The 45,592-nt window shown below is 57.6% G+C and carries 37 protein-coding genes, 1 pseudogene and 1 riboswitch; of the genes and pseudogenes, 4 read left to right on the plus strand and 34 right to left on the minus strand.

Annotation, left to right across the window (positions count from 1 at the left end; genetic code table 11):
- The 10 genes from PEL01S_RS28740 to PEL01S_RS28785 all read right to left on the minus strand — a co-directional run.
- Nucleotides 1-6,156 (minus strand): non-ribosomal peptide synthetase (locus tag PEL01S_RS28740; RefSeq protein WP_127462696.1); only part of this gene is annotated, 6,156 nt, incomplete at its 3' end.
- 93 nt (nucleotides 6,157-6,249) lie between these two features.
- A complete protein-coding gene (locus tag PEL01S_RS28745) occupies nucleotides 6,250-8,031 on the minus strand; it encodes an ABC transporter ATP-binding protein (RefSeq protein WP_063183007.1) in 1,782 nt (593 codons plus the stop codon).
- Nucleotides 8,006-9,811, minus strand: a complete 1,806-nt coding sequence (locus PEL01S_RS28750) for an ABC transporter ATP-binding protein (protein WP_127462697.1) — start codon at nucleotides 9,809-9,811, stop codon at nucleotides 8,006-8,008. The genes PEL01S_RS28745 and PEL01S_RS28750 overlap by 26 nt, the downstream gene beginning before the upstream one ends.
- 245 nt (nucleotides 9,812-10,056) lie before the next feature.
- Entirely contained in the window at nucleotides 10,057-10,917 is an 861-nt protein-coding gene (locus PEL01S_RS28755) for a thioesterase II family protein (protein WP_371860732.1), read from the minus strand.
- Nucleotides 10,918-11,441: 524 nt separating this feature from the next.
- Nucleotides 11,442-12,407, minus strand: a complete 966-nt coding sequence (locus PEL01S_RS28760) for an AraC family transcriptional regulator (protein WP_063183002.1) — start codon at nucleotides 12,405-12,407, stop codon at nucleotides 11,442-11,444.
- The gene (locus PEL01S_RS28765) at nucleotides 12,404-13,423 is read right to left on the minus strand and encodes a Gfo/Idh/MocA family protein (protein WP_063183000.1); all 1,020 of its coding nucleotides are present in this window, start codon (nucleotides 13,421-13,423) and stop codon (nucleotides 12,404-12,406) included. Before PEL01S_RS28765 ends, PEL01S_RS28760 begins: the two co-directional genes overlap by 4 nt.
- Nucleotides 13,424-13,447: 24 nt before the next feature.
- Nucleotides 13,448-14,530, minus strand: a complete 1,083-nt coding sequence (locus tag PEL01S_RS28770; protein WP_063182998.1) for a Gfo/Idh/MocA family protein — start codon at nucleotides 14,528-14,530, stop codon at nucleotides 13,448-13,450.
- A 131-nt stretch (nucleotides 14,531-14,661) separates the two neighbouring features.
- Nucleotides 14,662-15,843 (minus strand): aminotransferase class I/II-fold pyridoxal phosphate-dependent enzyme, encoded by a 1,182-nt coding sequence (locus PEL01S_RS28775; RefSeq protein ID WP_127462698.1) that lies wholly within the window; start codon nucleotides 15,841-15,843, stop codon nucleotides 14,662-14,664.
- 47 nt (nucleotides 15,844-15,890) lie between these two features.
- Entirely contained in the window at nucleotides 15,891-16,976 is a 1,086-nt protein-coding gene (locus PEL01S_RS28780; RefSeq protein ID WP_063183012.1) for a site-2 protease family protein, read from the minus strand.
- A 26-nt stretch (nucleotides 16,977-17,002) separates the two neighbouring features.
- Complete coding sequence (locus PEL01S_RS28785) at nucleotides 17,003-17,380, minus strand: arsenate reductase family protein (RefSeq protein ID WP_010496984.1); 378 nt, start codon at nucleotides 17,378-17,380, stop codon at nucleotides 17,003-17,005.
- A gap of 164 nt (nucleotides 17,381-17,544) precedes the next feature.
- Here PEL01S_RS28785 and PEL01S_RS28790 point away from each other — a divergent pair, with 164 nt between their 5' ends.
- Entirely contained in the window at nucleotides 17,545-18,288 is a 744-nt protein-coding gene (locus PEL01S_RS28790; RefSeq protein WP_063182994.1) for a YdcF family protein, read from the plus strand.
- A gap of 62 nt (nucleotides 18,289-18,350) precedes the next feature.
- Here PEL01S_RS28790 and PEL01S_RS28795 read toward each other — a convergent pair whose 3' ends face one another.
- From PEL01S_RS28795 to PEL01S_RS28895, 21 genes are all read right to left on the minus strand, one after another.
- Nucleotides 18,351-19,445 carry an RluA family pseudouridine synthase gene (locus PEL01S_RS28795; protein ID WP_063182992.1) on the minus strand — a complete coding sequence of 365 codons (1,095 nt, stop codon included), beginning with the start codon at nucleotides 19,443-19,445 and terminating at the stop codon, nucleotides 18,351-18,353.
- Nucleotides 19,442-20,011 carry a cob(I)yrinic acid a,c-diamide adenosyltransferase gene (locus tag PEL01S_RS28800; protein ID WP_063182990.1) on the minus strand — a complete coding sequence of 190 codons (570 nt, stop codon included), beginning with the start codon at nucleotides 20,009-20,011 and terminating at the stop codon, nucleotides 19,442-19,444. Before PEL01S_RS28800 ends, PEL01S_RS28795 begins: the two co-directional genes overlap by 4 nt.
- Nucleotides 20,008-22,761 (minus strand): cobyric acid synthase, encoded by a 2,754-nt coding sequence (locus PEL01S_RS35615; RefSeq protein ID WP_063182988.1) that lies wholly within the window; start codon nucleotides 22,759-22,761, stop codon nucleotides 20,008-20,010. The genes PEL01S_RS28800 and PEL01S_RS35615 overlap by 4 nt, the downstream gene beginning before the upstream one ends.
- Before the next feature lie 11 nt (nucleotides 22,762-22,772).
- Nucleotides 22,773-23,615 carry an adenosylcobinamide-GDP ribazoletransferase gene (gene cobS, locus PEL01S_RS28810; RefSeq protein ID WP_231884764.1) on the minus strand — a complete coding sequence of 281 codons (843 nt, stop codon included), beginning with the start codon at nucleotides 23,613-23,615 and terminating at the stop codon, nucleotides 22,773-22,775.
- A complete protein-coding gene (cbiB, locus tag PEL01S_RS28815) occupies nucleotides 23,594-24,574 on the minus strand; it encodes an adenosylcobinamide-phosphate synthase CbiB (RefSeq protein WP_010496994.1) in 981 nt (326 codons plus the stop codon). Before cbiB ends, cobS begins: the two co-directional genes overlap by 22 nt.
- Nucleotides 24,575-24,856: 282 nt before the next feature.
- Nucleotides 24,857-25,435: a bifunctional adenosylcobinamide kinase/adenosylcobinamide-phosphate guanylyltransferase gene (gene cobU / locus PEL01S_RS28820; protein WP_231884763.1), complete on the minus strand. Its 579-nt coding sequence runs from the start codon at nucleotides 25,433-25,435 to the stop codon at nucleotides 24,857-24,859.
- Nucleotides 25,432-26,514 carry a nicotinate-nucleotide--dimethylbenzimidazole phosphoribosyltransferase gene (cobT, locus tag PEL01S_RS28825; RefSeq protein WP_063182984.1) on the minus strand — a complete coding sequence of 361 codons (1,083 nt, stop codon included), beginning with the start codon at nucleotides 26,512-26,514 and terminating at the stop codon, nucleotides 25,432-25,434. The genes cobU and cobT overlap by 4 nt, the downstream gene beginning before the upstream one ends.
- Nucleotides 26,511-27,293 carry an ABC transporter ATP-binding protein gene (locus PEL01S_RS28830; protein WP_127462699.1) on the minus strand — a complete coding sequence of 261 codons (783 nt, stop codon included), beginning with the start codon at nucleotides 27,291-27,293 and terminating at the stop codon, nucleotides 26,511-26,513. Before PEL01S_RS28830 ends, cobT begins: the two co-directional genes overlap by 4 nt.
- 108 nt (nucleotides 27,294-27,401) lie before the next feature.
- Complete coding sequence (locus PEL01S_RS28835) at nucleotides 27,402-28,442, minus strand: FecCD family ABC transporter permease (RefSeq protein WP_063182980.1); 1,041 nt, start codon at nucleotides 28,440-28,442, stop codon at nucleotides 27,402-27,404.
- A gap of 1 nt (nucleotide 28,443) precedes the next feature.
- Nucleotides 28,444-29,469 (minus strand): ABC transporter substrate-binding protein, encoded by a 1,026-nt coding sequence (locus PEL01S_RS28840; RefSeq protein ID WP_063182978.1) that lies wholly within the window; start codon nucleotides 29,467-29,469, stop codon nucleotides 28,444-28,446.
- 179 nt (nucleotides 29,470-29,648) lie between these two features.
- Nucleotides 29,649-29,849: riboswitch (cobalamin riboswitch) on the minus strand.
- Nucleotides 29,850-29,905: 56 nt separating this feature from the next.
- Nucleotides 29,906-30,424, minus strand: coding sequence for a hypothetical protein (locus PEL01S_RS28845; RefSeq protein WP_010497003.1), 519 nt, complete (start codon nucleotides 30,422-30,424; stop codon nucleotides 29,906-29,908).
- Nucleotides 30,425-30,548: 124 nt separating this feature from the next.
- Nucleotides 30,549-30,818 (minus strand): aspartyl-phosphate phosphatase Spo0E family protein, encoded by a 270-nt coding sequence (locus PEL01S_RS28850; protein WP_010497004.1) that lies wholly within the window; start codon nucleotides 30,816-30,818, stop codon nucleotides 30,549-30,551.
- A 136-nt stretch (nucleotides 30,819-30,954) separates the two neighbouring features.
- Nucleotides 30,955-32,148, minus strand: coding sequence for an aminotransferase class I/II-fold pyridoxal phosphate-dependent enzyme (locus tag PEL01S_RS28855; protein ID WP_063182976.1), 1,194 nt, complete (start codon nucleotides 32,146-32,148; stop codon nucleotides 30,955-30,957).
- Between the two features lie 16 nt (nucleotides 32,149-32,164).
- Nucleotides 32,165-32,641: an Lrp/AsnC family transcriptional regulator gene (locus tag PEL01S_RS28860; RefSeq protein WP_173426612.1), complete on the minus strand. Its 477-nt coding sequence runs from the start codon at nucleotides 32,639-32,641 to the stop codon at nucleotides 32,165-32,167.
- Between the two features lie 283 nt (nucleotides 32,642-32,924).
- The gene (locus PEL01S_RS28865) at nucleotides 32,925-33,227 is read right to left on the minus strand and encodes a hypothetical protein (RefSeq protein WP_063182974.1); all 303 of its coding nucleotides are present in this window, start codon (nucleotides 33,225-33,227) and stop codon (nucleotides 32,925-32,927) included.
- Between the two features lie 154 nt (nucleotides 33,228-33,381).
- Nucleotides 33,382-34,311, minus strand: coding sequence for a cysteine synthase A (gene cysK, locus PEL01S_RS28870; RefSeq protein WP_063182972.1), 930 nt, complete (start codon nucleotides 34,309-34,311; stop codon nucleotides 33,382-33,384).
- Between the two features lie 72 nt (nucleotides 34,312-34,383).
- Nucleotides 34,384-35,694 carry an MFS transporter gene (locus tag PEL01S_RS28875; RefSeq protein ID WP_174807025.1) on the minus strand — a complete coding sequence of 437 codons (1,311 nt, stop codon included), beginning with the start codon at nucleotides 35,692-35,694 and terminating at the stop codon, nucleotides 34,384-34,386.
- 129 nt (nucleotides 35,695-35,823) lie between these two features.
- Nucleotides 35,824-36,333, minus strand: a complete 510-nt coding sequence (locus PEL01S_RS28880; protein ID WP_174807026.1) for a hypothetical protein — start codon at nucleotides 36,331-36,333, stop codon at nucleotides 35,824-35,826.
- Between the two features lie 198 nt (nucleotides 36,334-36,531).
- On the minus strand, nucleotides 36,532-36,954 hold the full coding sequence (locus tag PEL01S_RS28885) for a DUF350 domain-containing protein (RefSeq protein ID WP_010497015.1): 423 nt from the start codon (nucleotides 36,952-36,954) through the stop codon (nucleotides 36,532-36,534).
- 90 nt (nucleotides 36,955-37,044) lie between these two features.
- Complete coding sequence (locus PEL01S_RS28890; RefSeq protein WP_063182970.1) at nucleotides 37,045-37,725, minus strand: PspA/IM30 family protein; 681 nt, start codon at nucleotides 37,723-37,725, stop codon at nucleotides 37,045-37,047.
- A 175-nt stretch (nucleotides 37,726-37,900) separates the two neighbouring features.
- On the minus strand, nucleotides 37,901-40,288 hold the full coding sequence (locus PEL01S_RS28895) for an endonuclease MutS2 (protein ID WP_063182969.1): 2,388 nt from the start codon (nucleotides 40,286-40,288) through the stop codon (nucleotides 37,901-37,903).
- A 193-nt stretch (nucleotides 40,289-40,481) separates the two neighbouring features.
- On the opposite strand from PEL01S_RS28895, the gene PEL01S_RS28900 reads away from it, so the two are divergent.
- A complete protein-coding gene (locus PEL01S_RS28900) occupies nucleotides 40,482-40,850 on the plus strand; it encodes a phage holin family protein (RefSeq protein WP_036687620.1) in 369 nt (122 codons plus the stop codon).
- Nucleotides 40,851-40,908: 58 nt separating this feature from the next.
- Here the strand turns inward: PEL01S_RS28900 and PEL01S_RS28905 are convergent, their stop codons facing one another.
- On the minus strand, nucleotides 40,909-41,526 hold the full coding sequence (locus PEL01S_RS28905; RefSeq protein ID WP_063182967.1) for a LysE/ArgO family amino acid transporter: 618 nt from the start codon (nucleotides 41,524-41,526) through the stop codon (nucleotides 40,909-40,911).
- A 157-nt stretch (nucleotides 41,527-41,683) separates the two neighbouring features.
- Here PEL01S_RS28905 and PEL01S_RS28910 point away from each other — a divergent pair, with 157 nt between their 5' ends.
- Both PEL01S_RS28910 and PEL01S_RS28915 read left to right on the plus strand, forming a co-directional pair.
- A complete protein-coding gene (locus PEL01S_RS28910; RefSeq protein ID WP_127462700.1) occupies nucleotides 41,684-43,141 on the plus strand; it encodes an aminotransferase-like domain-containing protein in 1,458 nt (485 codons plus the stop codon).
- A 129-nt stretch (nucleotides 43,142-43,270) separates the two neighbouring features.
- Nucleotides 43,271-43,642 (plus strand): cupredoxin domain-containing protein, encoded by a 372-nt coding sequence (locus PEL01S_RS28915; RefSeq protein ID WP_127462701.1) that lies wholly within the window; start codon nucleotides 43,271-43,273, stop codon nucleotides 43,640-43,642.
- A 155-nt stretch (nucleotides 43,643-43,797) separates the two neighbouring features.
- Here the strand turns inward: PEL01S_RS28915 and PEL01S_RS28920 are convergent, their stop codons facing one another.
- Complete coding sequence (locus tag PEL01S_RS28920; RefSeq protein WP_063182961.1) at nucleotides 43,798-44,364, minus strand: CvpA family protein; 567 nt, start codon at nucleotides 44,362-44,364, stop codon at nucleotides 43,798-43,800.
- Between the two features lie 3 nt (nucleotides 44,365-44,367).
- Nucleotides 44,368-45,592 (minus strand): annotated as a pseudogene (locus tag PEL01S_RS34665) (hypothetical protein); the annotation flags it as partial.

A 45,592-nucleotide genomic window follows, 5' to 3' on the forward strand; every position in this document is an offset into this window, starting at 1 on the left:
CACATACGCGCCGCCTGCTTTCCAGACGGCCAGCACGGCGACGAGCAAGTCCGTCGAACGGTCGGCCAGAATACCGACGATCGACTCGCGCCCGATTCCGCGCGCTCGCAGCGTCCGGGCCAGCCGATTAGCCCGCTCGTTCAGCTCGCGGTACGTCAGCTGCGTCTGCGCATAGACAACCGCCGTCTGCTCCGGCACAAGCTCCGCCTGCGCTTCGAAGCATGCGTGGAACGTTTGCTCCGGCGCGTAGCCGTTCTCTACGCCTACGCTGCCGAAGCCGTCCACCAGTAGCGTCCGCTCTTCCGGCGTAACCAGCTCCAGTTCGCTCACCCGCGCGTCCGGGTTACCAATCGCCTGCTCCAGCACGCGGACGAGATGGCCCCGCATCCGCTCCAGCGTCGAACGGTCGAACGCCAGCGCGTTGTATTCGAAATGAATGCCCAGATCATCGCCCGGGATGACCGTAATATTAAACGCATAGTTCGTTTGCTCGGACATCGCGACGTCCGTAATCGCGAAGCTTTCTGCCCCACGGCTGCCCATTTGCTCCATCCGCTGCTCGACCGGATAGTTTTCGAACACGATAATATGGTTGACCAAATCCTGCTTCTGCTCGGTCAAAGCTTGAATCTCGTAGAGCGGATACGTCTCGAAATCGCGGGAAGCCAGCGCCTGCTCCTGCGTGCTCCGCAGCAAATCGGCAAACGTTGTTTCCGCTTCGCAGTGAATGCGCACCGGGACCGTGTTGATGAACAGCCCGATCATCCGGTCGATGCCCGGAATGTCGTCCGGCCGCCCCGACACGACGCTGCCGAATACGACATCCCCGTTGTTATTGTATTTTTGCAGCACGACGCCCCAAGCCGCCTGCAGCAGCGTGTTCATCGTCACCTGATGCTGCTTCGCCGTGCGCTGCATCTGTTCCGTCAGACCTTTGCCGAGCTGGAACGACAGCTTCTGCGCGTCATACCGTTCCGCCTTGCGCTCCTGCGGCAGCAGCGTCTGATGCTCGAAGCCGGCCAAGTAGCCGCTCCAATAACGGGCCGCTTCCTCGCCGTCCTGCCGCTCCAGCCACTCGATATAACGGCTGTACGGGACAACCGGAGCAAGCTCGGGCTGCCGCTTCTCGAGCAGCGCGAAGTATGTGCCGAACACTTCGTTCGTCACCAAAGCGAGGCACCAGCCATCCATCACGATATGATGGAAGCTCCAGACGAAGCGGTATGCCGCGTCCCCGGTTTGCAGCACGGACACGCGCATCAGCGCGTCGTGACTCAAATCGAAGCTGCGGGCTTTATCCTGCTCAAGAAAAGCCGCGACATACGCCTGACGCTCCGCTTCCTCCATGCCTCGCAGATCCTCGTAGCGGAAGCCCGCCTGTTTGCTCCGGTAAACGATCTGCAAAGGCTGCTCATGCCAGCCGCTGTAAAAATTCGTCCGGAACATGGGATACCTTTCCACCAGCAGCCCCAGACTCTTCTCGAATATGCCGACATGGAAGCTTCCCTGCAGGTCGAACGTCGCCTGCTCGAAATAAGCTCCCGAATGCGGCTCCATCAGGCTGTGGAACAGCATCCCTTTTTGCATCGGCGTGAGCGCGTACACGTTCTCTAGCTCGCCAGCAGAGCGAGTGCGTTCGACAAGCGCATCCAGCTCTTGAACCGTTAGCCCTTTAAGCAGGACGTCGCTTGGCGTCAGCTCCGGCCGCTCTTTGGCCGCGCAGTGGGCGATCACCTCGCGCAAGCATGCCTCCAGCAGCCCGGCCAGCCGCTCCATCGTTTCCTTGCGGTACGCTTTGCCGCTGTAGCCGATGGATAGCCGCAGCTCGCCGTCCGTGACCATGCCGTTGATATCCAGCTCGTATCTTCTGGCCAGACTTCCGCTAACAGCTACTCCGCTCGAATAAGGCGACAAGCGGAACGCATTGCCTTGCAAATCCTGATCGAACTGTCCCAAATAGTTAAAGCTGATCTGCGGCTCGATCTCGAATTCCTTATTTCCCCACGAATCGGAGGCAGAGGATAAATATCTTAAAATACCGTAGCCGACCCCTTTGTTCGGGATGCGGCGCAGCCCTTCCTTCACCCGCTTGATCCGCCGGGACACGTCCCGCTCTGCGCCCAGCTCCAGCACAACGGGGAATTGGCTCGTAAACCAACCAACGGTGCGTGTAATGTCCAGCCCCGGCAGGATGGCTTCCCGGCCGTGTCCCTCCAGGTTGACAAGCACTCGCTCCATCCCGGTCCACTCGTGAACCGCCATGCCCAGCGCCGTCAGCAGCAGATCGTTCACTTCCGTGTTATACGCGCGCGACGCCTGTTTCAGAAGCTGCTCCGTCTCCTGCGCCGTCCATACCGCCGTAACGGCTTCGCCGTCCCCAACCTTCGCCTGATCCTGCGCGTCATCCTTCGGCAGCGCGCCATGATCGGCTTCCGCGATCTGCCGCCAATATGCCCGTTCGCGTTCGATGGCCGTACCGCTCGCATAGTGCGACAACTGCTCCGCCCAGACCTGGAATGAATCCGTTTTATGCGGAAGACGAACCGTTTCTCCCTTTAACGCCTGCTCATAGCTTGCCGCCAAATCTTCGAGCAAAATGCGCCACGATACTCCGTCCACCACCAGATGGTGAATAGCGATCAACAAATGATCTCCATCCGCGCAGCGGAACAGCCCCAGCTTGACCAAAGGTCCGGCGCTCAGGTCGATGCCGCTTTGAATCTCATTCGCTTTCGCTTCGATTGCTGCTGCGCAGTCCGTTTCGCCCGTAAAATCCGCGATGTCCAGCGTGAACGGCTCGCCCTCGCCGATGCCCCGGTTCCATGCCTCGTAGCCGCCACCCGTCGTTCGACGGTAAACGGTGCGCAATGCATCGTGATGCTGAACGATGTGCCGCATCGCCCGATGCAGTGCCGCTTCGTCGAAGCCCGCTTCCCGATGAAGCAGCAGCGCCTGGTTATAATGATGCGGCTCGGCCGGCTCCTGCTCGAAGTACCAGCGCTGAATCGGCGTCAGCTTCACGCCGCCCGCGACTTCCCCTTGGTCGGCGATGCGGTCGACAGCTTGCACATGACCGCCCAGCTCAGCCACGGTCGGATATTGGAACAGCTCTCGCATTTCGATTTTATAGCCGGTCTGAAGCATTCTCGAAGACACCTGAATAGCCTTGATCGAGTCGCCGCCCAACTCAAAGAAATTGTCCAGCACCCCGACGGCTTCGACTCCCAAAACCGCCCGCCACACCGACGCCAGTGCCCGCTCCACGTCAGTCCGCGGGGCGATGTATTCCGTTCCCGTCTGAACGCTTCCTTCCGGCGCAGGCAGCGCTCGGCGATCCACTTTGCCGTTCGGGGTCAGCGGAATTCGCTCCACCTGCACGAAATACGACGGCACCATGTATCCCGGCAGCTCCTGCGACAATGCGCTTCGAACCTCACTTACCATCAATTCATTCTCCGCCGTAAAGTAAGCGCATAGTTGCTTTTGTCCCTGCTCGTCTTCCCTCGCAATAACGACCGCTTCCCGCACGCCTTCCACGCGCAGCAGCTGCGCCTCCACCTCGCCCAGCTCAATCCGGTAGCCCCGGATTTTCACCTGCTCGTCGATCCGGCCTTTATACTCCAGCGTTCCGTCCGCACGCCAGCGCGCCAGGTCTCCCGTCCGGTAACAGCGCTCTCCCTCACGCACCGGGCTCGCGATAAATTTCTCCGCCGTCAGCTCCGGACGGTTCCAATAGCCTCGTGCCACCCCGTCTCCGCCGACGATCAGCTCGCCCCACGCTCCAACCGGCTGCAGCTTCATCCCGCGGTCGACCACATATGCCGTCGAATTCGCAATCGGACGTCCGATCGGCACCGCTTCCCTTTGCTCGCCCGCTATCTCGTGCGTCGTCGAGAACGTCGTATTTTCCGTCGGACCGTAGCCGTTGACCAGACGCAGCCCCGGGTTGTCCCGCACCACCCGGTTGATGTGCGGCACCGACAGCACGTCTCCGCCCACGAGCAGCGTCTTCATGTCTCCAAATAGACGGCTGTTCTGCTGCGTCAATTGGTTAAACAAAGGCGCAGTCAGCCACATCGTTGTGATCCCGTACCGCCGGATCGCTTCCTCCAGCCGGTCCGCATTCAAAATCACGTCGCTGCTAACTAAATACAGCTGCCCGCCGTTCAGCAGCGCTCCCCATATTTCGAACGTCGACGCGTCGAATACGACGGCCCCCGTCTGCAAAATGCGCGTCGTTTCGTCCAGTTGGACGTAATTCGTATTTTTTACTAACCGGACCACGTTGCGATGCTCAACCATAACGCCCTTCGGCTTGCCCGTCGTTCCCGACGTGTAGATCACATACGCCAGATCCTCCGGCCCGCTCATCGGCTCCAAGTTCGAGGCATCTTCGCTGTAAACCCTTTCATCGTTCAAATCTACGATCATTCCCGCAAAGTCCCCGAACATAAACTCCCGGCGCTGCGCCAGCAGCAGCTTGGCCCCTGAATCGTCCAGCAGGTAGCGGATGCGCTCCTCCGGATAGTCCGGATCGACCGGAACATACGCACCTCCGGCCTTCAAAATCGCCAGCACCCCGACCACCATCTCGACGGAGCGCTCGGCCAAAATCGCAACCGGCTCGTCGCGCTCCACCCCTGCGGCCCGCAGCGTCCGCGCCAGACGATTCGCCCGTTCGTTCAGCTCGCGGTAAGTCAGCTGCGTGCCCTCGCACACGACCGCCGTCTGCTCCGGCGTCCGCTCCGCTTGCGCTTCAAACAGCGCACCGATGCTCTGCTCCCGCGGATAGTCCGCTGCCGTAGCGTTGAATACGTTCAGAATCTTGCTGCGCTCCTCGGCGTCAATAAGCGATAAGTCAACTATTTTTTGGGTCGGACTCTCGATCATATGTTCAGTCACGCAAAGGAACTGCCGGATCAGCTGCGCGACTTCATGTTCATCAAACAGTTCAATACGGTAATCCAGATACAGGACGAGCTTTCCGTCGTCCAGCATTTCGACCATGTGAATATCGAAGTCGTTCACGATATCCCCGCAAAAATCGTTGTCCACCTGCATGACCGAATCGCCGAACGGAGCGAAGCTCAAAGTACGGTATTGGATGGACGCCCCGAACAAGCGCTGAATATCTTGGCTGCGTCGGGCTTCCCGCAGGTCCTGAACGATTTTGTTGTAAGGATAGCGCTGATGACGCAGGATCGCCGCCTGCTCTTTCGCTACGCTTTGCAGAAACGCCAGCAGCTCGGACTCGGGCTCCATCCGAACCCGGGTCGCGACCGTACTGACGAACATGCCGAGCGTATCTTTTTCTTTCTTCGACGTCCGGTTGGCGTACAGCGTTCCGATCGGAATGTCCTGCTCCTGCGTCATTTTGTACATGTAGATAGACAAAGCGGTCAAGAAGAACGTGAACAGACCGATCCCGTTCTGCTCGCAAAAAGCTTTTACTCCTTGATAAAGCCCATCGTTCAGCACGACGCTTTCCCGTCTGGCGGCCGTGCCAAGCGTCAACGGATTGTAGGATTTCAGCCCTAGCGTCTCAGGGAATTCGCCGAATTTGTCCGTCCAGTACGCTTTGTCCTTCTGATAGCGGTCCGATTGCTCGTACTCCTGCTCCACCTGAATAAAATCGAGATAGGAAGGCTTGCTTTTCCCCGCAGCAGCCGTCGTCTCCTCGCTAACGATCTGCGAGTAATGCTCGCTGATTTGGTTGATGGCCTGATTCATGGACACGCCGTCGGTGACGATGTGATGCATTTTAAAATTGAACCACGTCTCTTCCTCGCCGATCCGAACAATAACGAACCGGTACAAATCCGAATCCAGCAGCTCGAACGGCACCAAATTGTGGCGGCGCCTCCATTCCTCCGCCTGCGCCAAGTCCAGGTCGAGGCATTCGATTTCCTGATCGGCGTGCGGCCTCACATATTGACGGGGAACCCCGTTATCCGACACGATGCGGATGCGAAACGAATCGTTCCGGGCAATCACTTCGTTGATGGCTTGCTTCAAGGCGTCGACCTGCACATGTCCTTTTATTTTAACGGTCCCGATAATGGTGGACGTGTTGCGATGCGGATAAAGCAATTCCGTATACCAAATCCGCTGCTGAGGCTGCGTTAACGAATAAAACTGGATTGTATTTCCGCTCATGAGTCTCTCCCCTTGTAAAAATATTTGGAAAAAATATCGTATAAAACGCCGTTGACTTGCCGATCCGCATATCGCATGCTCAGCCGCCGGACATCAGGCCGGTTGCCCGGCCGGGTCCGCACGGAACTGCAGCTGGTACAGTTCGGCATAATGCCCCCCTTCGGCAAGCAATTGCTCGTGAGTCCCTTTCTCTTTCACCTCGCCATCGGCAATGACGCAAATGACGTCCGCCTGCTCCACCGTGGACAGCCGATGGGCGATGACGAGGGTCGTCCGCCCCCGCATGAGCGCCTGAACCGCCTGCTGCACTTCATGCTCCGATTCGGCGTCCAGCGCCGACGTTGCTTCGTCGAGCAGCAGAATCGGCGCGTTCTTCAGCAGCGCCCGGGCAATGGCCAGACGCTGGCGCTGGCCGCCGGACAAATTGACGCCCCGCTCGCCGAGGACGGTATCGTAGCCGCCCGTCAGCTCGGTAATGAACGAATGGGCGTACGCCGCCTTCGCTGCCGCCTCCACTTCCTCCATCGAGGCTCCGGGAGAGCCGAACCGAATATTATCGGCCACGGTACCGTGAAACAGCGTCGACTCCTGCGGGACGTAAGCCATGAAGTCCCGGATCTCCGCCAGCGTATAATGACCCGCCGACTTCCCCCGGATCGTCACCATTCCCTCATCCGGAGGGTAGAAGCCCAGCAGCAGCTTCATGACGGTGCTTTTGCCGCCTCCGCTCGGACCGACGAGCGCCGTCGTCCGCCCCTCCTCCACTGTCAGGTTAAGCCGTCGCAGCACCGTGCGGGACGAATCATAGCCGAACGACACGCCGCTGAATTCCAGAGCCGCTTCCGGAGAAGCCGCAATTGGCGCTTGGTCGGGCGCTGCAAACGTTTCGGAAAAACGCTCCGGTTCCCCCTGTTCGTCCAGAATCTCCCGAATTCGTGTCAAGCTCGCAAACGAATTTTGCATCAGCGAGACGGCCGAGCCGAGCTGGAGAAACACTGCTGAAATGCCGGTTTGCAGCTGTACGATTTGCCCGAGCGTGCCAAGCTCCATCTGCTTCCAGGAGACCATCAGGAGACCGATCACAAGCATGCCTCCCAAGGCCGCAAACTCGATGAAAAAGTTGCACGCATCCTGCAGACCAAGATGGCGGCCCTGCTTGATTCCGGTCTCGCTGACCGACTCGCTGGCTTCGCTGCACAACCGCCCGACCTTCCCTTTCAAGGCGAACAGCTTGACCACCTGAAGGCCGGTCAGCAGATCGCTGAGCCGTTCCGTGAACCGTGCCGTCTGCTCCTGCAGCCGGCCGCTTATCTCTCGCATCCTCCCCGCGAACTTTGCATTCAGCCAGGCTGATAGTAGGGTAAGTCCGACCGCGACCATGGCAAAACGCCAGTCCAGCGCAAGCAGGATGACGATCGAGCTGACGAACATGGTGATTTCCAAAATGATGGATCGCATATATTCCGTATATGCCTTCTCCAGCGTCTGTACATCGTTGGTCATCCGGGAGATCAGATCGCCGGAGTGACGGCTTTCCGCCGCCCGGTAAGGCAGCTGGCCGATATGCGCGAACAATTGCAGGCGAATGTCCGCCAAAGTCAACTTCACGCAGCGGTGGTACGCATAGCTGCATAAAGGCGATAAAATGCTCAACGCCAAAAACGTGCCGCACACCAGATAAATCGCCCGGTAAAGCTCCGCCGGATCCCGGTTAACCACAAAATCAAGCAGATACCGGAGCACAAAAGAAAGCAAAATCGGGACGCTTGCATTGGTGAAGCTGTTACCGAACAAACCGATGTAGTACAGCTTGCTTCGCGGCTTCATAAACGACATCAATTGCCGAAAATCATCGAACCCCTGCTTGAAGGCCACGCTCTTCCCTCCTTGCTGCCTGCGAACGGTCAAGTCCGGCGGTATCCTCGTCCTCTGCAGCTGCAAACTGCTGAACGTATAATTTACTGTATACTCCGTTATGTCTCAGCAGCTCGTCGTGCGTCCCGCTCTCCGCGATCCGTCCCTGATCCAGCACGATAATGCGGTCGGCCTGCCGAACGGTCGACAAGCGATGGGCGATGACAAGCACGGTGCGGCCTCCCATCATGCTCTTCAGAGCGCTTTGCACAAGCGCCTCGGAATGGCTGTCGAGCGCCGAGGTAGGCTCGTCCAGCAGCAGCAGGGAAGTATCCTTCAGGAACGCCCTGGCGATGGCAATCCGCTGCTTTTGCCCGCCGGACAGACCGCCTCCCCGTTCACCAAGCGGCGTCTCATAGCCCTGCGGAAGCTGCATAATGAATTCATGCGCATGTGCGGCTTTCGCCGCCTCGACAATTTCCTCGCGGGTAGCGTCCGCGCGCCCGTAACCGATATTTTCGGCAATGGTGGCCGGAAACAGATACGATTCCTGAGATACCAGCGATAGGCGGGCGCGCAGCTCGGCCGGCTCCCAATCGGCCAGCGGACGGCCGAACACTTCGATCATGCCGCCGCCTTCCGGCTCGGGCTCGTAAAATCCGCATAACAGCTTAAACAGCGTACTTTTGCCGCCTCCGCTGCCGCCGACGATCGCTACCGTTTCGCCTTCGTTCACCTGAAAGCTGATCCCGTCCAGCACCTTCGTCTCGCCGTCGTAGGAGAACGTCACCGCCTCGAACCGTACCGGAGCGGCAGCAGGACGAACCGGCAGGTTCATCGATCCTTTCCGTTCCGTGGGCCAATCCAGCGCCTCGAACAAATGCTGGGCGGCTCCCGCAGCTTCTTTGATCTGCGAGATCATCGACGGGAGCATCGAAATCGGTTGCAGAATGAACGTAATGAGATAGAGGAACAGGACGATCCCGCCTGCGCTCAGCTCCCCTTGCGCGATCAAATAACCGCCGAAGGCGATGACCAGAATAATGGGCGTGGAGAAGAGGGCTACGCCTATCGGCGTGATCGCCGCATATCGCTTTTCCATACGCAAGCCTTGTCTGATCACCTCATCCATGATCAGCGCATATTTTTTCAAAAAAGCCGCCTGCATGTTGAACGCTTTGACGATGGCAATTCCACCGATCGCATCTTGGGCCACGACATTCAGCTCGCTGATCTTTTCCTGAAGCTGCGCCGAATACGATTGAATCGGCTTGTTCAGCAAAGCGGCCAAGACGAGGCCGAGCGGCATCAGCACCAGACTGGACAGCACCAGCTTCCAGCTCGTGAGCAAGAGCAAGGTCAGAGCGCCTATAAAAACAACCGGCAGATAAAAGAGGTTAGCAAAATGCTGGATGAAAAAGTTTTGCAGCACGGCGGTATTGTTCGTCAGTCTGGAGACCAGGTCTCCTGTAAAACGCCGTTCCACGCTCGACATCGTCAGATCGCCGAACCGGTCTACCAGCTCGTTTCGCAGATCCTTTAACGCACTGACGCTAAATTTCGATGAAGCGTATTTGATCATAAATTTGCACGGCATGCCGACCAGTACCATTCCAAGGATCATAAAAATCATAGCAAGGGGCGAACCGATCGTTCCCTCAGCCAGCCGTTCGATGGCTTTACCCAACACGATGTCGATGGCAGCCACGCAGAGGGAAGCGAACACCGTGACCGCGACCCATGGGAAATAAGGTTTGACATAGCGGGCCAATCTGGAAAAAACGGGGTTTCGTTTGGACAAAAGGGAGCCTCCTATCATCAGACGGCTTTCGATGGCTTAGCAGCCGCCAAACCGTCAATCAATCGTGCCTATCCATAGTCTTGGCAGATAGCCGAGGAGCCTTGAATTCCAAAGCTTCAAAATGTGGTTATCATCCCCATCTCCTTTTCGCATTGTAACCACACGGTTAAATGCATATTATTCCGATAAATTTTATGAATTATATAAGAGAAGTTGTCCCACGGTACAGGAGGTGATCTTCCGACTTAACCTAAACCATTCACATGTGCTATGTCCTGGCGGAAAACAGCCGGTTTCTTTGGTGACGACAATACGTGCATCATGCTGTCAATAACCTCCGTCTCCTGCTGATGGAGAAAGAAGTGATTGCCCTCGAACAGCTGCAGCTTGAATTCGCTGCTTGTATGCTCCTGCCAAGCGCGAAGCGAGTCTATGCTCACTTCATGGTCTTGTGCCCCTCCAAAAACGGTAATCGGGCAGCTCAGAGGCTCTTCCGGACGGTAAACGTACGTTTCGCAAACGGCGAAATCCGAGCGCAGTCGAGGCATAACAATTTGCATCAATTCGTCATTATCCAAAATTTCTTCCGGTGTTCCTTCGATGAGTCGAAGCTCATCCTTGAATTGGTCGTCCGGCAGACGATGAAGTATTTTTTTTCTGGAGGTATAGTGCGGTGCGGCTTTTCCTGATGCGAAGAAGTGTGCAGGCAATACATGATGTTCCCGGTACAGCTTCCGGGCTGTTTCAAAAGCAATCAGCGCCCCCATGCTGTGACCGAAAAAAGCAAACGGAGAGTGCAGGAATGGCGTCATTTCCGAAACAAGCGAGTGCACAATGTCCGGAAGAGAGTTTAGCGGGCTCTCCAATGCCCTGCTTTCCCGACCGGGGAGCTGCACGGGGCATACTTTAATCTCTGGCGGAAACTCTCGTTTCCAGTTGCCGAATATCGACGCTCCGCCACCTGCATATGGAAAGCAGAATAAACGAAGCTTCATGCGCGAACTGGCCTCGGCATTCAGAAACCAAGAAGGCGATCGTGAAATCATGTCTACCCCCCTATAGGTGTTGTCGAAGAGTGAATCCCATTCTCTGCTAATTATATACAAATGTTAGGTCCATTTGGCATGAGACATATATCCTAATTTTAGGAAAAGAAATTTGAACAAAACATAATATATATTTTCATCAATTTATGTAATATAATTTCATTTATTGCTTATTTTAGCTTTTAGCTTCACTGCATAGATTGGTTTATTCATTTTACATTTCATACATTTTAATTCTAAAGAAACGGTAAACTGACGCCAAATTCATGAAAACAAATCTAAAAAAGTCGGGTTTTCTTAGACTTCCTGTGTCCTCCCAATTCCCAGCTAATTTGTTGAGATTTACGAAATGAATAAAAATAAAACGAAAATTTCGTTAACCCCAAACGGTTTCCGGCAATGCTTCGAAAAACGCAATTGTCGAATCATATCAAATTCACATTCCCGGAATCGAGACTTAAGACCTATATGCCTGCTCACAAAATCCAAATATGTTTTTTGTGCATCGTGCAAGGTTCGAAAAATAAAAAAAACACCCGACAGGTGTTTTCCCGCATTCGATATGCGAACGAAGGAGAACGGCGTCAGGTGTTCTGTTTAACGTCATGCTGCAAACGGTACTGCATCGGCGTGGTGCCGAGCTTTTTCTTAAAGACGTAATGCAAATAGTTGGCGCTGGAGAAGCCGTTCTGAAACGCAATCTGATCGATCGTAAGCTCGCTCTCGGCCAATTCCTTGCAGATTTGCGCGAGCCGCACATGCTCGATGTACTCGCTGAACGTGCCTCCCGTCTGCTCGCGAAAAATACGCTGCAGCTGTCTCGGACTGACCTGCACCCGCTCCGCCACCACCTCCAGCGTTAACGGCGCCATGTAGTTGTCCTTGATGAACTGGGCGGCAAGCTGGTACCGGTAGTTTTTCATATCGCGGGACGGCAGGTCCCGCTGCGGCGTATCGTCGTAGGCGCGCGTCATCCGCAGCAGCACCTGAATGATCGATTGCTTGATCACCGTCAGGACGCCCGGCTGATTTTCGTACCAGGCCCGGTATGCGGCCATAAAGCATTCCATCGCCTTGTATTTGTCGGCCATCGGCCGCGGGGGCAGCTGCTCCAAGCGGCGAATGCACGCTTCCGCCTCCGCCTGCTCCCAGCGGGCGCCCCACGCCTCCGCGTCTGCCGTCTCTTCCGCTTCCAGCTTCTGAATGTCGATATGCAGACACAGCTCATCCATCGCCTCGAAGGCGTCCGCCTCCTGATAATGCAGGAGACCGGGGCCGGTCAAATACATCTGGCCTTCCTGCAGCGAGTACGGCTCGCTGCCGAGAATGACCTTCCCTTTGCCGCGCGGGATAAAATGAAACTCGAAGTCCGAATGTTTATGAAAATGAACGATCCGGCCCGGAGCAAAGCTGGTATGGTGAAAATTCAGCATGCGAATGCCGTAACGGCCCCACTTGAACTCCACCTCCAGCCGGTCAAGCGCCGTCGGGTTTTCCAGCATCAGCTCGAACGGATACGGCCGCGCGCCGATTCGGGACTGACCGTTCATGGCTGCAAATCGTTAAGCTGGCAGGCCGCCCCGGAGCGTGCGGACAAGTTCGAAGCTTCCATTAGCCGCGTCAGGTCCAGCGCAAGCCCGATATTTTCCTCCGCCGCGGTCCCCTGCTGAATATGGGCTACCCACTGGTGAAACGCCGACGGGCGGCCAGCCGGAAGCTCCTGCACCCGCCATTCCTCGTCCGACGCCGCTCCGCCCTTCGCCGTGCGCACGAGCAAACGGTTGTCGTGCGTCGAATAGAGCAAGCTGCCTTCCGTGCCGTGCACTTCAATAACGAACGGCGAGTGCCGGTTGACAAAGCCCGCCTCCACAACGGCAAGCGCTCCGCTGGAATAACGCAGCACGGACACCGCATTGTCCTCGACTTCCCTGCCGGTGACGAAGCCGTAGCTGGCCGTTACGCTCTCCGGCATGCCGAGGAACAAGCGGGCCAAATACATCGGATGGCAGCCGAGGTCGATCATCGCGCCGCCACCGCATTGCTCGGCATTGTAGAAGTGCGCGGGAAGCCAGCCATTGGCCGATTGGTCATTCGGAATCGCGCCATTATGGGACAGCCGCGTGCGGACGAGCGTCACCTCACCGAGCAGCCCCCGGTTCAGCACATCCTGTACGGCCAGCGTGTAGCTTTCGTTCAAACGCGGAAGCGACACCGTTAATTTGACGCCGGCCTTGCGGACCGCCTCCATAATTTCGTTGCTTTCCTTCAGCGTCGGCGCAACGACTTTTTCCGTAAAAATATGTTTGCCCGCCTGTGCCGCAGCCACCATCACATCCCGGTGCAGGTTGGTCGGCGTATCGACAATGACCGCATCGATATCGGGCTGGGCGAGAAGCTCATCCAGCTTGTCGTAAAACCGGACGCCCCGCGCTTCCGCTTCCCGGCGTCCGCGCTCCGGCAGCTCATCCCATACGGCCACAATTTCCGTGTCCGGATGCTCCGTCGCCTGCTTCGCGTAATCGGCGGCATGCACATGCCAAAAGCTGAGCATCGCTACTCTGATCATCGTTCCCATCCTTCCTTCCGGCGCTTAGTCGAAGTATACGGCTTTGCCCGTTTTCGCCGATTCGTAGATCGCTTCGAGAATTTCGGACACGACGCAAGCCTGCTCCGGCGTGACGACCGGCTGCTTGTCATGCAGAATCGCATCGATCCACTGGCGCATTTCCGTATCCGGCGCACTCTCGCTCTGGCCGTCGTAGAAATCGACTCCGCCGCTGCCGAGCTCGATCTTGTTCATGTACAAGCGGCTCAGCTTCTCGCCGTTCAGCCGGAGGCCGTCCTCCATATCCGCGCCACCTTCCGTTCCGGACAAGGTGCTCTTCGCTTCCTTTACATCGAGCGTATTGAGCGCCCAGCTCGATTCCAGCATGATGGTCGCGCCGTTCTTCATCACGATCATGCCGAAGGCCGAATCCTCCACCGTAAACTTCTTCGGGTCCCAAGGTCCCCAAGCATTGGCAGCGTTTTCTTTCCCCGATAATTTATGGAATGCCGTTCCAAGTACGGCTTTCGGTTCGTAGTTGTCCATGAGCCAGAGCGTCAGGTCGAGGGCATGCGTGCCGATATCGATCAACGGACCTCCGCCTTGCTTCTCCTCGTCCAGGAAGACGCCCCAAGTCGGCACGGCGCGGCGGCGAACGGCATGCGCTTTCGCATAGTAGATGTCGCCAAGCTCGCCTTCCTCGCAGATGCGCTTCAAGTAAAGGCTGTCCGCCCGGAACCGGTTGTTGTAGCCGATCGTCAGCTTCTTACCTGTCCGCTTGGCCGCCTCGACCATCCGGCGCGCATCGGCCGCCGTCTTGGCCATCGGCTTCTCGCACATCACATGCTTGCCGGCTTCCAGCGCCGCAATCGTGATTTCCGCATGGGAATCGTTCGGCGTACACACGTGAACGACATCGATCGACGCATCCTGCAGCAGCGTTTTATAATCTTCATAGACTTTCGCTTCCGCAGTGCCGTACTTCGCTTTCGCTTCCTCGGCCCGATCGGAAATGATATCACAAAATGCGACAAGTTCAACTTGCTCCAAACGAGATAAACTTGGCAAATGCTTTCCGTTCGCGATGCCGCCGCATCCGATAATGGCTATTTTGAGCTTCTGGGACACTTGATACGCCTCCTATTTTTGTACGACATGCCTTCATAGTAGCATGATTGAGGCGGCGATGAAATTGCAATTTGGCGACAGGAAGAAGTAAGATATTGCGACATCATTAAAATTTCACAGCTATAAGATGATTACCGGGAAGCCTCCCGCAAAAACTGTCCGATCCGGCGGACCGCTTCCTGCAGCCGCTCCTCTTCCTGAACGAGAGCGATGCGGACGTAGCCTTCGCCTTCCTGGCCGAACGCGTCGCCCGGAATAACGACGACTCCCGCAGAATACAGCATTTCCCGGGAAATCTGTCGAGATGTCCAGCCTTCCGGGATCGGCGCCCAGATGAACATCGTCGCCTTCGGCTTCGGAATGCTCCAGCCGGCTTCGTTCAGCCCTTCGATCACGATATCCCGCCGCCGTTCGTACAGCGCTGCAACCGATCGGCTTCCCGGCATCATATCTTCCTCCAGCGCTGCGATGCCGGCCTGCTGCACCGCCAAAAATACGCCATAGTCGATATTCGACTTCAGCACGCGCAGAGCGCGGACCACGTCACGCTGTCCGACCATAAAGGCGATGCGGCAGCCGGCCATATTGAAGCTTTTCGACAAGGAATGGAACTCGACGGCGATGTCCTTCGCTCCCTCGACTTCCAGAATGCTGGGCGGCTTGAAGCCGTCAAATGACATCTCGGAATAGGCAAGGTCGTGCACCAGCAGCAGTTCGTGCTCGCGGGCATATTCCACCAGCCGCTCGAAGAACGCCAAGTCGGCCACCGCCGACAGCGGGTTGCTCGGATAGTTCAAAAGCATGAATTTCGCTTGCCGCGCCACTTCCTCCGGGATATCCTCAAGCTTCGGCAAAAAGCCGTTATCTGCGCGCAGAGGCATATAGTAAGGCTGCACCCCGGCCAGCACCAGACTCGCGGAATAAATCGGATAGCCCGGATCGGGAACCATGACGACATCGCCGGGGTCCGTCACTGCCATCGCCAAGTGCGCCAAGCCATCCTGCGAGCCCATCAGCGTGACGATCTCCTCCTCCGGATCGAGCGTCACCCCAAACCGGTGGGCGTACCAGCGGGCGACCGTTTGCCGGAATTGCGCACTCCCCTCCGATGTCGGATAGCCGTACATTCCCGGATCGTTCACCGCGCGCGTTAACGCTTCCATGACATAGGCGGACGGTGTCCGGTCCGGGCTCCCGATGCCGAGGTCGATCACATCGACGCCGCGTGCCGTCACTTCCCGCTTCCACGCCGCCATCTCAGAAAAAATAGCCGAACCCAGTTCGGCCAATCGTTTCGATTCCCATCGTTTCATCTATTTGCTACCTCGTTTCCCTTCCGAACGCCGATTCGGAATGTTGATTATACCTTCAGTCCCGTTACCTCGTGAACGTACCACATCATGCCGATGAGAAACGCTGCAAGCAGCGCATACGCCGTCCCGTACTTCCACCGCGACGCCGTAGGAACTTCGTAGTATTTGTCATTTTCGTATAGACGGTAATCGATCTGGCAGTGGATCATCAGATGCAGACCGTCTTCCTTCCGGAGATGCTCTACCCGGGTCACGTGTGCACGCTTGATGATTCCTTGATGCATGAGTGGCACCGTTCCTTGAAAATGAAGGCCTTCCCAGAGGACGTTCACATACTGCTGCCCGTCCAAATCCGAGAACGTGACAAAAGGCAGCTCCCGCTTATGCTCCGGGCCGGGAATCATATAGCCCTGCGCCAGCAGCGGCTCGGCCGCCACCAGAAAGCTTGCGTTCACGAACCGCTCCTCGCCTTGCTTGCGGTATTTGACGAATTTTTTGTACAGGTCGTAGGCGAACATCGCCCAAATGATGAAAAACAAAAACGAGCGCAGGTATATAATGACAACCAAACCTCCGACCAGGCCGACCAGCCAAAGCCAACGCGTTACCGCCGTCGCGATCCGTCCTCCGTCAAGCGGATGAACCGGCAGCAGGTTGATCAGATTAAGAAAAAAGCCGACATAAGCGATCGAATAAAGCAGTTTACTATACTCCGGGTTATCCAGCGCATAGGCTGCGCCGAATACTGCCAAGGCACCCACCGTTCCAAGAACGGGGCCTCCTAAAGCGACATACGCTTCCGTCACCGCATCCCGGGGATTCCGCTTCATCGTGATCAGCGCACCCAGAAACGGGATAAACACCGGGGCCGTCACCGGCAGCCCTTTTTGCTTGGCGGCAATGACGTGGCCGAGCTCGTGGATGAGCAGCAGCAGGACCAGGCCGATCGCGAACTGCCACGGAAACACGATCGCATACGCGCCGATGGTCACCGCCATCGAGATGATCGCTCCCCCGAATTTGCCGAGCTTCAGCAGCGGCAGCAGCGTTTTCAGCTGCGTCAGAATGAAGGTCGCGGCCGCGCCGATATACCAAAGCGGGCTTTGTTTTTTCGGTTTAGGTCTTTGCTGCAACAAGACTCACACTCCTTAGACAAACCTTACGATTCGTTCCCCCAATTTTCCTCGTACAGCTCCGGTTTGAAGCCGACCGTCACTCGCTTCCCGTCCGTCGCGACCGGCCGTTTGATCAGCTTGCCGTTCGATGCGAGCAGCTTCATTTTCTCCTCGTCATTCAGCTGCGGCAGCTTGTCCTTGAGCTGCATTTCCTTATACACTTCACCGGATACGTTAAACCACTTTTTGATGTCCAGCCCGCTTTGCGGAATCAGCGTCCGAAGCTCCTCTACGGTCGGTGGCTGCTCCATGATGTGGATCGCCTCCACTTCCCATCCATGCTCTTTGAGCCACTTCAACGCGCTCCGGCAGGTGCTGCAAGCTGGGTATTGAAAAACTTTGATCGTCTTGCTCTTGCTCATGATTTCTCTCATCCTTATCCTATCCTAAAATGGTTAACTATGACATGAATTCATTATACCGATGAATCGGCAGGTCCTGCAAATCGCCATCGGCGCGGCTAAAGGTTGAAAAAAGGCAGCCAAGCGCAGATAATGGAAAAGAGTCCCATAGAAGGAGCTTAACCATGATTTATGTTCTTAAACTTATTTACAGTTTCATGATGCCTCCCGGCTGCTTCGTTCCGCTGCTGCTCCTGATCGGATGGTGGCTTTACGCCCGTGTCCGCCGCTCGGCCGGCATCGTTCTGTTCGCCTCGGCTCTCCTCGTCTATTTGCTCTCGATCCCGCTTGTCGGCGAAACAGCGCTGCAATCGATTGAAAATCGCTATTCGCCGCCTGCCGTTCTGCAGGGCGACGTCTACGTCATGCTGACCGGCGGAGCGGTGTCGGGGACCCCGGACGTAAGCGGTACCGGGCACTTGAGCGGCAGCACGCTGCACCGTGTCGTCGCGGTGGCCGAGCTGTACGCAGCAAGACCGCTGCCCATCATCGTCTCCGGCGGGCAGGTGTACGCCGATACGGCCAACGAGGGCCAATTGGCCCGCAGCAAGCTTATCGCGCTGGGCGTTCCGGCCGAAGCGATCCGGTTGGACGACCGGAGCCGCACGACTCAAGAAAATGCGCAATACTCGAAGCAACTGCTGGACGAAGGCGGCTGGAAGCGGCCGATTCTTGTGACGTCGGCTTTTCATATGCCGCGCTCGGTGAAACATTTTGCCGCGCAGCACGTTCAGGTCGTTCCGTATCCGGTCGATTACAAGATCAGCCGCGGCACAGGCTGGACGGGGAGACTATGGATTCCGACCTCAGCGGCCATGGACGATCTGAGCCTCGCGCTGAAAGAGTATTTGGGGCTGCTGCAGAAATGAACGAAAGCAAAAAATCCGCTCGTTTCCCTGAACGTATCTCGGGAACGGCGGATTTTTTATGCTTATTGCGCAGCTTCCGACTGCTCCAATTGCTTGATGCACCGCTCCATATCCGCCGGCAGCGGCGCGTGAAATTCCATCCGCTGCCGCGTGACCGGATGCGTCAGCCCGAGCGTGCAGGCGTGCAGCGCTTGACGCTCCATCCCATAGTCAGATGCGGGCGAAGCCGCTTGACAGACACTTGGCGCCGCCTGCTGCTGCATTGCGCTACGGTCGGCGACGGGGATGCCCTCGGCTAATGTCGGCGAAGCCCCATGCCATTGCTGCGAACCGTCGGCTTCCGAGATGCGCCCTTCCGCAACCGCCTTATCTACCTCGTCCGCCGTTCCGCCGGGACCGTACATCTTATCGCCGAGCAGCGGATGGCCGAGATGCCGCATATGCACACGGATCTGGTGCGTCCGCCCCGTCTCCAGCCACAAGCGCACGAGCGTCGCTTCGCGAAATCTCCGCTCCACGCGGTAATGGGTGACCGCCGGATAGCCGGTCGGCGTGACGATGCGGACATGCGGCGCTAGCGGATTGCGGTCGATCGGCGCGTCGATCGTGCCTTCGTCGCTGCCGATCACGCCATGCAAGAGCGCAACGTATTCCTTCTTTAGCCCGTGCGCCTGCATTTCCTCCGAAATTTGCTGATGCACATAAGGATTTTTGGCGACGGCCAGCACCCCCGACGTCTCCTGATCGAGCCGGTGCACGGGGCGGAAGCGGAAGCTCACGCCCTTCTCCCGCCAGTAATGAACGACGCCGTTCGCCAGCGTATCCGTGTAATGTCCGTGCGTCGGGTGCACGATCATCCCGGCCTCCTTGTTCAGCACCAGCAGGTCGTCGTCCTCATACAAAATGTCGATCGGAAGCGGCTGCGGCAAAATATCGTCCGACGCTTCCATCTCCATCCGCACGGCGACCCGGTCTCCGGCGCGTACCTTCACATCGATATATTTGCGTTCCCCGTTGACCGTAATGCCCTGCTCCGTCAGCTTCAGCCGCGAGAGGAGCTTGCGGGATACGCCCATTCGTTTTTGCAAAATCGTCCTCAGCACCATGCCGTCGTCTTCGGTCGGGACGATATATTCCAGCGGTTTATAATAGCTCATGACTTGCGTCTGAACACCTCGGCGCTCCGAATATATTCCACGTCACCGTTGCCGGCCCGATGATTCGCCACCCGGGCGACCGTAAAGAACAAGTCCGACAGCCGGTTCAAATAACGGCGCACCTCTTCGTTGATCGGCTGCGTGCGCGCGAGCGTGACGACCCGGCGCTCGGCTCTGCGGCATACCGTCCGGCATACGTGCAGCGCCGACGACGCCTGGCTCCCGCCCGGAAGGATAAAGCGCTGGATATCCGGCGTCTCCGCATCGTATTTGTCGATCCACGCTTCCAACTGGTCCACCATCTCGGCCGTCACCTTATACGGCCGGAGCTCCTGCTTCAGCAGCGCCAGATCGGAGCCGCAGTCGAACGTTTCATGCTGGATTTGCAGCAGATCGGCGAGCAGATCCGCATCGCGTTCCGCGTCCAGAAATCCCATCGCCTGGCCGATAAAGCAATTCAGCTCGTCGACCGTACCATACGCCTCGACGCGAACGTCGTCCTTATCTACGCGCCCTCCGATCACCCCGGTTTTCCCGGCATCGCCCGTTCTCGTATAAATTTTCACTGGAACCCCTCCCGGCCTTTATTCCACCCTATCATCTCATACAATCGCTCCATATCCAAGTTCTCCCGCACATGGGCCGCGAGCCGGTCAAAGGCCGCCTCCCGACGCTCCTGAAAGCGCAGCTCCGCCGGTAACGGCACCAATCCTTTCGCGGCGCGAATCCGGTTCAGCCACGCGCGACGGAAATCGTCGTTATGCAAAATGCCATGCACATACGTGCCCCACAGCCGTCCGTCCGCACAGACCGCGCCGTCCGGCGACGAACCGGATTCAGCCGATCCGGTACCGGGATGCGATAACTCGAACGGGTGGTCGACGGGACGCAAAAACGAAGTCACGCCCATATGAATCTCATAGCCCTGGATTTCAAACGTCTGGCCGGGATCGGCATACAGCTGTGTCGTACCTGCGGCTCTTACGGTCCGTTTCTCCGCGGCAAATTCGGTTTGCGTCGGGAATAAGCCGAGCCCGTCAAGCACCGGCTGGTCGGATTCGACCGCGTTCGGATCGAGCAGCTTCTCCCCCAGCATCTGATATCCCGCGCAGATGCCCGTCACCCATCCGCCGCTTTTGGCAAAATCAAGCAGCTTCCGGTCGAGCCCGCAGGCGCGAAGATACAAGAGATCGTCGACGGTATTTTTGCTGCCCGGCACGATGACCGCATCCGGGGAACCGAACGTCTCCGCCGTATCCACAAAACGGAGCCGGACATCTCGCTCGTATTCCAGCGGATCGATATCCGTAAAGTTGGACAGGCGCGGCAGCCGGATGACGGCGATATCGAGCATGTCTTCGGACAGCGTCGTATCCGAGCGACCTAGCTCGCCCTCCGCCAGCTTGCGATCGAGCGAAGCCGAATCCTCGTCCTCCAGTCCAAGCTGCGGCAAATAAGGAATAACGCCCAGCACCGGCTTGCCCGTCCGCTTCTCCAGCCATTCGATCCCCGGCGTAAGCAGCGTTACGTCGCCCCGGAACTTGTTGATGATAAAGCCCTTCACCCGGCCGCGCTCCTCCGGCGACAAAATGTCCAGCGTCCCGACAAGGGAAGCGAACACGCCTCCTCTGTCGATATCCGCGACAAGCAGCACCGGGGCGTCCGCCCATCCGGCCAGCCGCATGTTGACGATATCCCGGTCTTTCAGATTCACCTCGGCCGGGCTGCCTGCTCCTTCGATCACAACCGCGTCATAAGCTTGCCGCAGGCGGGCGAGCGCTTCCTTCACGACCGCTTCGGCTTCCGGTAAATATTTTTCCCGGTAAGTCCGTGCATCCAGGTCGCGGTAAGGCTTTCCGTGAACGACCACTTGCGAGACCATGTCTTTTTTGGGCTTGAGCAGAATCGGGTTCATGTCCGTCGTCGCCGGAATCCTGCAGGCATCCGCCTGCATTCCCTGCGCCCGGCCGATTTCTTTGCCGTCCGGCGTCACGTAGGAGTTGAGCGACATGTTTTGCGATTTGAACGGCGCCACGCGCAAGCCGTCCTGGAGCAGAATGCGACACAAAGCCGCCGTCAGCAAGCTTTTGCCGACATCGGAGGCGGTTCCCTGCAGCATGAAGGTCGGAGCGAGCTTCAGCGATGCGGAATCGGGTACGGCCCCGCCACCGCTCTGCAAGCCTTTCGCCCTCCGAGCTGCAGCGGCTTCTTCGCCAGCCGTCACGCGCTTTCGCGTCTTAAGCAGTTCGGCAATCGACTGCCTAAGGCCGTCCAGCAGCGCTTCGTTCTGCTCCCTCAGCTTGACCGCCACCCGGCAGTACGTTTCGTCCAGCCCGGGAAACAGCGAAGCGTCCCGGATCAAAATGCCCCGCCGCCCCATCGCCGCTTGCAGCGCTCGCACGTCAAGTCCCAGCGGCCGCAGCGAAAACAGCACAAAATTCACATCGCTCTCATACACGGTCAGTCCGAGCGTTTGCAATCCGGCACGTAAGTGTTCCTTCTCTTCCTTCACCCACGCCAGCGTCCGGCGCGCAAACTTCCGCTCCTCCAGGACGGCCGACCCGATCCATTGAGATAAAGCGTTTACGCTCCACGGTACCTGCAGCCGCTTCATCTCGCGGATTTGCTGCGGATGCGCCACGACATACCCGAGACGCAGTCCCGGAATCGAATAAAACTTCGTCATCGAGCGGATGACGGTCAAATGAGGATTTTGCGCCGCAGCGCGAGCCAGCGTCAGCTCCTCCTCCCGCGGGCAAAAATCCAAAAACGCCTCATCGACGATAGCCGGAATCTGCCCGTCGGCCAACGCCTGCACCACGTCATCCGGCAGCAGACGCCCGGTCGGATTGTTCGGATGTCCGAGAAACAGCAGATCGCACCGGCCCGCAGCCTCTTGCACGTCGGCCAGACGAAGCGCAAAATCGTTCGCTTCATCGAGCGGGATGTCGACGATACGCCCTCCGATTTTTTCCACAGCTTCCTCGTATTCGGCAAAAGACGGACGGACCAGTCCCGTCACCCGAGGACGACGCACCCGGACGGCCAAATCGATCAGCTCCGCGGCCCCGTTGCCGACGAGCACGCATTCGACCGGAACGCCGTGCTTGGCCGCCAGCTTGCCGGTCAGCTCCCGCACCGCCGGGTCCGGATAATGGACGACCTCCTGCCATTGCTCGGCCAAAATGCGTCCTACCGCCTCGGGCGGCCCGAGCGGGTTCATGTTCGAGCTAAAATCGACAAACCGCTCCCGCGGCTTGCCGAAAGCTTCCGCGGCCGTCCACAAATCGCCGCCGTGTCCGTATCGTTCCAGCATCGCAACCTCTCCTATCCCTTAATCAACACAAGCACGAGCAACAGAGCCGCTTCCAGCAATTCGTTCATCGCGCCGTACGTATCGCCTGTCAGACCGCCCAATTTCCGGTGAATCGAAACGCTCATCAGAACACCTGCCCCCACCGTCACAGCGAGCAGAATACCTATTATACCTACCATATGCCAAAAAGGCAGCGTAAGCCCTCCGAATGCTTCTCCCGCCGCAACAACGCCTAATGACAGCAGCAGCCCCACCAGCCCCGAGCCAGCGGCATGCCCGGCTCCGACACCGCGAAAAAAGCCGCCCATTCCGCTCCCCGCCTGCCGCGCATACGGCCAGCGGGCTATCGCTACGACCATGTACCAGCGGCTCCACAGCGGAACCAGCGCCAAGAGAAGCCACAGATTCCCCTGGCCGCCGGCAGCCGCAGCAGGCAGCAGCTCCGTCAGCAGCGACCATTTCAGCAGCAGCACCAGCACGGCGGCGATGACGCCCATCGCGCCAACCCGGCTGTCCTTCATAATTTCCAGCATTCTCTCCCGCGAGCGATGGCTCAAGATGCCGTCGGCCGTATCCATCAACCCGTCGAGATGCAACGCCCCGGTGAGCAGCACCCAGATCCCGAGCAGCAGAGCGGCGGCCGGCAGCGGGGGCAGCACGCTGGTTAACAGCAGACCGGCAGCGGCTGTGATCAGTCCCAGCACCAAGCCGACGAATGGATAAAAAACGACGCTCCGCCGAAACAAAGCGTCATTATAGTCCAGCTTCACCGGTACGGGCAATCGGGTTAAAAATTGAAACGCAGCCGCGCAGGCTTCGCCCCAAAGCCGCATTAAACGAATAAAAGCGCGCACAGCAATCCCCCCGCAATGATGTAACTGACGCCGTACAGCATGCGCACGGTCCGCTTAATATCTTCCCGGGTGCGCTCCCGCAGCGGCCAGCCCATCCGGGCCCGCTCGCTTGTCCGGCCGTGGTACACGTTCACGCCCCCAAGCTCGATGCCGAGCGCACCGGCCACCGCCGACTCCGGAATGCCGCTGTTCGGACTCGGATGCAGCCGGGCAAACGTCAGGACGGCTTTTGCCGCGCGAACGGCAGCTAGTCCAGGGCTTGCAAGCGCAACCAAGACGAGCAGTCCTCCGGTCAGCCGTGCCGGAATCCAGTTGAGCACATCGTCAAACCGGGCCGAGGCCCAGCCGAAGTGCAGGTACTTGTCATTTTTGTAGCCGACCATCGAGTCCAGCGTATTCGCCGCGCGGTACAGCATCGCCAGCGGAGCTCCGCCGAGCAGCGCAAAGAAGATTGGCGACACGACACCGTCTACGATATTTTCAGCCACCGTCTCTACAGTCGCCCGCGTAATCTCCGGCTCGTCCAGCTGTGTCGTATCCCGCCCAACGATGTAGCCGACATATTTTCGCGCTTCGTCCAGACGCCCTTCGGTAAGCGGGCGGTATACCGCCATAGCCGCATCCTTCAGTCCTTTGATGGCGATTGTGGTCGAAATGAACCATGTGTTCACCGCATAGCCGAGCCACGGATGCACCTGCGACGCAGCCCAGACGATCAAATACATCGCGCCGAACGCCAAACCTACCGTCGATGCGGTAAGCGCAATGCCGCGCCAGCGCACGGCCCATTTGCCGTGAACCCCAGCCGATTGCGCTCCGTCCGGCCACAGCCGCTTTTCCACGGCGGAAATCCACCGCCCGATCCAGATGACGGGATGCGTCAGCCAGCGCCATGACGGGTCGCCGAGCACCCAATCGATTACGATGGCGGCCAGCACCATGATTAGCGTTTCACTCATACTTTTTGGTGGGTGTATCTCTTTGTTCGCTCCGCTTGACTTCGTCAAAAGTCGCTCTCAAAGAGATACACCTCCTCCCTATAAAAGACTAAAATCTTGACGCGCCGCTTTGCAGGGCGCTTATTTTTCATGCGCTGCCGGCGGCGGGCATGGAGCCGGGCTTGATTCTTGGTTCGCTCCGTTGACTTCGTCAAAAGTCGCTCCCAAGAAAAACGCACCCGCTCGCCCCAAAAAAACAAAAGCTAAACCGAAACCCTAAAACCAAAACCTAAACTCAAAAACCTACAGCTTAAAAGCTAGGCTCTTGAGTTCAAGAGGAATGCCGGAGGCGACAAGGAATACCTGATCGGCCTCGCGGGCAAGACGTTGATTCATCCGTCCGGACAAATCGCGGAAAATACGGCCGAGCTTGTATTCCGGTACCAACCCGGCTCCGACTTCGTTCGTCACGAGGACGGTCGGCTGCTTCACCGCTGCGAAGATGGCAGCCAGGCTGTCGATCTTCGCTTCAAGCTGCGCTTCCGCGTCCGGCTCCTGTTCCAGCCGAAGTAGCCAGTTCGACAGCCAGAGCGTCAGGCAGTCGACGAGCACGACCGGCGCGGCCGAACGTTCGAGCAGCTCCGCCAAGGCGAAAGGCTCCTCGGCCGTCGTCCAGCGGAAGCCGCGCTCGCTGCGCGATTGGCGGTGCAGGTCGATGCGCCGCCGCATTTCGTCGTCATACGCTTGCGCCGTCGCGACGTATAGGCCCTCGTGGCCCAGCACCGCCGCGTACTTCTCAGCGAACCCGCTTTTGCCGCTGCGTGCCCCTCCGGTGACAAGCACTTTCATCGGCGCGTTTCCTTCCCGTTGATCGGCTTTCATACGCCTTCCCGTTCCGATGCGCCCGAAATTCCGGCATCCGCGAAGGTCGCCATCTCCTTCATAATGCGCACCGCCGCTTCGATCATCGGGAAAGCCAGCACCGCGCCGGTGCCTTCGCCCAGCCGCATATCCATGCGAAGCATCGGCGTCAGGCCGATCTCCGTGAGCAGGCGCTCATGCCCCTGCTCCTGCGACAGATGCGACGCGATCATATACGACACGCTGAGCGGCGCCAGCTTTGCCGCGACCAAGGCCGCAGCCGACGAGATGAAGCCGTCGATGACGACGGGGATGCGGCTCTGCGCCGCACCGAGAATAAGGCCGACCAGTCCGGCGATCTCAAGACCGCCTACCTTGGCGAGTGCATCCATCGGGTCGGAAGCGTCCGGCCGGTTCGTTTCAATCGCCCGGCGAATGACCGCCTGCTTGTGCCGCAGCCGCTCGTCGTCGATTCCGGTTCCGCGCCCAGCCGCGGCGGCGGGGTCGGTCGCTCCGAGTACAGCCAGCAGCGCCGAGCTGGCCGTCGTATTCCCGATGCCCATCTCGCCCGTAGCGAGCAGCCGATAGCCTTCGCCCGCCAGCTCCTGGGCCAATTCCACACCGACCATGACCGCTGCTTCCGCTTCCGTCCGAGTCATCGCCGGGCCTATCGCCATGTTGGCGGTTCCCATGCGAATCTTGCGCGAACGCAGCAGCGGATGCGACAGCTCCGCGTTGACGCCGATGTCCACGCAGACGACATCCGCCCCGGCCTGTCTTGAGAGCACATTGACGGCCGCTCCACCGTTCAGGAAGTTGAGCACCATCTGCGGTGTCACCTCTGCCGGAAAGGCGCTAACCCCTTCCTCACAAACGCCATGATCTCCCGCCATCACAACGACGGCTTTTCGCGTCAGCTCCGGCATCACCTCGCCGCGAATGCCTGCGAGCTGCTTTGCGATTTCCTCCAGCCGGCCGAGGCTGCCCGGCGGCTTGGTCAATTGGTCCAGCCTGCGGGCAGCCTCCTCCATAATCTCCGCATCAAGCGGCCGAATGTCCGATAGCACTTGTTGTAACCGGCTTTGATCCGACACGGTCATTCCCCTTTTCCTAGCAAAATTTGCGGCACTCCGCTGTCCGGATGCCGAAGCACGTACGGACGCGTGCCGTATACGTTCTCCAAAAGATCGGCGCGCAGCACTTCCTCCGGCGTACCGATTCCGGTCGCCTCGCCGTTATAAAGCAGCATAAGCCGATCGCAATACTGCGCGGCCAGGTTCAAATCGTGCAGCACCGAAATGACGGTCATCCCGCATTCCCGCTGCCATTGACGGACCTTGACCATCAGATCCACCTGATACCCGATATCCAGAAAGGTGGTCGGTTCATCCAGCAGCAGCAGCTTCGGCTCCTGCGCCATCGCTTTGCCCAGCGCCACCCGCTGCCGCTCGCCGCCGCTCAGCCCGTCAACGGTACGCTCCTCCAAGGGTCGGAGCTTCAGCCAATCGAGAATTCGCTCGATTAAAGCCGCGGAATCCCCCGGCTCATCCCCCAACCAGTTTTGGTACGGGTAACGGCCCATCTCGACGATTTCGCGCACCGTGAACCCGAGCGGCGGCAGCGCATCCTGATGCAGCACGGCGAGCTGCCGGGCCAGCTCTTTGCGGGAGACGGCTTCCACCGGACGGCCGTCCAGCTTCACCGTTCCGGCGTCAGCACGCTCGGCGCCGGATATCATATGCAGCAGCGTCGACTTCCCGCTGCCGTTCGGGCCGAGAATGCCGAACCATTCGCCCGGCTCTACCGAGAAGCCGATCTGTCGAAGCACCGACCTGCCGCCGAACGCCTTGGCCGCCTGTTCCACTTCCACCCGTATCACCCGCTTGCCCCTCCCTTTCCGGAAATCTATGATGAGAAGCACCATGTGCACGCACTTCCCTCGCTCCCCGTTTGATTCACCCTGACTTCAGACGCAGCGGCTCCGGCTTCATCCTTCCCGAACAGCCCGCTTCCGACGCCGCAGCAAATAAGCGAAGAAGGGCGCTCCCATAAAAGCCGTGACGACGCCGAGCGGAATTTCCGTCGGGCTGAGCAGCGTCCGCGCAAGCGTATCCGCCAAAACGACATAGATGGCGCCTCCGATGAGCGACAACGGCAGCAGCAGACGGTAGTCCGGGCCGACCAGCAAGCGCAGCAGATGCGGTACGAGCAAGCCGACAAAAGCAATAACGCCGGACACCGATACCGCAGCGGCCGTAATCAAAGTGGAAGCGATCAATACGACAAGCTTCGTCCGTTCCACGTGAACGCCCAGGTGGGCCGCTTGCCGCTCGCCGAGAGCAAACAAATTCATGGCCCGCCCGAATCCGAGCAATATCGCCGCTCCGACGGCCAGATAAGGAAGCAGTATAAGTGAATAAGACCATCCGCGAAGCGCCAGGCTGCCCATCATCCAAAATACGATTTCATTGATGACCTGCTTGGACATCGAGACCATCAGCGAAACGAACGAACCGAGAAACGCCTGCATGACAACGCCGGACAAAATGACCGTTTCCATCCGCAGCTTGCCTTCCGTCCGGGCCAGCAGCAACACCGCGCCCAGCGTAAGCGTCCCTGTCGCAAACGCGACAACCGGTACGCTCCATTCCCCGAGCAGCGAAAACTGCAGCCCGAACAAAATCAGAAAGGATGCTCCGACGGAAGCGCCCGACGAGACACCGAGCGTGTAAGGATCGGCAAGCGGATTGCGGAGCACGCCTTGAAATGCAGCACCCGCCAGCCCGAGCGCCGCGCCGACCAGCAGTCCGAGCGCCACCCGTGGCAGCCGCACCTTCCATATAATTTGCTCCGACGCCACGCTCCAAGTCTCGGAGATACGCTCGCCGGGCCATGGAAGCTGATGCAGGAGGATACCCCACACGTGCCCAAACGGCACGCGAACCGAACCGACGGACAAGGCAGCCGTCGCGGACAGCAGAAGCAGGACGATAGCGCCTCCGCCCCATATCCACAGCTTGCGCTTCATTTTATTTCACCAGATCCGGATAAATCCCTTTGGCGATCTCCACGAGCCCGGCCGTAATGCGCGGCCCCGGACGGCTGATCAAATCTTTATCGACACCGACCAGCTTGCCGGACCGGACCGCTTCGATTTTATCCCAGCCGCTGCGTTCGCGGATCAACTGGTCCATCGGCTTTTTCGACTTGTCGTCAATAATGCCGTTCGGATAAATGATCACCTGCGGATTATCTGCGATGATTTTCTCTTCGCTAATTTGAACATAACCTTTCTCGCTGCCGGCTACATTGATCCCGCCGGACAGTGTGATCAATTCGTCGATAAATTCGCCTTTGCCGACCGTCCAGCCCGGGGAAAACTCGATGAACACCTTTTTCTTCTGCTCCGGCTTCAAATCCTTCACCGCATCCACGACCTTCTGACGGTCGGCTTTCATCGAATCGACGAGCTTTTGCGCCTGCTCCTGACGGTCGAAGATTTGCCCCATCATCAAGAGGTTGTTCATCACGTCGTCCAGCGTTTTCGGCTCGACCTTAAACATGTTGATTTTCAACTCGCGCAGCTTGTCGACCACCTGCGTCTTCATCGACACCCCGGTCATGACCAGATCCGCATTGGCCGCGATCAGCGCTTCTTCATTCGGCTTAACGATGCTGCCCATCTTCGACTTCGATTTCGCCTCCGCAGGGTAATCGCAGAAGTCCGATACGCCGACCACCTTGTCTCCGAGACCCAGAGCGAAGAGCGCTTCCGTTTCGCTCGGCGAGGTAGACGCGATCCGCTCCGGCGCCTTCTCAAACACGAACTCTTTGCCTGTAGCATCCTTCACCTTCAAAGGATACGACGTTCGCTTGGCGGTCGACGCCGCTCCTTCCTGCTTCGTGCCGTCGGCCTTCGGCGGATTGGCAAGCTCTCCCTGCCCCGGCGTCTTCACCGCGCTTCCGCAGCCAGCCAGCGATGCGGCCAGCGCCAAGCTCAAGATCGCAGCTAACCATCGTTTGTGTAGAACTTTCGTTGTAAGTTTAGCTTTCATCTTCCCAAACTCCTCTAGATATATGATATAGTTTGTTTTCGCCTAAAACGAAAAAGGCCCCTCACCCCGGAGCATCTCCGAGGCAAAGAGCACAGACGGACCGCCGCCCGCGATCCGCCTGTCCAAAGACGGCACACCGCCAGCCGGCTGCCCGATTCCGCTCCTTTTCCTCGAAGGACGCTTCGCTTGCCGTTCGGGCAGGTTTCCTGGCTTACGGGCTTCCTTCCGGAACTCTCCGCCTTCCCGCTTTACATCAAGCAGTGGCTTCCCGGAGAGCATTCGCCCGTTCACAGTGGCGGGACCGCGCCGGCGTCGCACCGGCTTCCCTTTTAACTCGCAGGCTTCCATCGCCCGCAAGCACCCGAACCGCTATTCGATTATCCGTCCGCAGCCATCTACCACGGGGTTTCCCCTACATCTAGCATCGCCCAAACGATTACTTCTGCGCAATAATTTTTAACACTTGCTTTGCTTTCTCCGGGTCCGGAGCACTCTGCGGAATGAACGCAAACAAATCCTTGCCGTTCAATTGTAGCTCCTTGAACCAAAGGGACTTCTCCATCGGGATGCCGTACAGATGCTTCTCCTTCTTGTCACCCACGGGAAGTTCCATGACGCCTTCGGGGAAATCCTCCGGCTTCGCCACGTCGTCAAGCGAAACGTAACCGCCTTGCGGAGCCATGCGTATGAACTCCTCCGCCGGTATAATCAACACCCCATGCCCTCCGGCGGCGATTTCGACTATCATCTTCTCAAGTGAAAACAGCGGTGACGTCACGACTTGCACGGTGGGCGCCTGTCCAATTTTGCTCTGCAGCGACGCCTGCAGCTTTTCCCCGATTTCCGCCGGAATGCCGCTCTTCCCCATTAAAAACACCGTCACGTCCGCCTTCGGTCCTCCGCAGCCCGCGAGCACGAAGATCAGCAGCAGACCGAGAAGCCATCTTCTTCTCATCGTCCCTTTGTTTCCCCCTCTATCCGTGCCGCCGGAAGCGCGTCTCCGCGGCTCTCTATCCTTGTATCTTACCATGACGGGGCTGCGCTTTCAAAACTTTTTCGACAAAGCAAAAAAGGACCGTTCAACGACGGTCCCCTTTAGGGCGATTCATATATTCATTGATTTTGATATCCAACTGCATGCTGATTTCGACAACTTCCGGGGATGTGAGGCTGTTCCCGTTCTGTACAAGCTGTTCCAGCTGACGCCGGAGCTTGTAGATGTCATCTTCCAGCGAAACGGCGGCTGAGGCCTGTTTTCTTTTCCCAAAAGTCCACTTGGCCTTATGCTCGCTGTCGCGAATCCAGCCGACGTTCAAATATTGCCGAAGCTGATATTCCGGAAAAGCCATCCCTCATCCCTCCCACCGGGTCGTCGTCATCAGACCTAAGCTGACAAGTTTTTATAGGTAAGTCATAGATTTAAACCTTTTATACCTATAAGATACCAGTTTTTGGGGGATTTGAAAATGATTTATTTTGACGAAATTACAACTTTTTTATGAAATTTCCAATCCTGTCGATTGCTTCTGTCAATTGATTGACCGATGTCGCATACGAGCAGCGGATAAAGCCCTCGCCGCCGAGACCGAACACTTGCCCGGGCACCGCCGCGACCTTGGCCTCATACAGCAGCCGCTGCGCGAATTCCTCCGAAGTAAGTCCCGTGGACTGAATGGAAGGGAAAGCGTAGAACGCGCCCTGAGGCTCGTGGCACGGCAGGCCAATCTCCCGGAAGCCATGGACGACCAGACGTCTCCGCTGGTTGTAGGACTCGACCATCTTGTCCTTCTCCTCCATCCCGTTCGTGAGCGCTTCGAGCGCAGCCACCTGCGCCATGGACGGAGCGCACATGACCGTATACTGATGGATTTTCAACATCGCCGAAATGAGGTCCTGATGCCCGCAAGCATACCCCATCCGCCATCCGGTCATGGCAAACGCCTTGGAGAAGCCGCTCACGAGAATCGTGCGGTCCCGCATGCCCGGCATCGACGCGAAGCTGACATGCTTTTGCTCGTAGGTGAGCTCGGCATAGATTTCGTCGGAAATGACGATCAGGTCGTTCTCTTCAACAATTTTCGCAATCGGCAGCCAGTCCTCGTACGTCATGATGCCGCCGGTCGGGTTGCTTGGGTAACACAAAATGAGCACCTTCGAGCGGGGCGTAATGACCGCTTTCAGCGCTTCCGGCTTCAGCTTGAACTGGTCCTTGGCGAACGTTTCGATCCCGACGGGAATACCGCCGCCAATCCGTGCGATCGGACTGTAAGAAATGTAAGTCGGTTCCGGAATGAGAATTTCGTCTCCCGGGGCGATCAAAGCGCGCAGCGCAAGATCGATGGCCTCGCTGCCTCCGACCGTTACCATCACTTCGTCCGACGGTTCGTAGAGCAGCCGGAACGATTCGTACAAATATTCCGCGATCGCCTCACGCAGCTCGAGCAGGCCGGCGTTGGGCGTATATTTCGTATTGCCGCGCTCCAACGAGTAAACGCACGATTCCCGGACATGCCAAGGTGTGTGAAAATCAGGCTCTCCGACGCCAAGAGAAATAATATCCTTGCTCCCGCTTACCAAGTCAAAAAACTTGCGAATCCCTGAAGGCGGAATTTCCTGCACGAGCGGCGCCAAATACCCGCGCATTGACTTGACCTGTTGTACCTGTTTTGACTCAATCATTGCTTTTCAGCGTCCTTTACGGCGAGATTAAGAGACGGCGGTCATCCTCATGATCTTCAAAGACGATTCCGTCTTGTTTATATTTTTTAAGAATAAAATGCGTTTTGGTCGAAAGCACCCGATCGATCGGAGACAGCTTGTTGGAGACGAACGACGCCACTTCCTTCAGCGTCTTCCCTTCGATTTCCACGAGCAGATCGTAGGCCCCGGACATCAAATAAACCGACTTGACTTCCGGATATAAGTAAATGCGCTCGGCGATCGCATCGAAGCCCCGTCCTCGCTCCGGCGTAATCTGCACTTCGATCAAGGCGGTGACCTTCTCGTTGTCCACCTTGGCCCAGTTGACGACCGTCGCATATTTGACGATAACGTTCGCTTCCTCCAGCTCGCGAATGGCTTCCGCCACTTCGGCTTCGGACGCCCCCAGCATAGTCGCAATCAGAGCCGGCGTACGTCTCGCGTCTTCCTTCAGCAGCTCGATGATTTTCATTTTGAATTGTTCCAATGACAACGCCCTCCTACTAGATATACGAAGCAAACGGCCTCACCCGGCGAATCCACCGTGAGCCGGGAAGCCTGCGGGGTCGCAGCCTCGCAACGAGTGCCGGAACCGATGGCTTATTACTCCATATTACACCTGTCAGCCACGCTTTGGCAAAGTAAAATTATATGGACTCGCCTTTCGGCGACCACGGAAACACTCTTCCTCATGCATAGCAAAAAAACCTCCGAAACCCAATCGGAGGTCGATAACGGCTTATGGCAAGCCCGTATCAGCAATGACAGTGACTCTCTACCGGGGAAACGGCCAGCAGCTTGCGCATATAGGCTTCGATTTCCCGTCGTTCGTAGCCGGGCCTGATTTTGCATTCGAACGCTTGCTGTCCGATGTTGTCGCTTACCAGCCGTCCGAGGCCGACCAGCACCCCTTGATCGTAGGCCGCGATGACAGGGCCCCCGTCGCATAAAGCTTCGTAAGCCAGCGGCCGGCGCTCGCCGGTCCGTTCGGACACGGAGTCGATCAACTGCTGAAACTGCGCTTCGCCTGGAAGCTCGTTATGCAGCGCGATTTTCATCCTTGGTTCCCTCTCTTCCATACTGCTTTTCAATGTGGAGATTGATCTCTATTGATTATTATACATTTAAATGCATATTTATTCAACATATCCGACGGTGTTTACAAATAAAAAAGACCTGCCCTTGTCGGGCAAGCCTGTCTTCCCTATCGGATCAAAAAATTCCCATGCTCAAATAGCGCTCTCCGGTATCCGGCGCAATGCACAGCACGCGCTTGCCACGGCCGAGTTTGCGGGCGATTTGAAGCCCCGTCCATACCGACGCTCCGGCGGACGGGCCAACCAGAATGCCTTCGAGACGCGCCAAGTCCCGCGTCGTCCGCAGCGCATCCTCGTCGGATACCTGGACGATTTCGTCATAGACGCCGGTGTTCAAAATTTTCGGCACGAAGCCGGGGCTGGTGCCCACAAGCTTGTGCGGTCCCGGCTCGCCGCCCGACAGCACCGGAGAGCCTTGCGGCTCGACGACGTAGATTTGCACTCCCGGAAGCTTCTCGCGAAGCACTTCGCCCGTACCTGTAATCGTGCCGCCCGTACCGGCGGTCGCGACGAACGCATCGAGCCGTCCTTCCATCTGCTCGATGATTTCCAGCGCCGTCGTCGTCCGGTGAATGTCCGGATTCGCCTTATTCTCAAACTGCTGCGGGATGAAGCTGTTCGGAATTTGCGCCTGCAGCTCCACCGCCTTGCGGATCGCTCCGGGCATCCGCTGCTCCGCGGGCGTCAAGACAACCTCCGCTCCATACGCTTTCAGCAGGTTGATCCGCTCTTTCGTCATGTTGTCCGGCATGACGAGAATCGCCTTGTAGCCCTTGGCCGCAGCGTTCATCGCCAGACCGATCCCGGTATTGCCACTGGTCGGCTCGATAATCGTCGCGCCCGGGCCGATCAGGCCGTCCTTTTCCGCCTGCACGATCAGGTTAAACGCCGCGCGGTCCTTGACGCTTCCGCTCGGGTTGAAATATTCCAGCTTCACATACAGCTCCGCATCGTTCTCCTGAACGAGCCTCTGGACCCGTACGGCCGGCGTATCGCCGATCAGCTCCGTAATGCTGTTCACCATTTTTCCGGTAGTACGTCTCATGCTGCTTGCCGCTCCCTTCCCTATCCCTCTTATTTTATCGGGAAGGTATGGTTTTAGCAAGCTAACGGGACTTCACGCCACCTCCGCTTTGCGCATCCAATACCATACGGCGAGCGGCGAGCTGCCGATGCCTAGCAGCAGCCAGTTCATAGCGGCGGGCGACTTGGTAAGCGAAACGACGGCAATAAAAACAGCGGTGCCGAGCAATCTGCCCGTATTCAGCGCCAGCTCCCGCATAACGATATACTCCTCCCGCTTCTTCACGCTCTCCTCCTCCCGCCCGATGAGATCGAAGACGATGGAGGTCATGGGAATGCCGTACAGCGGGTAAAAGACGGCCGCGCCTACCCCGAACAGCAGCAGCGTGACAAAATTGACCTTCCAAAAAAACGGCAAAATGACAAGCACCAGCATCACCGCGCCGAGCAACATCGCTTTCCCCCGAAATCGGGGCTTCAGCAGCTTGCCTGCTACCAAAAAACTAAGCAGCGCGACCGCGGAAGTGACGAGCGAGAAATTGCCCAGCGACATCTCGCTCCCCGTATGAACATACACCAGCAGCCCGATCATGAAGCCGAATACGCCTTCCCGGACGCCTTGGGCCGCCAGCGCTAGCCCAACCTTGCGCCAAGCCGTGTCCTGATATCTTAAGCACCGCCAAGCGAGAAACCATTCATAGGTTCCCGACGTTTTGCGCTTTTTCAAGAAAAAGCTAAAAATCACCCCGATCACAAAAACGATCAGCGACAAGGTAAAAATGAGCCGATACCCCGTCGCCGCATGCATCCGGACGATCAAATAACCGGAAATCCAAGGAGCGATCATCCCGGCGCCCGACCCGAGCAGACCTGCCCATCCGTTGAAACGGTCGCGGTCGTCCGGGCCCGTTACCTCGAAGTAGACGACGTTGAACGCAAGCCAGAACAAGCCCGATGACAAGCCTTGGACGGCTCCCAGCAGCACGAAATAGTCTGCCGCCCTTCCTCCGAACCACAGCACCAGCAAGTAAAAGACCGCCGCAACCGCGACCCCCGTGCGCAAGCAGTTCATTTTGTTATGCTCTTTAACCCATTTGCCCGCAATCCAGAACGTTAGCGCCATCGTCAAATGATGAATGAGCGTAAACCAGCCGATGACCGTAAAATCGTGCTTCGCTTTCCATAGGTACACATTGACGAACGTGCCGGACAGGGCGTTGGCCACGGCAAACAAGCCGTTCACCGTTAGCAGAAGCCGCGATTGCGCCGACAACGGGCCGCCTTTTTTCTTCTTCGGCTTTCCGCCAGCCGGGCCTGTCTGCTCGATATCCCGCCAACTGTGCTCCCCCGCACGGTCCTTGCCTCGCACCCAATCGTGCGGAAAATGTTTAGCTCCGGAATGCATGCTCTCACCTTGTATCCGTAATGTCTTAGTTAAGCTTCCCTGTTCGGCGGAAATCATGAATGAAAGCCAAAAAAAGGAACCCAAAAGCCGGCAAATGCCTGCTTTCGAATCCCTCTTTTTTAGTCGTTCTTATTTCTTGGCTCCATGCTCCCGAAGCTGCTCCACCAACGCGAGCCGGTCCGTTTCCGTCAGCTGCCGTTCGACTCTGAAGCAGGACGGGCACAAGTAAACCTGAACGCCGAATGACGCTTGGAGCAGCGGCTTGCCAAGCGCCGGATGCACGAACGGAACAAAAGCCTCCGAAGCCGGTTCGGTGCCGGCCAGCAGCATAAAGCTGCGGCAGGAAGAACATTCCGGCGCTTCCTCTTGGCTGTCCAGCAGCTGCTGAACGCCTTCTCCGTAGTCGTCTGCCAGTTGCAGCTCTTCGTCCGACAGTTCCAGATCGTCATCCAATTGTTCTTCATCGTCATATTGGATGCCTGAATCGGAATTTTCCATCTTCAGATTGATGCTCCGGTAATCGCCCAGCTCGTTGAAGCAGTGCGGACATTCCTCTTCCGGACCGATTTCCGGGTCCCACACGATCTCCGTATGGCACCACGGGCATACCTGATTCTCTGATTGCGACAAACGCGTCATCCCCCTTAGCGGCGGCGGGTGAAGGCCTGACTTCCGCCTTCACGCTATGCAAATTTAATAAAATAGTAAACGCCTGCGCACAAAAAAACAAGCGCAAGCGCAAATAAGGTGCCCCATAAATATTTCACAAGGACTCTTCCTCCTCCGGTCTTGAAGAACGATCCGATTCTGGCCGGCCCTCTTCGCCGGCCCCCGGCATCAGGTCACGCTAGCGCCGATAACATAGGACAACGACACCGAAATCACCATGGATAGAAAGCCTACGGCCCGGTTGTCCTTCTGGATTTGCTCGTCGATTTTGAAATACGGCGTCATAAACTCAAAAATAAAATAAGCCGCCAGCAGCAGTAAAAAGCCGTACCCTGCCCAAATCAACGAATGCAGCACCGAATCGTTATTCAAGATCGCAAAACGGAACAGGTTGCATATCCCGAATATTTTGCCCCCGGTTGCCATCGCTACCGACAAGTTACCCTTCTTGATCTCGTCCCAATCCTTATACTTGGTTACCAGCTCGAAAATCGCCAAAAAGACAATCAGCGCCAGCACGGCGATCGAAAAAAACGCCAGCGTCTCAACATAAGGGTTGCTCAACAAAAAATCCACCTCTTTATCCGCCATATCGATCCGCCCTGCCTTTCGCCTCAATCAAGGTGAGTTTTTAACACTGAAGAGACTGAAGGCGCTAAGCCTTCAGTCTCTCTATGTCGCTTACTCCGCTTGCTTCTTGGCCGCCAGCTTCGCACGAAGCGCTGCCAGTTCATCATCGACGCCGTCGTTTTTGCTGAGCGCTTCGAACTCGTCGTCGAGGCTTTTGCCTTTGGAATGCAGCTCGTTGCTCGCTTCGGCTTCCGCTTCAAGCTGCATTACTTTTTGGCTCATCCGGTCGAAGCCTTTTGCCGCATTGTCGGTACCGAAGCCGGTCATCGCCTGGTTGATCTGCTTTTGGGCTTTGGCTGCTTCCGCACGGGCTACCAAAATGTCCTTTTTGTTCTTCATTTTGCTGAATTCGTCTTTCATCTCGGACAATTGGTTGCGCAGACGGTCGGCGTTGGCTTTCGCCGTATCGTATTGCTGTTTCATTTCGTCGAAGCGCAATTGATGCTCTTTCTTGTCCTGCAGCGCGCGGCGGGCCAAATCCTCGTTGCCGGATTCCAGCGCCTTGAGCGCTTGCTCCTCGCGCTTTTGAACCATTTCTTGCGCTTCCTCGTACTGCTGCTTGAACTTCTTCTCGATCGCGATTTGCTTGGCTACCGCCGACTCGGCTTCCAAAATATCTTCTTCCATATCCCGAAGGAATTGATTGAGCATTTTTACCGGGTCTTCCGCTTTGTCCAGAAGATCGTTAATCGAAGCCATTGTCATGTCACGCAGTCTTTTAAAAATTCCCATGTTAAAATTCCTCCTGTACGTTTGTTTGAAATATCGCTTCAGCCTGCAGAGCTTCACAAACATCGATGCTTACACTCGTATATACGGAAGATGCGGGCCGGAGTTTCAATTGTCGAAAAATTTTTTTCATGATAAGTGCGGACCCGCTGCGACCGGAAGGAAGAGCGGGCTTTTTCTATTTCAGCTCGGCTACCGTAACCCCTGCGCCGCCTTCGTTGTAAGCTCCCATCCGGAAGCTCTTGACGTGCTTATGCTTGCGCAAAAACTCTTGAATGCCGGTCCGCAGCACGCCGGTGCCTTTGCCGTGAATGATGAACACCTGGCCGAAATTGGCCAAATACGATTCGTCCAGAAAGCGGTCCACTTCGATGATCGCCTCTTCTACATTCGCTCCGCGCAAGTCCAGCTCCATCTTGGCGTTCTCGTCGCGCGTCCGCTTCAGGCTGGAGGTTGCCTGCTGCTGCGGCTTCTTCTGAGCGGAGGCTTGCTTCAGCAGCTCCAGGTCCGCTTTGTTGACTTTCATCTTAAGAATGCCGAGCTGCACGGTCACTTCCGTTTCGCTCACCAGTTCGACCACATGTCCCCGCTGGCCGAGATTCGTCACAAGCACTTCGTCGCCCGGCTCGATCCGGTCGGCTTTTTTGCGCGGTGTACCGGCCTTGGACTTGCTTCGGAGCTCAGGAGCGGCGTCGTTCATCCGCCGTTTCAGCTCGCTGAGCTTGTGATCCTTCACTCCGCCTGCTTCCTCGCGCTGAATTCTGCGAAGCTCGGTGATGATCTCGTCGGCTTCGCGGCGGGCTTTCGCCACCGCCTCCTGCGCCTCGCGCTCCGCACGCTCGAACAGCTTATCCTTCTGCTCCTCGAAGCGCCGACGTTCGGCGGCAAGCTGCTCGCGCAGCGTTTCGACTTCGCGGCGGTTGCGCTCCGCCGATTCGCGCTCGGCCTCGGCCTGCAGCCGGTTCTCTTCGAGTGTGGCGATCATCGATTCGACGCGCTGATCCTCCTCGCCGACCTGGCCGCGGGCATGGTCGATGATGGTCTTCGCCAGACCGAGGCGCTCCGCAATCGCGAACGCGTTGCTTCGCCCGGGAACGCCTACAAGCAGCCGATACGTCGGACGCAGCGTCTGCACGTCGAACTCCATGCTCGCGTTGATGACGCCCTGCCGATCGAAGGCATACGCCTTCAGCTCGCTGTAGTGCGTCGTCGCCACGATGCGGCAGCCCATCCGGTGCATATGCTCCAAGATCGATATCGCCAGCGCCGAGCCTTCCGCAGGGTCAGTCCCGGCTCCGAGCTCATCGAGCAGCACAAGGCTTTTGGGCGTCATTTCTTTGAGAATCCGGATAATATTGGTCATATGGCTGGAGAACGTACTAAGGTTCTGCTCGATGCTTTGCTCGTCTCCGATATCCGCAAAGATCGCATCGAACACGCAAAGCTGGCTGCCCTCCTCGGCCGGAACGAACAGCCCCGCCATCGCCATGAGCGACAGCAGACCGATAGTCTTAAGCGAGACGGTCTTGCCGCCCGTATTCGGTCCGGTCACAATGATCGTCGAATAACGGTTGCCCAGCTCCACGTCGAGAGGAACGACCTTTTCCGCGGGAATGAGCGGATGCCGTCCGCGCTTGAGCTTGATAAAGCCGCGGTCGTTGAGCAGCGGCAGCGTCGCTTTCATCTCGCGTGCGACGCCCGCTTTGGCGAAAATAAAGTCAAGCTCCGTCAGCGACTCTACGTTGACGAGCAGCGTATCCGCGCTATCCGCTACGAGGACGGACAGCATGCGAAGAATTTTCTCGACTTCCGCCTCTTCTTTCAGCTTTAATTCACGTACGCGGTTGTTCATTTGTACGACCGCTTCCGGCTCGATAAACAGCGTCGCCCCGGAAGCCGACTGATCGTGGATCATGCCGCCGAAATGACCCCGGTATTCCTGCTTTACGGGTATGACGTACCGGTCTCCCCGGATCGTTACGAGATTGTCCTGCAGCATCTTTTGAATGGACGGCGTGCGCACCATTTGCTCCAGCCGCTCGCGGGCTTTCGATTCGCTCGACCTTAGCTCCTGACGGATTTTCAGCAGCTCCGGGCTTGCGGTATCCATGACCTGCGCGTTCTCGTCGACGCACCCGCGAATCCGCTCTTCCAAATCCTTATGGTCGGTCATCGGCTCAAGCAGGTCAAGCAGCAGCGGAATGCTGTAATCCTCATTCGTCGCTTCCAGAAACCTGCCCAGCCGGCGGCCGCCTTGACTCGTCATCGCAATATCCAACAGCTCGACCGGGTTCAGCATGCCGCCGATCCGCGCCCGATGGACCGCAGCGCGAATATCCCGGATGCCGCCGAACGGCGCGCCGCCCTTCAAGCGGTCCACGTTGACCGCTTCGTCGGTCGCCTGCAGCCTGCGCTTCACTTCATGAAAGTCTCCGCTCGGTTCAAGCTCTTCCACCCGGCCTTTGCCGAGCGATGTCGCGGCATGGTTCGCGCAGCGCTCGAGCACCGCCCGGAAATCCAACGTCGCCAATATTTTTTGATTGTATGATGTCTTGTTTGTATTCATCGCTTTCGTTTTAGAAACCTGCCTTTCTTACCGGAAAAAGCTCTCCATTGCTATTATATCCAAGTCCGGGTAGTAAAGCTAATGAATTTCCGCTAAGGATTGCCATTCATAAAGCCGAAGACTTGGGAAAACCTATAAGGTGCACCGAAAGCGTTTGACGAATACGGCAAAGACACGAAGGAGGAACTGCACGATGCACTTGCTTGGACATCTCGTCAGGTTTATCGTTTCCGCCTTAATGCTGCTGATTGTCAGCTGGATCGTTCCCGGCTTTAGGGTCGGAGGCTTCTGGAGCGCTTTTTTCCTGGCCTTGGTGATCGCGATCGCGGCATGGGTTATTGAAGGAATCTTCGGCAGAAAGATCACTCCGTTCGGCCGAGGGATTGTCGGTTTTTTAACAAGCGCGCTGATCATTTGGCTCGCCCAGTTTATCGTGAGCGGCGTATCGACAAGCATTATCGGTGCAATCCTGGCTGCCTTGGTTATCGGAATCATCGACCTGTTCATTCCGGTGAAAACACCGTTTGAGCAGGGCCGTTCCGGTCGTGAGAACGCCAAGTAAGCGAGTCGGCCGCAGGCAAAAGCGTCTGCGGCCGATTTCTTTGTCTTCCTGGAATATGTCATATAAATAACGAGTAAATCAAGTAACACGCCGTCCCCCAAATCATCAGAGCCGATATCCGGTTCAACCAAGCATGGAACCGTCCGGAAGTATCCAGCTTTCCGGTCATCCGTCCGACACTGGCCATCCCGATAAACCACAGCCACGATACGACGATGGCCGCAGCGGTAAACCCGACTTTATCCGCTCCCGCATAGTTCAGCGAGCTCGTTCCGATGACACCGACGGTATCGAGGATCGCATGGGGGTTAAGCAGTGAAATCGACGCCGTAAAGGCGATCTGCTTCGAAATTCGGAACGATTCGGGCGAGCTTTGAACGGACGGTCCCGAAGCCGAAGCGGCTTTCCAAGCATTCCAGCCCAAATAGAGCAAAAATGCGGCGCCCGCGATAAGCAGCACCGTCTTGACCCAAGCAAACGCCAAAATGACGACGGAAACGCCTAAAACGGCAGCCAAAATCAGAATCGTATCGCACAGAGCCGCCGTGACCGAAGCAGACAGCGCAAGGACGAACCTCCGCTGAACAACTCCTTGCTGAAAAATAAACAGGTTTTGTACCCCCAATGGGAGGATCAATCCCAAGGCTAAAACAAATCCGTGCAGTACCGCTTGCATGCCTCTCTCCTCCTGATGCTATCTAAATAAATCCGGTCTTCATCCATCATACCTCCCCCGGCGGAAAAGTCTTCAACCAAACGGTTGGTCGAGTACCCAACCAAAACAATTTTTGCTACAATCGGAGTAATGACTTCGCCCGGAGGGATGGCCGCTTATGTACCGCATCGACTGGCAGCCGGACGAGAGTTCGCCGCTGCCGCTCTATTTGCAAATCAAAACCTATATGAAACGCAAAATCGAAAACGGCGAATGGCCGGTCGGCAGCCGCATCCCGACACAGCGGCAATTGGCCGAGGCGCTCGGCGTCAACCGGTCCACGGTCGTTACGGCGCTTCAGGAGCTGATCGCCGACGGACTGCTTGAAGGCGACGGTCGCCGCGGCACAAAGGTGGTGAACAATCCGTGGTCCCTGCTCACCTCGCGCACCCCACCCGACTGGGATTCGTATGTCCAGGCCGGCTGGCACCGGCCGAATCTGCCGACCATCCAAACGATCAATGAGACGGAATTTCAAGCCGGGATGATCCGTTTAAGCACGGGAGAACCGTCTCCGGCGCTGTATCCGCAGCCGCTGCTCGGGGAGGTGTTCGGCCGCCTTGCCTCCCGCATTCACACGCTCGGCTACGAAGAGCCGCGCGGGCTGCTGCCGCTGCGGGAACAGCTAAGCCGCCACCTGCAATCGCTCGGCATCCCTGCTTCCCCGGCCTCCATTCTGATCGTCTCGGGAGCGCTGCAAGCCCTGCAGCTTATTTCCCTCGGACTTGTCAAGCCGGGAGCCACCATGATTACGGAGAGCCCCTCCTACCTGCACTCCCTGCATGTATTTCATTCTGCCGGAGTCCGGTTGGCGGGGCTGGAGATGGATTCGGAGGGCATTCGCATTCGCGGGTTGTCCGAACTGAAGCCCCAGCCGAACCGGATGCTGTATACGATTCCGTCCTTCCACAACCCGACAGGCATCGTCATGTCGGAGCGGCGGCGCGTCGAACTGCTGCGGGAATGCGAGCGGCTGCAGCTCCCGGTGATCGAGGATGACGTCTACCGCGAGCTCTGGCTGGACGCCCCGCCGCCTCCGCCCTTGAAAGCGCGCGATCCGAGCGGGCTCGTCCTTTACTTGGGAAGCGTCTCCAAGACGGTCGGCCCGGGCCTGCGCACCGGCTGGATCACCGGACCCGAGCCGGTCATTCGGCGGCTTGCGGATCTCAAAATGCAGACCGATTACGGGTCAAGCTCGCTTTCCCAATGGGCGCTGACGGAATGGTTCGAACGAGGCTTTCATGAAGAGCATTTAAACCGGGTGCGTATCGTGTTGAGGCAAAGACGTGACGATGTGTTGGACATGCTGCAGAAGCATTTGTCGGGGGTTGCGGTATGGCGTGTGCCTGCAGGCGGATTTTACATTTGGCTGCGAATCGTGCCTCCCATCTCCATGAATGCGCTTTTTACGCGTGCGCTTCAGGAGGGTATCTTGTTCAACCCCGGAACGGTGTATGACTCGCTCGGCGGTCCCTACATCCGGCTCTCTTATTCCTTCGAATCGGCGGATCGCCTGAATTTTGGCCTTCGGAAGCTGGCCGGATTGATCCGGGAACTGAGCTCCCGGCCAAGATAAGGTTTGACAAGGAATGACACGATGTTTTCATATTGTTGTCACCGCTCCGACACAGCCATAAGACCGCTGGTTGCTGTATCATGGGGTAAGAAAAATATTCCATGATGGTTGTGAAAGGGGACTTACCGAATGAAAAAATGGATCGTCAGTGCGGCAGCAGTCGGGATGATTTTCGCCTTGTCCGCGTGCGGAGCCAAAGAAACCCCGAAAGCGGAGCAGGCCAACAGCAATCCGGCGGCTCAGCAGGTAAAATTGGTAGCCACGAACTTCCAGTTCGATCAGAAAGAATATAAAGTAAAAAAAGGCGAGGACGTTACGTTTTCGCTGGAAAACAAACAAGGCATGCATGCCGTGCAAATTAGCGGCGTAAACGTCGGCTTGGACAACAACAACAAGACCAAAACGGTAAAAATCGACAAGGCCGGCACATACGATATCGTCTGCTCGCTTCCTTGCGGCCAAGGCCATGCTACGATGAAATCCACGCTTGTTGTGGAATAAGAATAGCCTAATATAACGGCGAATAAATCCAAAGCGGCTTCGTTTGTCCTACGGGACGGGCGGGGCCGTTTTAAAGTATAAAAAAGGGCCTGCTCCACGGCTTGGTTTATTCCAAGCGTGAAGCAAGCCTTTTTCAGTTATTCCATTCTGCGGTTTCAGGATTCCCCCGCTTTAACCCGGCCGCTCCGGTTGTTCCAGAGCTCCTGCAGCTTATCGGTCAAAATCGGCGTATGCGCCAGAACGTATGGCGTCAGCATGGAGTGTTTGAGCTGATTCTGCGCGCCGTCGTTCGGGATGACCGTCATGACATGGACGGCGATCACTGCGATGACCGCCGCTTCCGCCAAGCCGAGCGCCGCTCCGCTCCATTGATTGACCTGTTTGAGCCCCGGCGCCGCCGCCAGCCAGTTCAGCAGCCGCCCGCCGATACTGAACGCGATTTTGACCCCGAAAAACAATATTGCAAAAGCCAACGCATTATACACGTAAGTGTCCAGCTTCAAGCCTTTGGCTAAAAATTCATACTTCTGGTACGTTTCATGCCCGGATAGCGCAAGCGTACTGCCTACCAATGGCGCCAGATCGTCATAAAAGAAAAAGGCGATCAAATACGCGGCCACGAGACCGACGACCGATACGAGTTGGCCGATAAAGCCGCGCGCGAACCCTAGAACCGTTCCGGCGGCGAGCACCACCAGAACGGTGTAATCCAATCCGTTCATTCGCTATTCCTTCTCCACGAGCTCGATCCATTCGTTATATTCGATCTGGAGCTTCTCGTACTCGGATTTCAAGTTCTGCAATTCTTCGAATACTTGCTCCGCCTTCTCCTGATGCTGCCCGTATTCGGCCTGCAGCGCTTTGTGCAGTTTTATCTGCTCGGTGAGCTGCTCCTGCAGCTCGTTGTACAGCTCGACCTGAAGCTCCAGCTCGTCCTTTTGCTCTGCCAGCTCAATCCGCAGCTGGGCTCCCTGGGCCGCTTGCTCGGTCAGCTCGGAGATTTTCGCTTCCTGCGCAGCCAACCGCTGCTCTAACGTTTCCCGCTCGCTCTGCGCCGTTTGCTGCCGGCCCTCAAGCGCGGCGCACTGCTCCTGAAGGGCACGGCTCAGCTCTTCAGCCGCTTTGCGTTCCTGGCGCAGCTCAGCAAGCTCGCGTTCGCGCTCACCGAGTAGGCGCTGGAACTCCTCATGACGCGACTCCTGCGCAGCCGCCGCTTCGCGCAGCCCCGCTTCTTGCTCGGCCAAGCGCCGCGCCAGCTCGTCATGCTGCCCTTGCAGCTCGTCATAGAGCTCCTGATGCAGGCCGATCTCTTCCTCCTGCTCGCGGAGCTTAGCCCGCAGCTCGTCGACCTGCGCCGCCTGCGTCTCGCTGCGCCGCTCCCGTTCGGCAAGCTCGCGCGCCAGCTCGGCCTCCCGCTCGCTAAGCTGCTGTCCGAGCTGCGCGATGCGCGCCGCCAAGGCAGCCGCTTCTTCGTCGAACCGCTGCTTCGCTTCGGCCAGCTCGCTTTCCCGCCTCCGCTCCAGTGCTTCCAACTGCCGCCGCTGCTCTTCTTCGCGGGCCGCCAGCCGGGCGTCGCTCTCGGCTACCCGAGCCTCCAGCTTGCGCTGTAGCTCCGCTTCTTGGGCTGCGCTGTGCTCCCGCAAAGCGGCCAGCTCGCCTTCGAGCTCGTTGTACAGCTCCTGCTGCAGTGCGAGCTCGTCTTCCTGCTCACGCCGCTTTCCGCGCAGGGCTTCCAGCTCCGCCTGCAGGCCGTCGCCGCGCTGCAATTGCTCGCGCGTCTTCTCCAACTGCTCGCCAAGCTGCACCTCGAGGCGACGCTTCTGTTCCTTCAGCTCCGCCTCGCGAGCCGCTAGACGCTCGGCGTAGCTCGCTTCCGCTTCGTGCATCTGCTCCGCCAGCATCGCCTTTGCCGCGACTACTGCCTCGCGGCTGCGCTCCCGCTCGGCCGCG

Origin of the sequence: Paenibacillus elgii NBRC 100335, from assembly GCF_004000865.1 — a bacterium.
GTDB lineage: Bacteria > Bacillota > Bacilli > Paenibacillales > NBRC-103111 > Paenibacillus_G > Paenibacillus_G elgii.

Bases quoted from the DNA above. Each gene is read 5' to 3' on its own strand.
- PEL01S_RS28760 (WP_063183002.1), bottom strand. From the start codon at position 12,407: ATGAACGGTCAGTCCCGAATCGGCGCGCGGCCGTATCCGTTCGAGCTG.
- PEL01S_RS28765 (WP_063183000.1), bottom strand. From the start codon at position 13,423: ATGATCAGAGTAGCGATGCTCAGCTTTTGGCATGTGCATGCCGCCGAT.
- PEL01S_RS28795 (WP_063182992.1), bottom strand. From the start codon at position 19,445: ATGAGCTATTATAAACCGCTGGAATATATCGTCCCGACCGAAGACGAC.
- PEL01S_RS28865 (WP_063182974.1), bottom strand. From the start codon at position 33,227: ATGAAAATCGCGCTGCATAACGAGCTTCCAGGCGAAGCGCAGTTTCAG.
- PEL01S_RS28905 (WP_063182967.1), bottom strand. From the start codon at position 41,526: ATGCAAGCGGTACTGCACGGATTTGTTTTAGCCTTGGGATTGATCCTC.
- PEL01S_RS28915 (WP_127462701.1), top strand. From the start codon at position 43,271: ATGAAAAAATGGATCGTCAGTGCGGCAGCAGTCGGGATGATTTTCGCC.
- PEL01S_RS28860 (WP_173426612.1), bottom strand. From the start codon at position 32,641: ATGAAAATCATCGAGCTGCTGAAGGAAGACGCGAGACGTACGCCGGCT.
- PEL01S_RS28840 (WP_063182978.1), bottom strand. From the start codon at position 29,469: ATGAAAGCTAAACTTACAACGAAAGTTCTACACAAACGATGGTTAGCT.
- PEL01S_RS28895 (WP_063182969.1), bottom strand. From the start codon at position 40,288: ATGAATACAAACAAGACATCATACAATCAAAAAATATTGGCGACGTTG.
- PEL01S_RS28910 (WP_127462700.1), top strand. From the start codon at position 41,684: ATGTACCGCATCGACTGGCAGCCGGACGAGAGTTCGCCGCTGCCGCTC.
- PEL01S_RS28885 (WP_010497015.1), bottom strand. From the start codon at position 36,954: ATGGCGGATAAAGAGGTGGATTTTTTGTTGAGCAACCCTTATGTTGAG.
- PEL01S_RS28920 (WP_063182961.1), bottom strand. From the start codon at position 44,364: ATGAACGGATTGGATTACACCGTTCTGGTGGTGCTCGCCGCCGGAACG.
- cobT (WP_063182984.1), bottom strand. From the start codon at position 26,514: ATGACCGTGTCGGATCAAAGCCGGTTACAACAAGTGCTATCGGACATT.
- PEL01S_RS28890 (WP_063182970.1), bottom strand. From the start codon at position 37,725: ATGGGAATTTTTAAAAGACTGCGTGACATGACAATGGCTTCGATTAAC.
- PEL01S_RS28835 (WP_063182980.1), bottom strand. From the start codon at position 28,442: ATGAAGCGCAAGCTGTGGATATGGGGCGGAGGCGCTATCGTCCTGCTT.
- PEL01S_RS28790 (WP_063182994.1), top strand. From the start codon at position 17,545: ATGATTTATGTTCTTAAACTTATTTACAGTTTCATGATGCCTCCCGGC.
- PEL01S_RS28845 (WP_010497003.1), bottom strand. From the start codon at position 30,424: ATGAGAAGAAGATGGCTTCTCGGTCTGCTGCTGATCTTCGTGCTCGCG.
- PEL01S_RS28880 (WP_174807026.1), bottom strand. From the start codon at position 36,333: ATGACGCGTTTGTCGCAATCAGAGAATCAGGTATGCCCGTGGTGCCAT.
- cbiB (WP_010496994.1), bottom strand. From the start codon at position 24,574: ATGAGTGAAACGCTAATCATGGTGCTGGCCGCCATCGTAATCGATTGG.
- cysK (WP_063182972.1), bottom strand. From the start codon at position 34,311: ATGAGACGTACTACCGGAAAAATGGTGAACAGCATTACGGAGCTGATC.
- PEL01S_RS28855 (WP_063182976.1), bottom strand. From the start codon at position 32,148: ATGATTGAGTCAAAACAGGTACAACAGGTCAAGTCAATGCGCGGGTAT.
- PEL01S_RS28875 (WP_174807025.1), bottom strand. From the start codon at position 35,694: ATGCATTCCGGAGCTAAACATTTTCCGCACGATTGGGTGCGAGGCAAG.
- cobU (WP_231884763.1), bottom strand. From the start codon at position 25,435: ATGAAAGCCGATCAACGGGAAGGAAACGCGCCGATGAAAGTGCTTGTC.
- PEL01S_RS28785 (WP_010496984.1), bottom strand. From the start codon at position 17,380: ATGAGCAAGAGCAAGACGATCAAAGTTTTTCAATACCCAGCTTGCAGC.
- PEL01S_RS28775 (WP_127462698.1), bottom strand. From the start codon at position 15,843: ATGAAACGATGGGAATCGAAACGATTGGCCGAACTGGGTTCGGCTATT.
- PEL01S_RS28850 (WP_010497004.1), bottom strand. From the start codon at position 30,818: ATGGCTTTTCCGGAATATCAGCTTCGGCAATATTTGAACGTCGGCTGG.
- PEL01S_RS35615 (WP_063182988.1), bottom strand. From the start codon at position 22,761: ATGCTGGAACGATACGGACACGGCGGCGATTTGTGGACGGCCGCGGAA.
- PEL01S_RS28900 (WP_036687620.1), top strand. From the start codon at position 40,482: ATGCACTTGCTTGGACATCTCGTCAGGTTTATCGTTTCCGCCTTAATG.